The organism is Solitalea lacus, assembly GCF_022014595.1.
In the GTDB taxonomy this organism is placed as follows: domain Bacteria; phylum Bacteroidota; class Bacteroidia; order Sphingobacteriales; family Sphingobacteriaceae; genus Solitalea; species Solitalea lacus.
Genome location: NZ_CP091740.1, coordinates 2,652,886 through 2,710,556, shown reverse-complemented (window position 1 = coordinate 2,710,556; position 57,671 = coordinate 2,652,886). Strand labels below are relative to the sequence as shown.

The 57,671-nt window shown below is 36.4% G+C and carries 59 protein-coding genes, 1 tRNA gene and 1 riboswitch (1 of these 61 running past the window's edge); of the genes, 20 read left to right on the top strand and 40 right to left on the bottom strand.

Features of this window, described 5'->3' with window-relative positions; genetic code table 11:
* Both amaB and L2B55_RS11620 read left to right on the top strand, forming a co-directional pair.
* A protein-coding gene (gene amaB, locus L2B55_RS11625) for an L-piperidine-6-carboxylate dehydrogenase (RefSeq protein ID WP_237845688.1) crosses the window boundary here: on the top strand, positions 1–969 show its 3' portion. It extends 561 nt beyond the left edge of the window; the window shows 969 of its 1,530 coding nt (coding positions 562–1,530); the start codon falls outside the window, past its left edge; its stop codon occupies positions 967–969.
* A 3-nt stretch (positions 970–972) separates the two neighbouring features.
* Positions 973–3,891 (top strand): FAD-binding and (Fe-S)-binding domain-containing protein, encoded by a 2,919-nt coding sequence (locus L2B55_RS11620; RefSeq protein ID WP_237845686.1) that lies wholly within the window; start codon positions 973–975, stop codon positions 3,889–3,891.
* 51 nt (positions 3,892–3,942) lie between these two features.
* On the opposite strand, the gene L2B55_RS18875 is transcribed toward L2B55_RS11620, so the two are convergent.
* On the bottom strand, positions 3,943–4,068 hold the full coding sequence (locus L2B55_RS18875) for a hypothetical protein (RefSeq protein ID WP_255696422.1): 126 nt from the start codon (positions 4,066–4,068) through the stop codon (positions 3,943–3,945).
* A 355-nt stretch (positions 4,069–4,423) separates the two neighbouring features.
* Between L2B55_RS18875 and L2B55_RS11615 the strand changes: the two genes are divergently transcribed.
* Entirely contained in the window at positions 4,424–5,221 is a 798-nt protein-coding gene (locus tag L2B55_RS11615; RefSeq protein ID WP_237845684.1) for a hypothetical protein, read from the top strand.
* A gap of 284 nt (positions 5,222–5,505) precedes the next feature.
* Positions 5,506–5,691 (top strand): ISAon1 family transposase N-terminal region protein, encoded by a 186-nt coding sequence (locus tag L2B55_RS19055; protein WP_420854523.1) that lies wholly within the window; start codon positions 5,506–5,508, stop codon positions 5,689–5,691.
* 326 nt (positions 5,692–6,017) lie between these two features.
* On the opposite strand, the gene L2B55_RS11610 is transcribed toward L2B55_RS19055, so the two are convergent.
* From L2B55_RS11610 to L2B55_RS11600, 3 genes are all read right to left on the bottom strand, one after another.
* Positions 6,018–6,737: a hypothetical protein gene (locus tag L2B55_RS11610; RefSeq protein ID WP_237845683.1), complete on the bottom strand. Its 720-nt coding sequence runs from the start codon at positions 6,735–6,737 to the stop codon at positions 6,018–6,020.
* Between the two features lie 639 nt (positions 6,738–7,376).
* Entirely contained in the window at positions 7,377–7,637 is a 261-nt protein-coding gene (locus L2B55_RS11605; RefSeq protein ID WP_237845680.1) for a hypothetical protein, read from the bottom strand.
* A gap of 107 nt (positions 7,638–7,744) precedes the next feature.
* A complete protein-coding gene (locus L2B55_RS11600) occupies positions 7,745–8,128 on the bottom strand; it encodes a hypothetical protein (protein WP_237845679.1) in 384 nt (127 codons plus the stop codon).
* A 431-nt stretch (positions 8,129–8,559) separates the two neighbouring features.
* On the opposite strand from L2B55_RS11600, the gene L2B55_RS11595 reads away from it, so the two are divergent.
* Positions 8,560–9,423: a hypothetical protein gene (locus L2B55_RS11595; RefSeq protein ID WP_237845677.1), complete on the top strand. Its 864-nt coding sequence runs from the start codon at positions 8,560–8,562 to the stop codon at positions 9,421–9,423.
* A gap of 399 nt (positions 9,424–9,822) precedes the next feature.
* Here the strand turns inward: L2B55_RS11595 and L2B55_RS11590 are convergent, their stop codons facing one another.
* The 13 genes from L2B55_RS11590 to L2B55_RS11530 form a co-directional block, all read right to left on the bottom strand.
* Positions 9,823–11,001 (bottom strand): RHS repeat-associated core domain-containing protein, encoded by a 1,179-nt coding sequence (locus tag L2B55_RS11590; protein WP_237845676.1) that lies wholly within the window; start codon positions 10,999–11,001, stop codon positions 9,823–9,825.
* A 58-nt stretch (positions 11,002–11,059) separates the two neighbouring features.
* Positions 11,060–11,464 (bottom strand): hypothetical protein, encoded by a 405-nt coding sequence (locus L2B55_RS11585; protein WP_237845675.1) that lies wholly within the window; start codon positions 11,462–11,464, stop codon positions 11,060–11,062.
* Positions 11,465–11,466: 2 nt separating this feature from the next.
* The gene (locus L2B55_RS11580; protein ID WP_237845674.1) at positions 11,467–12,513 is read right to left on the bottom strand and encodes an RHS repeat-associated core domain-containing protein; all 1,047 of its coding nucleotides are present in this window, start codon (positions 12,511–12,513) and stop codon (positions 11,467–11,469) included.
* Positions 12,514–12,631: 118 nt separating this feature from the next.
* Positions 12,632–13,192, bottom strand: a complete 561-nt coding sequence (locus tag L2B55_RS11575; protein WP_237845673.1) for a Riean_0653 family protein — start codon at positions 13,190–13,192, stop codon at positions 12,632–12,634.
* Positions 13,193–13,197: 5 nt separating this feature from the next.
* Positions 13,198–13,539, bottom strand: coding sequence for a hypothetical protein (locus L2B55_RS11570; protein ID WP_237845672.1), 342 nt, complete (start codon positions 13,537–13,539; stop codon positions 13,198–13,200).
* 608 nt (positions 13,540–14,147) lie between these two features.
* Positions 14,148–14,444, bottom strand: a complete 297-nt coding sequence (locus L2B55_RS11565) for a hypothetical protein (RefSeq protein ID WP_237845671.1) — start codon at positions 14,442–14,444, stop codon at positions 14,148–14,150.
* 567 nt (positions 14,445–15,011) lie between these two features.
* Positions 15,012–15,096 (bottom strand) — tRNA-Ser (locus L2B55_RS11560).
* Positions 15,097–15,155: 59 nt separating this feature from the next.
* On the bottom strand, positions 15,156–16,151 hold the full coding sequence (locus L2B55_RS11555; RefSeq protein ID WP_237845669.1) for a YihY/virulence factor BrkB family protein: 996 nt from the start codon (positions 16,149–16,151) through the stop codon (positions 15,156–15,158).
* A 73-nt stretch (positions 16,152–16,224) separates the two neighbouring features.
* Positions 16,225–16,635: an acyl-CoA thioesterase gene (locus L2B55_RS11550; protein WP_237845668.1), complete on the bottom strand. Its 411-nt coding sequence runs from the start codon at positions 16,633–16,635 to the stop codon at positions 16,225–16,227.
* A 72-nt stretch (positions 16,636–16,707) separates the two neighbouring features.
* Entirely contained in the window at positions 16,708–18,981 is a 2,274-nt protein-coding gene (locus L2B55_RS11545) for a S9 family peptidase (protein ID WP_237845667.1), read from the bottom strand.
* A 90-nt stretch (positions 18,982–19,071) separates the two neighbouring features.
* Positions 19,072–20,100, bottom strand: coding sequence for an endolytic transglycosylase MltG (gene mltG / locus L2B55_RS11540; protein WP_338092182.1), 1,029 nt, complete (start codon positions 20,098–20,100; stop codon positions 19,072–19,074).
* Positions 20,101–20,124: 24 nt separating this feature from the next.
* Positions 20,125–20,427, bottom strand: a complete 303-nt coding sequence (locus L2B55_RS11535; RefSeq protein WP_237845665.1) for a rhodanese-like domain-containing protein — start codon at positions 20,425–20,427, stop codon at positions 20,125–20,127.
* Positions 20,427–21,197, bottom strand: a complete 771-nt coding sequence (locus L2B55_RS11530; RefSeq protein ID WP_237845664.1) for a PASTA domain-containing protein — start codon at positions 21,195–21,197, stop codon at positions 20,427–20,429. Before L2B55_RS11530 ends, L2B55_RS11535 begins: the two co-directional genes overlap by 1 nt.
* A gap of 209 nt (positions 21,198–21,406) precedes the next feature.
* Between L2B55_RS11530 and L2B55_RS11525 the strand changes: the two genes are divergently transcribed.
* A complete protein-coding gene (locus tag L2B55_RS11525; protein ID WP_237845663.1) occupies positions 21,407–22,390 on the top strand; it encodes a D-alanine--D-alanine ligase in 984 nt (327 codons plus the stop codon).
* Positions 22,391–22,488: 98 nt separating this feature from the next.
* Here L2B55_RS11525 and L2B55_RS11520 read toward each other — a convergent pair whose 3' ends face one another.
* Genes L2B55_RS11520 through L2B55_RS11510 form a run of 3 tightly spaced genes read right to left on the bottom strand, consistent with a single transcriptional unit; the run spans position 22,489 to position 25,518 of the window.
* Entirely contained in the window at positions 22,489–23,226 is a 738-nt protein-coding gene (locus L2B55_RS11520; RefSeq protein ID WP_237845661.1) for a LytR/AlgR family response regulator transcription factor, read from the bottom strand.
* 11 nt (positions 23,227–23,237) lie between these two features.
* Positions 23,238–24,443, bottom strand: a complete 1,206-nt coding sequence (locus tag L2B55_RS11515; protein ID WP_237845660.1) for a sensor histidine kinase — start codon at positions 24,441–24,443, stop codon at positions 23,238–23,240.
* 31 nt (positions 24,444–24,474) lie between these two features.
* A complete protein-coding gene (locus tag L2B55_RS11510) occupies positions 24,475–25,518 on the bottom strand; it encodes a sensor histidine kinase (RefSeq protein ID WP_237845659.1) in 1,044 nt (347 codons plus the stop codon).
* A 345-nt stretch (positions 25,519–25,863) separates the two neighbouring features.
* On the opposite strand from L2B55_RS11510, the gene L2B55_RS11505 reads away from it, so the two are divergent.
* Positions 25,864–26,385, top strand: a complete 522-nt coding sequence (locus L2B55_RS11505) for a hypothetical protein (RefSeq protein WP_237845657.1) — start codon at positions 25,864–25,866, stop codon at positions 26,383–26,385.
* Positions 26,386–26,434: 49 nt separating this feature from the next.
* Here L2B55_RS11505 and L2B55_RS11500 read toward each other — a convergent pair whose 3' ends face one another.
* Both L2B55_RS11500 and L2B55_RS11495 read right to left on the bottom strand, forming a co-directional pair.
* Entirely contained in the window at positions 26,435–26,854 is a 420-nt protein-coding gene (locus tag L2B55_RS11500) for an acyl-CoA thioesterase (RefSeq protein ID WP_237845656.1), read from the bottom strand.
* Between the two features lie 83 nt (positions 26,855–26,937).
* Positions 26,938–27,399, bottom strand: a complete 462-nt coding sequence (locus L2B55_RS11495) for a hypothetical protein (protein WP_237845655.1) — start codon at positions 27,397–27,399, stop codon at positions 26,938–26,940.
* 246 nt (positions 27,400–27,645) lie between these two features.
* Between L2B55_RS11495 and L2B55_RS11490 the strand changes: the two genes are divergently transcribed.
* On the top strand, positions 27,646–27,870 hold the full coding sequence (locus L2B55_RS11490; protein WP_237845654.1) for a PspC domain-containing protein: 225 nt from the start codon (positions 27,646–27,648) through the stop codon (positions 27,868–27,870).
* Position 27,871: 1 nt separating this feature from the next.
* Here the strand turns inward: L2B55_RS11490 and L2B55_RS11485 are convergent, their stop codons facing one another.
* The 6 genes from L2B55_RS11485 to L2B55_RS11460 all read right to left on the bottom strand — a co-directional run bounded on the left by L2B55_RS11485 (position 27,872) and on the right by L2B55_RS11460 (position 32,828).
* The gene (locus L2B55_RS11485) at positions 27,872–28,522 is read right to left on the bottom strand and encodes an ankyrin repeat domain-containing protein (protein ID WP_237845652.1); all 651 of its coding nucleotides are present in this window, start codon (positions 28,520–28,522) and stop codon (positions 27,872–27,874) included.
* A 117-nt stretch (positions 28,523–28,639) separates the two neighbouring features.
* Positions 28,640–29,881, bottom strand: coding sequence for a homoserine dehydrogenase (locus tag L2B55_RS11480; protein WP_237845650.1), 1,242 nt, complete (start codon positions 29,879–29,881; stop codon positions 28,640–28,642).
* A 157-nt stretch (positions 29,882–30,038) separates the two neighbouring features.
* Positions 30,039–30,154: riboswitch (SAM riboswitch) on the bottom strand.
* A gap of 122 nt (positions 30,155–30,276) precedes the next feature.
* Positions 30,277–30,885 carry a hypothetical protein gene (locus tag L2B55_RS11475; protein ID WP_237845648.1) on the bottom strand — a complete coding sequence of 203 codons (609 nt, stop codon included), beginning with the start codon at positions 30,883–30,885 and terminating at the stop codon, positions 30,277–30,279.
* A 1-nt stretch (position 30,886) separates the two neighbouring features.
* Positions 30,887–31,756 carry an ATP-grasp domain-containing protein gene (locus L2B55_RS11470; protein ID WP_237845647.1) on the bottom strand — a complete coding sequence of 290 codons (870 nt, stop codon included), beginning with the start codon at positions 31,754–31,756 and terminating at the stop codon, positions 30,887–30,889.
* 18 nt (positions 31,757–31,774) lie between these two features.
* Positions 31,775–32,449 carry an ABC transporter ATP-binding protein gene (locus L2B55_RS11465; protein ID WP_237845646.1) on the bottom strand — a complete coding sequence of 225 codons (675 nt, stop codon included), beginning with the start codon at positions 32,447–32,449 and terminating at the stop codon, positions 31,775–31,777.
* 46 nt (positions 32,450–32,495) lie between these two features.
* The gene (locus L2B55_RS11460; RefSeq protein ID WP_237845645.1) at positions 32,496–32,828 is read right to left on the bottom strand and encodes a DUF3817 domain-containing protein; all 333 of its coding nucleotides are present in this window, start codon (positions 32,826–32,828) and stop codon (positions 32,496–32,498) included.
* 154 nt (positions 32,829–32,982) lie between these two features.
* Between L2B55_RS11460 and L2B55_RS11455 the strand changes: the two genes are divergently transcribed.
* From L2B55_RS11455 to L2B55_RS11440, 4 genes are all read left to right on the top strand, one after another.
* Positions 32,983–33,798: a hypothetical protein gene (locus tag L2B55_RS11455; protein ID WP_237845644.1), complete on the top strand. Its 816-nt coding sequence runs from the start codon at positions 32,983–32,985 to the stop codon at positions 33,796–33,798.
* A 186-nt stretch (positions 33,799–33,984) separates the two neighbouring features.
* A complete protein-coding gene (sucC, locus tag L2B55_RS11450; RefSeq protein WP_237845642.1) occupies positions 33,985–35,175 on the top strand; it encodes an ADP-forming succinate--CoA ligase subunit beta in 1,191 nt (396 codons plus the stop codon).
* Positions 35,176–35,276: 101 nt separating this feature from the next.
* Positions 35,277–36,713, top strand: coding sequence for an asparagine--tRNA ligase (asnS, locus tag L2B55_RS11445; RefSeq protein ID WP_237845641.1), 1,437 nt, complete (start codon positions 35,277–35,279; stop codon positions 36,711–36,713).
* 352 nt (positions 36,714–37,065) lie between these two features.
* On the top strand, positions 37,066–38,283 hold the full coding sequence (locus L2B55_RS11440; protein ID WP_237845640.1) for an erythromycin esterase family protein: 1,218 nt from the start codon (positions 37,066–37,068) through the stop codon (positions 38,281–38,283).
* Positions 38,284–38,361: 78 nt separating this feature from the next.
* Here the strand turns inward: L2B55_RS11440 and L2B55_RS11435 are convergent, their stop codons facing one another.
* Positions 38,362–39,087 (bottom strand): EcsC family protein, encoded by a 726-nt coding sequence (locus L2B55_RS11435; RefSeq protein ID WP_237845639.1) that lies wholly within the window; start codon positions 39,085–39,087, stop codon positions 38,362–38,364.
* A gap of 204 nt (positions 39,088–39,291) precedes the next feature.
* Between L2B55_RS11435 and L2B55_RS11430 the strand changes: the two genes are divergently transcribed.
* From L2B55_RS11430 to L2B55_RS11410, 5 genes are all read left to right on the top strand, one after another.
* Positions 39,292–39,816, top strand: coding sequence for a GNAT family N-acetyltransferase (locus tag L2B55_RS11430; RefSeq protein ID WP_237845637.1), 525 nt, complete (start codon positions 39,292–39,294; stop codon positions 39,814–39,816).
* Between the two features lie 86 nt (positions 39,817–39,902).
* A complete protein-coding gene (locus L2B55_RS11425) occupies positions 39,903–40,517 on the top strand; it encodes an L-threonylcarbamoyladenylate synthase (RefSeq protein WP_237845635.1) in 615 nt (204 codons plus the stop codon).
* Between the two features lie 162 nt (positions 40,518–40,679).
* Positions 40,680–41,735, top strand: coding sequence for a helix-turn-helix domain-containing protein (locus L2B55_RS11420; protein WP_237845632.1), 1,056 nt, complete (start codon positions 40,680–40,682; stop codon positions 41,733–41,735).
* Positions 41,732–42,073: a PIN domain-containing protein gene (locus tag L2B55_RS11415; protein ID WP_237845630.1), complete on the top strand. Its 342-nt coding sequence runs from the start codon at positions 41,732–41,734 to the stop codon at positions 42,071–42,073. Before L2B55_RS11420 ends, L2B55_RS11415 begins: the two co-directional genes overlap by 4 nt.
* Positions 42,070–42,240: a hypothetical protein gene (locus L2B55_RS11410; RefSeq protein WP_237845628.1), complete on the top strand. Its 171-nt coding sequence runs from the start codon at positions 42,070–42,072 to the stop codon at positions 42,238–42,240. Before L2B55_RS11415 ends, L2B55_RS11410 begins: the two co-directional genes overlap by 4 nt.
* Positions 42,241–42,349: 109 nt before the next feature.
* Here the strand turns inward: L2B55_RS11410 and nhaA are convergent, their stop codons facing one another.
* From nhaA to trpD, 5 genes are read right to left on the bottom strand one after another with little or no spacing between them, the layout of a single operon-like run.
* Complete coding sequence (gene nhaA / locus L2B55_RS11405; protein WP_237845627.1) at positions 42,350–43,561, bottom strand: Na+/H+ antiporter NhaA; 1,212 nt, start codon at positions 43,559–43,561, stop codon at positions 42,350–42,352.
* 14 nt (positions 43,562–43,575) lie between these two features.
* Positions 43,576–44,352: a tryptophan synthase subunit alpha gene (gene trpA, locus L2B55_RS11400; RefSeq protein ID WP_237845626.1), complete on the bottom strand. Its 777-nt coding sequence runs from the start codon at positions 44,350–44,352 to the stop codon at positions 43,576–43,578.
* A 24-nt stretch (positions 44,353–44,376) separates the two neighbouring features.
* The gene (gene trpB / locus L2B55_RS11395; protein WP_237845624.1) at positions 44,377–45,567 is read right to left on the bottom strand and encodes a tryptophan synthase subunit beta; all 1,191 of its coding nucleotides are present in this window, start codon (positions 45,565–45,567) and stop codon (positions 44,377–44,379) included.
* Between the two features lie 34 nt (positions 45,568–45,601).
* Positions 45,602–46,231 carry a phosphoribosylanthranilate isomerase gene (locus tag L2B55_RS11390; protein WP_237845623.1) on the bottom strand — a complete coding sequence of 210 codons (630 nt, stop codon included), beginning with the start codon at positions 46,229–46,231 and terminating at the stop codon, positions 45,602–45,604.
* A 1-nt stretch (position 46,232) separates the two neighbouring features.
* A complete protein-coding gene (trpD, locus tag L2B55_RS11385; protein WP_237845622.1) occupies positions 46,233–47,237 on the bottom strand; it encodes an anthranilate phosphoribosyltransferase in 1,005 nt (334 codons plus the stop codon).
* 407 nt (positions 47,238–47,644) lie between these two features.
* On the opposite strand from trpD, the gene L2B55_RS11380 reads away from it, so the two are divergent.
* Positions 47,645–48,532 (top strand): YitT family protein, encoded by an 888-nt coding sequence (locus tag L2B55_RS11380; protein WP_237845621.1) that lies wholly within the window; start codon positions 47,645–47,647, stop codon positions 48,530–48,532.
* A 12-nt stretch (positions 48,533–48,544) separates the two neighbouring features.
* Here L2B55_RS11380 and L2B55_RS11375 read toward each other — a convergent pair whose 3' ends face one another.
* From L2B55_RS11375 to recR, 3 genes are all read right to left on the bottom strand, one after another.
* Positions 48,545–49,369, bottom strand: coding sequence for an alpha/beta hydrolase (locus L2B55_RS11375; protein ID WP_237845620.1), 825 nt, complete (start codon positions 49,367–49,369; stop codon positions 48,545–48,547).
* Positions 49,370–49,437: 68 nt separating this feature from the next.
* The gene (locus L2B55_RS11370) at positions 49,438–50,253 is read right to left on the bottom strand and encodes an SDR family oxidoreductase (protein WP_237845619.1); all 816 of its coding nucleotides are present in this window, start codon (positions 50,251–50,253) and stop codon (positions 49,438–49,440) included.
* A 133-nt stretch (positions 50,254–50,386) separates the two neighbouring features.
* Entirely contained in the window at positions 50,387–51,004 is a 618-nt protein-coding gene (gene recR, locus L2B55_RS11365) for a recombination mediator RecR (protein ID WP_255696416.1), read from the bottom strand.
* 200 nt (positions 51,005–51,204) lie between these two features.
* Here recR and L2B55_RS11360 point away from each other — a divergent pair, with 200 nt between their 5' ends.
* Together L2B55_RS11360 and L2B55_RS11355 are read left to right on the top strand one after the other, a co-directional pair.
* Positions 51,205–52,701 (top strand): sodium:solute symporter, encoded by a 1,497-nt coding sequence (locus L2B55_RS11360; protein ID WP_237845612.1) that lies wholly within the window; start codon positions 51,205–51,207, stop codon positions 52,699–52,701.
* Positions 52,702–52,758: 57 nt separating this feature from the next.
* A complete protein-coding gene (locus tag L2B55_RS11355; RefSeq protein WP_237850289.1) occupies positions 52,759–53,475 on the top strand; it encodes an LOG family protein in 717 nt (238 codons plus the stop codon).
* 32 nt (positions 53,476–53,507) lie between these two features.
* Here L2B55_RS11355 and L2B55_RS11350 read toward each other — a convergent pair whose 3' ends face one another.
* From L2B55_RS11350 to L2B55_RS11340, 3 genes are all read right to left on the bottom strand, one after another.
* A complete protein-coding gene (locus L2B55_RS11350; RefSeq protein ID WP_237845610.1) occupies positions 53,508–54,407 on the bottom strand; it encodes a patatin-like phospholipase family protein in 900 nt (299 codons plus the stop codon).
* A gap of 18 nt (positions 54,408–54,425) precedes the next feature.
* The gene (locus L2B55_RS11345) at positions 54,426–55,016 is read right to left on the bottom strand and encodes a DUF502 domain-containing protein (RefSeq protein WP_237845609.1); all 591 of its coding nucleotides are present in this window, start codon (positions 55,014–55,016) and stop codon (positions 54,426–54,428) included.
* Between the two features lie 81 nt (positions 55,017–55,097).
* On the bottom strand, positions 55,098–57,560 hold the full coding sequence (locus L2B55_RS11340; protein ID WP_237845608.1) for a bifunctional UDP-N-acetylmuramoyl-tripeptide:D-alanyl-D-alanine ligase/alanine racemase: 2,463 nt from the start codon (positions 57,558–57,560) through the stop codon (positions 55,098–55,100).
* Positions 57,561–57,671 lie beyond the last annotated feature (111 nt).

The following is a 57,671-nucleotide window of genomic DNA, read 5'->3' as shown; positions in this document are numbered from 1 at the left end:
AAAACACCTTTATGCGCAGTTGCCTGTCAGCGCATTATTGCAGAGGTGTTAAAAGCGAATGATTTGCCCGAAGGTATCAGTTGTTTAATTACCGGAAATCCGGTTGGAGACCTTATCAACAATGACCCAAGAATTCCAATGGTATCATTCACCGGCTCTACCCGCATTGGCAGATTGGTTTCTTCAACTGTTGCAGGACGTTTCGGGAAAACTATCCTCGAATTGGGAGGTAATAATGCCATCATTATTTCAAAAGATGCGGATTTGGAGATGTCCATTATTGGTGCAGTATTTGGTGCCGTGGGTACTGCTGGACAACGTTGTACCTCTACCCGTCGTCTAATCATCCACGAAGATGTTTATGATACGTTTAAAGACAAATTGGTAAAGGCTTATGCCCAACTTAGAGTTGGTAGTCCATTGGATCAAAATAATCACGTAGGTCCGCTGATTGACACCGCCGCCGCCGATATGTATTTAAAAGCCATTGAGAAAGGAAAAGCAGAAGGTGCTAAATTCATTGTAGAAGGAGGTGTTTTAGATGGCGATGCTTATGCTTCGGGTTGTTATGTTAAGCCTTGCATTGCCGAGGTAGAAAATCATTTTGAAATTGTACAGGAAGAGACCTTTGCCCCTATCCTATACCTCATTAAGTATAAAACCTTAGACGAGGCCATTCAACTGCAGAATGGGGTGCCTCAAGGTCTTTCTTCGGCCATCATGACATTAAGTATGCGTGAGGCAGAGCAATTTTTATCTGCCAACGGATCTGATTGTGGAATAGCCAATGTAAATATTGGTACTTCAGGTGCTGAAATTGGTGGTGCTTTCGGTGGAGAGAAAGAAACCGGCGGTGGACGCGAAAGCGGATCTGATGCATGGAAAGGTTATATGCGCCGACAAACAAACACCATCAATTACTCGAAAACATTGCCACTGGCACAGGGAATAAAATTCGATCTTAATTAACGAATGAAGCATAAACTTAAGCAGCTTGCCGGGCAGCTAAATGGGGAATTGTACACCGATAAGATGATGCGGACCTTGTATGCTACCGATGCATCAGCTTATGCAGAAATGCCTTTGGCAGTAGCCATCCCTAAGTCTAAAGATGACATTAAAACACTAATCAATTTTGCCAACGAAGAAGGTACCTCGCTGATTCCAAGAACAGCGGGGACCTCTCTTGCTGGGCAAGTGGTGGGTAATGGAATTGTGGTAGATGTTTCCAAACATTTGAATAAGATTCTGGAAGTTAATGCCCAAGAACACTGGGTACTTGTTGAGCCAGGTGTTGTACGTGATGAGTTGAACTTGTTTTTGAAACCCTATGGGCTTTACTTTGGCCCGGAAACCTCTACAGCCAACAGGGCAATGATTGGAGGCATGGTTGGCAATAATTCATGCGGCTCCAACTCTGTTGTTTACCAGAGCACCCGTGAGCATACACTTGAAGTTAAAGCTTTTCTGAGTGATGGATCGGAAGTTGAATTTAAAGCCTTGAGTTTTGATGAATTTATCGATAAATGTTCCGGCGATACCTTAGAGGCTACAGTTTACAAGTCCATTCGAAGCATGCTAGGTAATTATGAAAACCAGTGTGAAATTCGGAAGGAATTCCCCAAAAAGAGCATCGAAAGACGAAACACAGGCTATGCCATCGATCTTCTTTTAGAAACCTCTCCCTTTTCTGCCGGTACACCCGATTTTAATTTCTGTGCAATGATTGCTGGTTCGGAAGGAACTTTAGCGTTTATCACAGAGATCAAATTAAACCTTGTACCCATTCATCCACGAGAAACAGGTTTGTTGTGTGCGCACTTTGAAAGCATTGATGAAGCTCTGCGGGCAAATATTATTGCATTAAAATATGCTCCTCGAGCCAGTGAACTCATTGACCATTATATATTGGAGTGTACGAAAGAGAACCTGGAACAACGACACAACCGTTTTTTTGTAAAGGGTGACCCTCAAGCCATTTTGGTGGTCGAATTCGCAGGAACTAGCCTGGAGGAAATCAAGAGTATATGCCGTAGAGTAGAGATAGAAATGAGGCTTGCTGGGTTAGGTTATCATTTTCCTGCGCTTTTTGGAAAGGATATATCCAAAATATGGTCGCTGAGAAAAGCCGGACTGGGTTTGTTAAGTAATCTTCCTGGAGATGAAAAAGCAGTGCCGGTAATTGAAGATACTGCGGTTGATGTTCATGATCTTCCGGCATATATCGCGGATTTTAACCAGATTTTAGAAAAATATAATCTATATTCTGTCCATTATGCGCATGCCGGTTCCGGCGAGCTTCACCTCCGCCCTATTATTAATTTAAAAACGGAAGAAGGCAATCGCTTATTTAGGGTAATTGCCGAAGAGATTGCCACTCTTGTTAAAAAATATAATGGATCCCTAAGTGGTGAACATGGTGACGGAAGACTACGAGGTGAATTCATTGAACAAATGGTAGGTAAAAAGAACTATCAGCTGTTAAAAGAAATTAAAAATACATGGGATCCCAAGCATATTTTCAATCCTAATAAGATTGTGGACACCCCTCCGATGAACGAGATGCTGCGCTATAAACCAGGACAACAAACTCCGGCTTTCAATACAGTATTCCGCTATTACAACCAGGATGTTTTACAGCACGCCGAACAATGTAATGGCGCTGGCGAATGCCGTAAGACCCATCTCATGGGTGGCACCATGTGTCCTTCGTACATGGCTACCCGGAATGAGAAAGATTCAACACGAGCAAGAGCGAATATTCTAAGGACTTTTTTGACCTCATCTGAAAAGGTAAACCGATTTGATCATGAAGAAATAAAAGAGGTCATGGATCTTTGTCTGAGTTGCAAAGGATGTAAATCGGAATGCCCATCCAATGTCGATATGGCAAAGTTAAAAGCAGAATTCCTACAGCAATATTATGATTCCAACGGCGTACCGTTACGTTTATGGTTAATAGGTCATTCCTCAGTTATAGCCAAGCTTGGAACCTTGGTGCCTGGTCTCTATAATTATATGATGACCAATAAACTTATCAGTAATGCACTTAAAAAGTTGATTGGTTTTAGCATCAAGCGCAGTTTGCCTACAATCCATTCTGTAACGTTAAAAAACTGGTTTCAATCATATAAAAGGCAACATCCGCAGGAAAAATTTACCAAAAAAGTTTACCTGTTTTGTGATGAATTTACTAATTACAACGATACTGAAATCGGTATTAAGGCTATTCTGTTATTAAACAAATTGGGTTATGGGGTAACAATCCCCAAGCATATGGAAAGTGGCAGGGCTTTGTTATCCAAAGGTTTGATTAGAAGGGTAAAGAGAATTGCCGAGCAAAATGTTAGTCTACTCAGCAAGGTTATTACTGAAGAAACACCTCTTGTGGGCATAGAACCTTCAGCTATTCTTACTTTCAGAGATGAATACCCTGACCTGGTAAGTGACCAATTGCTTCCAGAAGCTAAAGAATTATCTTCCAATACCTTTTTAATTGATGAGTTTTTAGTCCAAGAACTTAAAAAAGGAAATATCGGTAAGGAGCAGTTTACCAAGGAACGAAAAGTTATCAAATTGCATGGGCATTGCCAGCAAAAAGCCTGGTTAGCGCAAAAAGCTTCTGAACAACTTTTATCCATTCCGGAGAATTTCCAGGTTGAAACCATTGCTTCTGGCTGCTGTGGGATGGCAGGGTCGTTCGGCTATGAGAGAGAGCATTATGATTTATCCATGCAAATTGGAGAATTGGTATTATTTCCAACCGTTAGGGCTCAGGCTGATGATGTACTAATTGCTGCGACTGGAACCAGCTGCCGCCATCAGATTTACGATGGCACCGGAAAAAATGCTAGTCATCCTGTGGAAATCTTGTTAAATGCGGTGGTGTAAAATAAAAGAAGTATAAATATTAAAACAAATGCACCTTTTTTGAGGTGCTTTTCATTTTCTGAAAGAAGTGAGGAATAGAGTTGTTGTCTTAAGGATCAGTTGCAGGTTAGCTATGGGTTCATTCTGCTGCATGCCACTTACATTGATCACATCCGGCACCCCGCCGGTCTGTTTCATAGGTAGATATGGTAGGTCGCAAACCGGCTTCTTACCTCAGCCTTCCCTTTGCTCCCACCATTCCCTCCACTTGCAAGCGGCTCGAACCACAAGCTCCACGCACGCTCAAGGCTGTTTTACCATGCCAGTAAAATACATGTCTTGCAATTTTTTATTTTAAGTTTAATTAAATAAATTTATAATACAACTATTTATATACAGTAATTTATCATCGTTCAAGCGACAGTTCTACGCGTTTGCTCCCGTAATTTTAGTATAAACGAAACCAGTTGCGTTTATTCAATTGTTGTGCGTCATGCTGCGTTTCAGGCCCAAATTAACGATACCACTTATATTATAATCAAAACTAATGAACATGAAGAAGATTTATTTGTCGTTATTATTTGTTTGTTTTACTTTTTTTGCTTTTTGCCAAGTAGACAAAAATGTAGGAAAATATTTTGAGTTTAATGAAAATGTGAGCCTTGAGAAATGCGATGGAATAGGTAATACTATTGCAGGAAGCGAAATAATTAATGCAGGAGTACAATTTAAGATTGATGGTACAGCTACAGGAGGTTACGTTATACACATACTACAGAAAGGTAGTGATGTCGCCTTTAATACGAGATTGTATTTATCATCATTTAGTGCAGCAACACTAAAAAATAGTTTACCTGACCGTTTTTTCTTACTACCACTACAGACATTTAATACAAAATGTAAACCAAGACTTACCAAAAATAGCTTTACAATTGGAACGGTGCTTTTGCCAATAAAAATGCGGTTTGGGAGTTCAAGTAAGGTAGAAAACATTTACAATAAAGATTTTCTATTAACAAACGATGTTTCACTTGGCTTTTCAATTGGGTATAAACGAAAATGGAGCCAAGAATGGGGCTTAGATATTTTGGGTGGTTTTAGTGTAACATCAATTCAAGTTGATAGTTCCACCACAAAAGGCTACTATAAATCTGCTTCAAACGCCTCAGGAGTTACTGGTCACTTTGGTATTTTATTAGAAAACAATAATTTTCAATTTGGCCTATTTACAGGAATTGATTACTTAACTGGTGGAGTAGGTAAACAATGGATTTATAAGGACCAGCCTTGGGTTGGAATTGCAATCGGATATTCATTGTTTAAGACTAAATCATCTCAAGACATTCAATAATTATTTTATGAAAAAGATATTTTTTACAACAATTCTTTTAGTCAATGTTTTAATATTGACTAAGTGTTATTCTCAAAAAACAAACGACTTTTCAATAATTAGTAGTTTTTATCAAGGTAGTGCCAAATAATTGTGCTAGTTTTTAAACAGGTTGGGATCAAGTACAAAAGTTGTGGAATAGGAAATAAAAGTTCATTTTTGTGCATCCTAAAAAACACCATGCACGAGTCCTATAAAGCCCTGATCCCACTGATCCTTTCTGAGTCCATTGAGGAATATTTTGAATTAACCGAAGTGGAGAAAAAAGACCTTCAATTCATATCTATTTAAAGGAAGTCAACAAGACCACTGAAGAGTATTCCGGAAACAAATTGCACTCCAAAGGCTTTTTTGAGCCCATCACCCCGAAGGATTTTCCCATTCGTGGTTTTCAGGTGTACCTCCACATTACCCGCCGCCCTGTCGGTTAGCGAGTGGCATCACTCGCTTTTAAAAATTCAGCAGCTCGTGGGTGGGAACATTCACCGGGCAAGGGTAGTGAGGATTAGGTCTAAGGAAGTGCAACTATTTCCAACTATTCCTTTCAATTTTAAATTGGAGGGCATTCTTTGCTTGATGTTTTCCAGCGAATTTCAAATTCGAATGTATAGGAAGGCGTAGTTGCAAACTGCGCCTAGTCGGGCTGCTATTTTACCAATACCATTGTTATTCGCGTTCGCGTAAGACATGATTTCACCAAATAGGATCTTGTTATCTGTTGATTTTGGCTAACCATTAAATTGCAATCCTATATCTACTATTTCGGGAAAAATTTATCAATAGCCTCCTTACGCCTTTTCGTGTGGTCGCTTTTTTTTGCATATGTGCTTAGTGTCTTCTCTGCATCCCAACTGTTGTTATCAGCCATTTTTATAAAACCGGATGTTCCTCTGGAGTTGGCAATTCCAAGTGCAATAGCTATTTGTCTTTGTGAATTCCACCCTTTTGAAATTGCTATATCAATAACTTCCTTCATTTTCATTGCCCATACTTTATCTTGAATTCTTTTCGATTCTTCACTTGCTAAGAATTTCTTAAATCCCTCTCTCCACCAAGTTTGAGAATAACACCCCCAACCATTATCGTTACCTGATTTTCCGGACGGTCTACATTTACTAGAATAATTGGCTATCATCTCCTGTTGTGATTTACCGAAATACTTCTCTGTGTCCATCTGCCTATAAAGGTCTGCAAGGCCTCCTACTGCGAAATGTGCGATACCTACTGTTCCACCATCCAAAGGGATTAAATCAGTATAAGTTTTTGATTTTCCCTCACGGCTTATGACCTTGTATAGAATATCACCTACCAATCCAGTTGCAACTGCATCTTGGTAGCCGTCTATTTTCTTCTTTGGGGTCAAGTTTGTGCTATCATTAGTTTGTGCGTTAGAACATAGTGATAGCAGGAATAATAAAAGCAAAATAGATAAAGAAAAACTCCAGTTTGGCTTTAACTGTTTTTTTAATATGTCCATTTTTCTATAATAATCAGTTGCTCAGGAAGTTTGTTCAAGTATTCCGAATTCAGCGAAATGTCAATTCCTGTGACTAGAAGTTTTTTTGAATTTAGGGTTCTGACTAACGTTTTTCATAAAAGTGCTTTAAAGGACCTAAATGCCAAATTCTTCATTTTCAAGCCGAATTTATCGATTTGTTTCCTTAATTTTCTTTTCTGATCCAAAAACTAGTATACTTTACCTAAGTAGGTTGAACCTTAACGTTAGCCAAAGGAGTCAATTCCTTTGAAATAAGGAGGATGGCTAATAACAATTAAAAAGACGAATCTTCATTGCGCCGATCCACAATATAGCGTTTCAGTTACACTAAATTACCTAATTTTTTCCTACATCAACATCCGGAGGTTTTATACACAAGTTTCTCATTTATATTTATTTACGCAATGGATAGAACAAGAAGGTAAAACAATCCTGAGAGTGTGTTGGCCTTGTGCCGCGAGCCGCCTTGCGAGTGGAGGGAATGGTGGGAGCAAACAGCAGCCAGAGGTACGAGGGCGGTTTGCGACCTATGTAGAAAGGACGCGGCTTTTGGAAGCATGGATTTGAGGGTAGTCAAGAGCCTGGCGGCCTGCACTACACAAGGGCAGCCTGACCGACTTAGCAGGCGAGGTTTTTATCCTTAAAATCACTGAGTTCTTTTTGTTTTAGTCTTAATTGTTCCTGTTCTAATCGTTTTATTTCTTCCAAGGCTGCGAAATACTCTCTGTTTATTCTCCAAGTTTCATTTCGTTCAATAACTGCTTCTTCTACCCGAACCATAATTTTGAGTAACTTATCTTCTAGTAAGGTTTGTCCGTCCTGCCACATGCCGCCTCTATATTCATCGATACTAAACGCTAAAATTCCAGTAGGCTCCAAGCGGTAAGGGTTCCATTTGTCGTTTGTTGGTACTTTTTTGTTGGTCTCACGGAGGTGAATTTTTTGACTGACATTTCTTTTAGTTACATAAGTAAATCCATTTCGGACTATATTGTAAATCCTCTTGCTTTAAAGTTGCCTATTAGCGTATTCATGATTCTTAAGGCTCTATTAGCATTTTTAGGGGTTGCTCGAATATCTATACAGTGTGGGCTTGTACCTCGATTTGGACCCGATAGATAGTTGGATGGTTTTTCTGAAAATGAATGTTGGGCCTCCAAAATTAGCTGATCTAGATTGATTAATTTGTTGGGTACTTTTAATGTGAAACCTTGTGTTTCAAGAATGTCTTTAACAAGTGGATCAATATCAGTGGTCTGCAGGTTGATGGTGTCCTCTCCTTCATAATCATTTGGAATTTCAGCTTTGGGTGATACTTTACCATGTTTTAATTTCATCCAATGACCATTAGGAGGTAACGGAATTTTCATTTCCCTACATGTTTTTACCTATGGGTTAATGTTCTTAATTATAGTTCATATAATGATATTAAATCATTAAAAATCAGTATTTAACAACAAGTCAGGTTGCCTAATTATGATTTGAGAAAAAATAAAATGAAGAGAATTTCATCTGATTCTGATTGCTTTTAACAAGAATGCATAAAGTTATCTAATGTCTAAAATTCTTCAAAAGGGTTATTAGAAATCGTATTTCTAATGACCCTTTTTGATTTTAAAATTCTTGAAAGTATTTAGTATCAAATCTATTTTTATTAAATTTAGTCAGCGTTTTTCGAAATTACTTCTATCCTTCCGTTAAGAAATAGCTACCAAATATTTATGCATTTTCTATGAAAAATTCTTATTGATAAGCTACAAGAACATTTACTGTCAACTTTTAAATTAAAACAATAAATTTTATGAAAAATCTAAAACCTTCGAGGTTAAAGTTTCTAATTTTCCTATCATTTCTTTTTGTTCTAACCACTAATTCCTTAAAATCACAGAATAGGACATTTAATGGTTATCTTTTAAAAGCCGTGGATATAATTGAAAAAAAGTGGGCTTTACGCGGTTACGATGTTAAAGGGGTTTTTACCCATGATTTAAATTTTGGAAAAAAAACTTTAAAAGCATCTCGTCCATCTGTTACTATGTGTGTAGCAGCTCAATTGGAATTAATAGTTACGGCGTTAAATATTTACGTTGATGAAACGAAAGATTCTACAATATACGATTATTTGCCTTTTAAGCACTGGGTTTCAACTCAATCAAAAACTTTTAAAGACTTGGTTTGGGTTAATTCTGGGTCTAAAGGTACTGCGTATGCACTTAATTCTTATGGTATGGGTACGATGTGCCATTATAAAGAACTTTTACCGGGGTCATTTGTCAACATAAATAGAAATAATGGTACCGGGCATGCAGTACTCTTTATATCATACATAGATAGCGCCGGAAATGAAATGAGTCACTACTCAAGCAAAGTAAGGGGCTTCAAATATTTTTCATCTCAGGGAAAAGGACCAGGATATGGTGGATTTGGGTTTCGCTACGCTTTTTTTGGAAATTTATGCCCTCTAATAGCTGCTGGCAAAAAGCGTGATTGTGGAATCATTCTTTCTGATAAACAATCCCTGTTAAACTGCGGGTTTATGTTACTTCCAAAATATTGGAATAAGCAAAAAAGGGATTTAATGATAGCAGAGGCGAAAAAAGTACATTCTTTATCTGAAAACAAGGTCAATGCCAAGTATCAAATCCAGAATACAATTGATGATTAGCAGCACTATTTTTATTTTATCAAAATAATGAAACACAGTACGTTATTACTTATTACCTTGTTTTTAGTGCACTACTCATTTTCACAAAAGAATATTGGTAGAGTATGTTTTTTGGGTAAGGATGCGAAGTTACATGACTGGCCGTGCATTGAGCAAAAGCCTACAAAAGAAGATAGTGTAGCCGAAGCTACTTTAAACACGCTATTAAAACCAATTGGATTACATGCTCAGTATATTATGAGGGAATGCACAGAAATTCAAAATTTTGCTGCGCTGATCTCTGAAAAAAACCAAATCAGGTACATCCTTTATAATAAAGCAGTGATTGATTCAATAGTCGACCCACTCAATCGCAATTGGGATATAATAGCAATATACCTTCATGAGCTGTCTCATCATTTAAGTGGCAATACTTCTAACCCAAATGATGAAAACTCTTTGCAACAAGAACTGTATGCTGACGAGTCCATCTCCAATTGTAAGGCCATTACCATCTGTTAGCCCTTCATATAATGTCAAAGCAGCGCCGGCTACCCCTACGATTTTTCCAGCAGCAACAAACCCTTTTGCCGCTCTCAATGCGGTTGCTTTATCTCCCCATGAAGTTGCAGTTTTCGCAGTATATTTTAATAATGACTCTGTTTTCGTTAATGAGATTCCTGCATAACCTAGAAATGAAGAAGTAGACCCAAAATTACTCTTATCTGCATGACTGAATCCATCCCTTAACCCAAGATGATTAACATCTCCAATAACAGGCTTCCTATCAATAAACAGCTGAGAATTCCCCCACCAAGAAGGAATTTCACCTTCTTTAATACTTGCATATTCTACCTGAGGAAGAGATCTACCTATTAAACCATTGCCGTAAGCCGTATGACTTCCATCAGTTAAACCTGGTACTTGTTTCACAATGCTAGCTAATGACTCTTTAGTGTAGTTATCAGCATAACTTTTACTTACATTCTCTAAACTTTGTCTATAAATTTCAGCTTGGTTAGCATCATACATATTACCAAAATCTCCATTTGCAGCCCAACCTGTACTAATATAAGTTCCTGGACCAAATGGTAAGCGAATACTTCCTCCTGTATAATTACTCTCTTGGAGCCTAGAGGCTAAGCTTCGGCCTATAGGCTTCTCTCTTTCAAACCTGTCTCCCATTGGATCATTATATAAGATTGGGTTATTACCTGCATAGTGATATGTCGACAATTCATCCGTAATTTCCGCTTTAGGATCCACAGCAATAAAACGCCCAATTGCCGGATCATAATTACGATAAAATGTATTATACAATTCAGGTAAACCACTAAAATCATTTTGCCACTCAGAGCCACCGTTGTATAGCTTATTATTAACCGGATTTGTTGAAACATAGTTTCCCGGCATAGTCAAACCAAACGGATAGTAGCTATTCTCTTGTTTCACTGTGGCGATACCCCCTACATCTTCCACGCTTATCCGTACGTTGCCCATGTTATCGGCAATCATGTATTCGTATTTCAGCCCTCCTTCGTTACGAACACGTCCTTCAACAATTGGGAAGTAGGCTAAAGTTCTGTTTTCATCAAACAAAAAAGTTAAACGCCCCGAATTTCAGGGCGTTTAACTTTTATAAAAACTACTAATTTTATTATTTATTAGCCATAAAATATTGAATTATTAAAGTAAGAACAAAAAATGGAATTCCTCCAAAACCAAATAAAATTGCTGCAGTACTTTTAAGAGGGTGAATAGTCATCATATTAAATTTTTCGATAACTCCAATGAACTTACTTTCTTTTTCAATTTTAAAATAAATCACTGCATAGATTACTCCCGCCATCATTAACATTGTAAAACTTAATACATTTAATGTGTTTTTTGAAACAAGTTTATGAAATTCAATCTGTCGCAAAAAAATTAATGGGCTGAAAAAGTAAGAATATAATGAAGCCGCTACCATTAAAACAGCTGCTGTTTTAGCAGTTTCATATGACTTTCCTTTTTTAAGGTAAATATTAAATAATTGAAAACAGCTTAGTTTAATAAAATCCATAATTAATTTACAATTGTTTGATTAAGATATTCTTTTTTTATCCCATCTAAAGCTCCAGACATATCTGCTACTGAATAAATACCTAAGCCAACTATAAATACTGGATTAGAAATCGTAGCTGCAGATAAAACTATCCCAATTCCGAAATCCACTAAATCGCTCGTTTTAATTTCTTGACCTGTAAAGTACTTATTTCCTAAACTTAATGTACTTACTGCAACACCAACATAACCTAGCTTTTGGGAGAATGTACCAAAACTTTTATCAAAACTACGCTTTTCAAGAACAGCATTTACAATGTTGCCGGATCTTCTTGCTGCTTGAGAAATTTCATTATACACCGCAGCTTGTGTCCCACTTGCTATTAAGCCAGCTGTACCCAGCATTGCATTTGCCATTTTAAATCCAGCATCAAGACTTTCTCCCACCGAAGCTTGTACCTCGCCAGTAAAAGGATTAACAATATTATCCGTGCCTGGTATATAAAATACACCGTTTCTATCTTGTTGATAATACATTCCAGAAGGGTTGTACCTTAAAAGTCCTCTGTCTTCTCTGATATTATTAAATTGATATCGGGCAGCTTGACGAGAAGAAGCAGCGCCTCCAACTCCCCAGGCATTGTGAAGATCTAAATAGTTGGCTCCAGCATTAAAAGCTTCTTCAGCAGATCTAAATATATGAATCCCATCCGTACTTGACCAGCTGCCTCCATATGTAGAATTACTCCATATACTAAACGCTGAATTTACTCCAAAGCCATAATTAATTGGATTAGATTGACTAATATGACTAATACCTCCTGGGATTCTTCCTCCTCCAGTACTATTGCCAAAATCAAAACCCCACTCGCTATAATTTGGTCTAAGACGAATAGGGTTCTCACGTTCAAAACGATCACCCAACGGATCATTAAACAAAATAGGATTATTTCCTGCATAATGATATGGTGACAATGCATCGGTAGCTTCCGCTTTAGGGTCTACAGCTACAAAACGGCCAAGCGCAGGGTCATAATTACGGTAGAAAGTATTGTACAATTCCGGCAATCCACTAAAATCATACTGCCATTCAGAGTCATGTGCACTTGTTTTTGGAATGTTAAAGATACTAGCAATACTATTGCTTTGAAATAGAGTTTTTTCATAAAAGTTAGGCTTAAACTGGCTATTTGGTAAAAATCATATCAAATCTGCCCTCTCTGACTTCCACTCTTTCACCTTGATCATTTGCAGCATCGAACCAAAAAGTTCCTGATACTATTTGTTTTTTATAATCGAACTTGGTTATTTTTAATTCGCCATTTAAGGGATTAAATATTTGATTGTTTCCTATTGTGAATATTCCATAAGACGCATAGGCAGATTCTTCTGAGACATTAGTTTTTAATTGATATATTCCACCTTCCTGAATTTCCAAATTATTAGTTCCAATCCCGATACCTAAATTCTTGCCGTTTTTTTCGCTACCACAACCTAAATTAAAATAATACCCATGTAACTGGAAACCATCTATGTATTGATACGTGCAAGTTAGTATTGGCCCACCTGTTCCTTTGGGCAAGTATGATTCACCATTTACCAAGCAACCGAAAGTATTTTTTCCCTCATGAGACTCAGGTGGTAAGAGGTCAATGCCAACTTTTTCTTTTTCTTTATCTTTTTGGCAAGAAGAAGATATAAGTCCAATACTGATAAATAGTAGAAATATTCTGAAAGGAAGTATCATATGAATTACTTATTTTTTTTTTGTAATTCTGTTTTAGGCACAATTTTTTCTAACTGTTCAGTAGTTAATATTTTTTTTAGCTTTTCATTTTTCTCATCAATCAATAAGTCAATTTTAGCTCTTAATTCGACTTCACTGAGGCCTTTGCTTAAAAGTATTTTTACACTTTCCTTGTATAAATTAATGATCTGAAAAGTTTTTAGTGCGGCTGCATTATTTAAACCAAATTGTTGTGCATAATAATTTGATTGAATAGTTTTTAAACTGTCGGGTTGCTGTTGAGCTTTAGCATAACCAACATTTAGGAATAAGATTAAAACTGGAATAGTCGGTAAGATTTTTTTCATAGTGGTAAAATTTGAAGGGTATATTAAATATATAAAAAATTCCTTTTATTTAATATTTTTAACAAATAAGTATTTAAGGCTCTAATTAAAAATGCTATTTCGTCACTAGACATTAGTTTATATAGTAGTTGGAAGAATAGTGGGGACAAAGTAATTCCTTATAATGTGCAAACTCCCCAGTTGTTTCTCAAAGCATACTTTTACAACAAAAATGTGTAAACAGCCATACCTGCTATTAATTAAATGCTTATCTAGAAAATTCGGACAAGAAATTGACGAACAAATTTAAAATTTAATAAAATCCTTAACCTGTTCGGCTACTCAGGTACCCTATGGGTATAAAGCTGATGCCTTCGCTGTTTCACTTTACATTTTCGTTCAAAACAGCCTGATTAAGTAGCCGGTTTAAACGTTGATGTTTGTTTAAAAGTTCTGGGATGCATTCTGCAGCAACTACTGCTATCTTCTGTTCATTGTACCATTTTCCACCTTACCCTCTCATAGGGTGGGATTGTCTGGTTACGGAGGGAAGGCGAAGTTCACAAAAAGCTTCCGAATCACAAGAAAGCAAGGGCCCCCCCGGACGGAAAAATGCTCCATATTGCGACTTAGCCTGAATTAAAAAGCTGGAATGCTCCTTTTGTAACTTGCAAGAATTTATTCTTCTCCTTAAAGAAATCCGGCCAATAATACCCTTGAAAACTCTTATAGCCACTCAAGAACACGAACCGGTACAAGCCAAAGTACGCATGGCGGCTTAAACTGCTACCATCCTCCATCTTGCTACACCAAACCAGTAAAGCAGCCGGAGTCACTTTTAAACACAGCAGTTCTTCCGTTTCATCACGAATACTGACTAGTAGCTTTAATATACCATCCGTATAGGTCAACACCTCGGTCTCCACCGAAACATAGCGGCGATTATCCTGACGGTAAACTGGGTCAGGTCGAAATCCCAGGCCACGTGTTTGTTTTGTTTAGCCATGATGCACCTCCGTTTCCATAAGCAAAACTGAAAGAGCCAAAGCAATTTCACGAGATTTATCTCCCAATTCTTCAGCAGATAAAATTAAATTAAGCTACAATCGGGCTTTAATCAAGATGTATGGCTAAAAGTGCTTTTGTCCTGTTAGGCTAATGCTCTTTTAAACGTTCTGTTCTTTAAAAACCCTAGCAATTAAATATCTTTCAACTGTTTCCATAAGTTTGAATTCATTTAGCGAAACATAAAATGGCACTGGTTAATTCAAAATATTCCTCAATGGATTCAGGAAGGATCAGTGGGATCAGGGCTTTATAGGACTCGTGCATGGTGTTTTTTAGGATGCACAAAAATGAACTTTTATTCCCTACTCCACAACTTTTGCACTTGATCCATAAGAATTAATGAACTTTTTGAGACAGGTACCAAAACAAAAACGCTGTAAACCATTCAATTTACAGCGTTTGTTACTTTTTGATTAAGTAGGGAGCGGAAAGTGAGGGATTCGAACCCCCGGACCTGTTACAGTCAACGGTTTTCAAGACCGCCGCATTCGACCACTCTGCCAACTTTCCGGAGGCAAAAGTACAAATTCAGGGATTACTACCAAATAAAATTTTAAAAAAATCTTTAATTAGCTGGTTTTAAGCCTGTTTTTTTGTCCGGCTGAATTTCTGCTTCTTCGCCAATCGGGTGCTTCCGAGGTTATAATTAAGCTCCGTTTTGATAACACAATACTTGCATTTAGCTCATATCCAATGAGTATAATCATTGAATTAATATAAAGCCAAATCATAATTACGATTAGAGTGCCGATTGAACCATATAACTTATTGTAGGCGCCAAAATTATTTATGTAATAGGCAAAGCCTATAAATACGATAATGGCCAGAAATGTTGCTAATACCGATCCTGGGGTAATAAATTTCTTGGAGCGGGTGGTTGATGGTCCGTAGTAATATAAAAGAGAGGTGGCAAACAGGAATAAAAAGGCTATTACCAGCCATCTGAATGCTTGTACTGCAAATACTAAAAGCCAAGCCCTGATGAGTCCCTCAGATTCAAGAAAATTCATGGTGAACTCCCCTACTATTAAAGCTGTTATACCCACAACTATTGAAAGAGCAATGTAGATGGTAAGTAATAAGGCAATGGTTCTTTTTTTTATAAAGCTTCTTCTTTCAGCAACTAATGAAGCCTTGTTAAATGCGCGCATTAACGAGTTTACTCCATTTGTGGAGAAAAATGCAGCTGCAATAAAACCGAAAGACAATAAGCTTACGTTTTGATTTTTGATAATGTCGAAAAGGGTGTCTTCTGCGGCTTTATAAGCGTTATAAGGTAATATTTGCATTAAAAGAGTTAACAGGTGATCCTGAAAGCCTTCAATTGGTATATAAGGTATTAATGTGAATAAAAAGATGATTGCAGGAAAAATTGCAAGTAAAAAGCTATAAGCTAACGAAGATGATTTTGTAACCAATGATTCTTTTTTCAATTCATTAAAAAAGAAAACAGCTACAGTATAAATGGGCAGTTGTTGGAAACCGGGTAAAGCAGTTCGCTTAGTCCATGAAATGAACCCAAGGTACAAACCACTTTTATTGAGTAACCGCTCTACCTTCATCATTTGAATAAGTTGGTTTATGATTAAAATTAGTTATTTGAATTGATTGGGAAACCTGGCAAAACGCACAGCTTAATTAGTTTGCAAAATATCCTTTCAATTTTTCCATAAAGCTTTGAGGAGCATGACATGGTTTATTTGTTGCCATGTCAACAAAAACCAGCTTGGTATGAGCTATTGTTAGCAATTCTCCTGCCTCGTTGTATAACTCATAGTCAAAATGAATGCGAATAGCCGGCAAATGCTTCATAATCGTTTTTATGGTAATTTCATCATCATACCTGGCAGGTTTAATGTATTTGATGTTTAATTCCAATACAGGCATCATAATACCTGACTCTTCGAAGCTTTTATAGGTTAGTCCAAGGTTGCGGAGCATTTCTACCCGTGCTACTTCCAAAAATTCAGCGTAGTTTCCATAATACATGTAACCCATTTGATCTGTTTCTCCGTAACGTACGCGTAGTTTGGTTTCGTGTATATACATTTTTATGTTGAATGATAGGTTATAAATTATGGATGATAAGTTATAACCTATCATCCATAATTCAGCATTAATTTATCGAGCACCTGCAGGGCAATGTTCTTCCAAATACTTAGTTAAAAGTTGGAAAAGGTGTTTACTTGTCCCCTCTCCTTCATTTATTGAATGTGAGCGGTTAGGGTAAACCATCATTTCAAAGCTTTTACCGGCAGCAACAAGGGCGTTTACAAGCATTTCGTGGTTTTGGTAATGAACGTTGTCATCTCCGCTTCCATGAATTAACAATAAATTTCCTTGTAATCCTTTTACATGATTTATTGATGAGCCTTCTTTATATGAATTTAAAGATTGTGGCAATAAGCCCATATAGCGTTCCTGGTAAATATTGTCATAAGTTAACATATTAGCTACACCTGCAACAGCCATACCTGTTTTATAAATTTCAGGGTATTTAAACATAAGGTTTTGGGTAGATGAGCCACCTCCACTCCAACCCCATACGGCAACACGACTGCTATCAACCCATTTCCATTTCAGAATTTCTTTGGTTGCCATAGCTTGATCGCGAACGTTTAAGACACCAATATTTTTGAATATCGCTTTTCTCCACTCTCTTCCCTTGGCAACAGGAGCTCCACGGTTGTCTAATGAAATTATAACATATCCTTTATTAGCCAGTTGTTGATGCCAATTGTTAGGGCTGAACACATCTTTCACAGTCGCAGCAGCCGGCTCACCATAAATATCGAATAGTAGAGGATATTTTTTACTTTCATCAAAATTAGCAGGTTTAATCATCCAGCCGTCCATAGTTATGCCGTCAGCTGTGGTAACCTGAAAAAAGCTTTTAGGGTTTGGCATGTATTGCTTTATCTGCTCTGCAGTTAAACGGTAACTTTCCCCATCTTTTAATTTTTCATGCCCGTTTAATTTGATAAACTGTTCCTGAGGGGCGGTAGTATGGTTTGAGAATGAGTGTACGGCAAATTGACCATCAGGAGAAGCATTGTAAGTGTGCGTTCCTGTTTGATTTGCCGGAGATACCATTGTTAATGCTCCTTTACCATCAATTTTTAAGCTATAGAGATATTGTTGTGTTGCATTTTTGGTGGAACCATAGAAATATAAAATACCTTTAGCCGGATCAATGCCTTTAATGTCCATAACGTCATAGTTTCCTTTTGAAATTAAACGTTCATTGGAACCATCGCGATTGAGACGATAAACGTGTCTCCAGCCGTCTTTCTCCGAAGTCCATAAAAACTCTTTACCACCATTTATGAAATCCCATCCTGTTCGGTCATATTGCCAAAAATAGTTTAGGTCAATCCAGGCAGCATCGCTTTCTTTGTAAACATTCTTGGCTGAACCTGATTGAGCATTGATAAGGTATAGTTTACAGGAGTCTTGTTTACGATTCAACTGTTGTACCATTAACTCATTACTATTGCCGGCCCAATCCATGCGTGGGAGGTAATTCTTTTCAGCATCACCCGGAATATTCATCCATTTGGTAGATGTTGCTTCAATATTGATAACACCAATTTTAGCTTTTGAAGGATTGAAGCCTACTTTCGGATACTCAACAGGGATTGTAAACGAATAGATAGAATCGGTATTATTAATCATCAGAAAATTGCCGATTTTTGATGCATCAATTTGCCAGTATGCTATTGCTCTGCTATCGGGACTCCACCGGAAACCATCACGACAAAACAATTCTTCTTCGTAGGCCCAGTCAAAAGTTCCGTTTATTACCCTGTCAGTTCCATCAAAGGTAAGCTGTGTAATTTTTCCGCTTTGTAAGTCTTCAACATAAATATTATGCTTACTCACATAGGCTGCTTTTAAGCCATCAGGTGAAAGTTTTGCAAATTGTAATGACGAGGCTGGTAATCCTTTGCCAATTTGACGTAAAGCCTTTGTTTTAACATCGTAAATCCAAAAATCGCCTCTGGTATTTTCACGCCATACACGTTTTGAATTACTAAATAACAATAATACTTGTTTGGCAGGGTCCCAAGTATATGATTCAACGGGTAATGGTTTAGCTGTTTCTTTTTGGATTAAATCTGCAGATGTTACCAGTATTTTTTTTTCAAAATTTTGTACCGGATTGTATTCAGCAATTTCAAAACCGTTAGAAAGTTCGTTAAGTAGTGTAAACAAATGCCCGTCTTTGTTCCATTGTAACTGGCTAAAATTCATAGCGTTTTCATCAACTTTTTTCATGCTGAAAAAAGGCTTTTGAATTTTAAGGTGTTCAGGCAGCGGTTGCGCATTTAATGGAATCTGAATGGCTGTTATTGCCATTAAAGCACAGATCCGGATTAATTTTAATTGATTCATTTTATTATTAGGTGTGTTTGTTTAAGCTGAAAATGAAAAATGCAGCGCCAATGATCATAAACGCTGCATTTTAATATAGATATCGTTCTCTTAGTTGATTCCACGGTCATTAAGTGCCTTCTGGAATTTACGGGCATTCACCATATGTTGTTCCATGGTTTCGGCAAAAGCATGATACCCCGAAAAATCATCTTTAGCACAAAAATAAATGTAGTTATGCTTTTTGGGATTTAATACGGCATCAATTGCTGTAACAGAAGGCATGGATATTGGCCCAGGAGGCAATCCTGTATGAACGTAGGTGTTATACGGAGATTGGTTAGACATCATTTTACCACGTACCCTTGAGATAGAAAAATCACCTTCGGCAAAAATAACCGTAGGATCTGCTTCCAATTTCATTCCTTTATGCAATCTGTTCAAATAAACGCCGGCTACCATAGGCATTTCATCGGTCCTTTTGGTTTCCCAGTAAACAATTGATGCTAAAATGCAAACCTTTTCAGGCGTTAAACCCAAAGTTTCAGCTTTTTTCTTTCTATCAGAAGTCCAGAATTTTTGATATTCATCATACATTCTGCTGAAAAACTTTTGCTGATTAGTGTTCCAAAATAACTCGTAAGTATTAGGAATGAACATGGTAAAAACAGTCTCAGGAGTAAACCCGAACTTGCCAACGAACTGTTCATCATTAAGCATAGCCAGGAATTTTACCGAATCAATTTCAAGTTTACGGGCAACGTATCCCGAAAATTGAGATTTTATACGGATGTTGTTAAATGTTAATCGAACAGGTTCCTGATTGCCGGCCTTGAGCATATTTATAATAGCTCTGTTGTTCATTCCTTTATTTATTCTATAGCGTCCGGCTTTAATATTGCTGTCGTTATATTTCATAAAGTCAGCACTCCATTTAAAGGTGTTAATGTTTTTCAACAAGTGATTTTTCTCTAAACTGTCGATTACATTTTTAAATGTTCCTCCCGTTGGAATGAATAAATATGCTTTCTGTTCAAAATCGCCTGTGTTAGGCTTTAAAAGTTTAAAGTAAAAGTAACCGGCAACCGATAAAGCGCCGATCGCTATTGCTACAATTACCGTTAAAATAATCTTTTTCAATGTGCCTATTAATTAGTTGGTTGGTTATAATTCATTTAACTTTCTCAGTGATAAAATCCCACCTTTCAGGTTACGAACATTTGAAAAGCCTGATTGTTCTAATAAATTAACCGCAGTACGGCTTCTTACTCCGTGAGCGCAAATTAGAATTAATTCATCATCTTTCTCAAAATCAAACTCTTCTATTTCTTGTGCCAGCTTGCCTAATGGGATGTGCCGACCTCCGATGTTATAAGTTTGAAATTCCATCAAATCTCTAACATCAATTATATTTAGTGCTTCTTTTTGTTCCAGCCTATCTTTCAGTTCTCTTGCACTTATATCCATTATTCTTGCCGTAAATAAATATTGATCATAGAACCTTGCTGAATGGTTGTTGTATCGCCTAAAACTGCAGGAGGTTCTTGTTTAAAAACTTTAGCACTGGCAGAATCAGTTATTGGTCCTTCGAAAGTTACTTTACCTAACAATAGTGAATTACCTCTGATAGTAAAGATTGCTTCTTGTAAGGTCAAACCAGTAAGGTCAGGGATTGAAATTGCGGCTGCTCCAAAACCATTGCCCAATACTAAACCTACCGTAGCTCCCTTGGCAAGGCCAGCACCTGCACTTATACTCATTCCTTTATAAGTTATACCCAAAACCACATCTTTGGCTATATCTGATTTATAGGTCATCTCCCCCACTTTTAAACCATATCCTTCAATGATAGCACGGGCTTCTGCAAGGGTTTTCCCTTCGAGATCTGGTAATTTAACTTGTGGAGGTACCAAAGATTGTATAAGTAGATAAACCGTACGACCTTCTTTTACTTCTGTTTTCGGGTCGGGATCTTGTTGAACAATAGTTCCAGCCTGTTTTCCTTGTATGTAAACAGTATCTACTTTAAACTCGATACTTCCTGAAGCAACCAATTCTTTGGCCTGTTCAATTGTTAAGCCGGAAAGATCAGGTAAGGTCAGGCTTTCGCCATGCTTGGTAAATATCCTTAAAGAAAAAATAGCGATGAGAATAAGGAAAAACACCATTACAATGGCTATCAGAAGATTTTTACGAAATTCGGGTGTAACTATAAATGCAACCAGTTTCTTAAACATGAAAGGTATAATCTAATTGAATCCAAACTTAATTAAAGTTTTAATAAAAAATAGCCGATTAATAATAAGCTGCTTTATATCAAAACAATAAATTGATTTATTAAACCTTCAAATATTGTTTTTTTCTTAGAACTGCATAAATAGTTAATTGGTTTATATTTGTCTTGATCATAAAACAACAACGTTCAGATAATTTTATATTGCTATAGATGAAAAAAACAATTGCCTTGCTTGCCGGAGGTTACTCAGGTGAATATGTGGTGTCATTAAAATCTGCTGCTCAAATTGAAAAAAGTATCCCTTCAGATAAATACACTGTTTACAAAATTATAATTACCCGTAACGGCTGGACTTATACTGATGCCAGTGGCGCGGCTTATGAGATTGATAAAAATGATTTTTCATTAAACATTAGCAAAGAAAAAATAAAGTTCGATTGTGTGTTTATCGCCATTCATGGCACCCCTGGCGAAGATGGAATGTTACAAGGGTATTTTGAAATGCTTGAAATTCCGTATACTACTTGTGATAGTTTCAGTTCGGCACTAACCTTCAATAAAAGCTATACCAATTGTGTTGTGGCTTCTGCTGGTGTAAATGTTGCCAAATCACTACAATTGTATCATGATCAAAAAGTTAGTTCCCAAGAGATTCTTTCTAAATTAAAACTTCCGGTTTTTGTTAAACCCAATAATGGTGGCTCAAGCTTAGGAACTTCAAAAGTGAAGCTCGCCGAGGAACTTGATGAGGCAATTGTGAAAGCTTTTAAAGAAGACGATCAAGTTTTAGTAGAGGAGTTCATTAAAGGCCGGGAATTTACTTGCGGAGTGGTTAAACGTAATGGCGAAATAACAGTATTGCCTGTAACTGAAATTAAAAGTTCGAAAGAATTTTTTGATTTTGAAGCCAAGTATACCCCTGGAATGACTGAAGAAATAACTCCGGCTGACATAGATCCGGAAACATTAAAAGTTGTTCACCAAAATCTTAAACGTTCTTATGCTCGTTTAAACTGCCGTGGTGTGGTGCGTATTGATTTCTTCTTGGAAGAAGGTTCTAATGCGTTTTATTTCCTGGAAGTCAACACTGTGCCGGGCCAAACTGAAACCAGTTTAATTCCTCAACAGGTAGCTGCAATGGGTTGGAATATCAGCGAGTTTTACTCTTCGTTAATTGAAGAAGCAATGAGATAATTGCAGAAATACGATTTTAGAAGTACGATTGTCAAGCCGATTTTAGAATCGATGAAAATTCGTACTTCTAAAATTAACCTAACTCTAAAATCAGTCTTTTACCTGTTCATCGCTTTTAGAAGCTTACTTATTTCATGCTGGTACATGCGACCAATCGGCAATTCTTTCTTTTCAATTTCAATATCATCAGCTGTAAACGAATCAATTTTATCAATTGCAACTAAATAAGAGCGATGAATTCTAATGAACTGATCTTCAGGTAGCATGGATTCGAGCGATGAAATAGATTGTTTAGTAATAATTTGTTTGGTGGGGGTGATGACTTTGATGTAATCCTTCAGACTTTCAACATAAAGAATATCCTTCAAGAATACTTTAATCATCTTACGATCGGCTCTGAAATAAATAAATGCTTCGTTTTTAGAATTTGAACCACTGCTGATTTCTGAGTTGCCTGCATTTGACAATAATTGGGTTTCCAGCACTTTATTCACCGCTTTAATGAAGCGATCAAATGAAATAGGTTTCAGTAAATAATCTACAGCATCTAACTCAAACCCTTCAATCGCATATTTTCTAAAGGCAGTGGTGAAAATTATTTTCGGCGGATTTTTTAATGTTCTCACGAAATCCGTTCCCAGAAGTTGCGGCATTTTTATATCCAAAAATAGAAGGTCTATTTTTTTGTTCTGTAAATAACCAAGTGCCTCAACGCAGTTTAAGCAGCTGCCTACATGCTCCAGGCTGGGAACTGCTTCAATGTATTTTTGCAAAACATCAAGGGCCGGTGGTTCATCGTCCACTATCAAACATTGTATTTTGCCTTCGGTTAACATGATAGATCAAATTAGGTTAGAGCTGGGTTTTCGGCAATTAATTCACCCATAGCAGTATCACCAACGTTTTCCAAATCCAGTTTAAGAGAGAGTATGTAGGCATCCTCCTGGGCTAAAACACTGAATTTGTGTTTTTGTGAGTACACCGAATCTAAACGTTTTCTTAAATCTAGCAGACTTTCTGATTCATCAATAGATTGTGATTTCCCTGAATTACTGCCTGTCAGTTTAAAATGTAATTCCGATTCAGTTATGTTGATAATAATATTAATCCATGGCTGTTCAATTGAAGAGTCAGCACAATTGCGTATACCATTTTCTACGAATGGTAGTAAGATTAAGGGTGCAATTAATTTACTACTGGCATTCCCATTTACTTGTAAATGTATATCTAAACGATCATCATACCTTAGTTTTTCTACTGCCACATAATCTTTCAACATGTGTATTTCTTTTTTTAAAGGCACTTGAGATTGGTCGCAATCATAAAGCATGTAACTCAGTACATCAGAGAGTTTCAAAACCATATTCGCTGCTTTATCCGTTGCGGTTAAAGAATAAGTATAAATGGTATTTAGTGCATTGAACAGAAACCGCGGATGCATTTGCGTTTTTAATAATGCTAATTCAGTTTTAACTTTTTCTCTTTCAATCCGTTCGTTTTCTTGTTGTTTAAGGTACCATCGTTTAAACAGTGTAATTGCCGTTGCCGCACCTATGATTTTTAGTGAAGAAAATAAGCCTCCTTGAAGATGGTACATCAATTGCCCGTCGCTTCCTTCAGGCGGAACAAAAAGACCATATCGCCAAACTGTTCGTAAGGTATAACCTTTATTAGGTACATCCTTACCAAAATTGAATATAGAGTATTTTTGATCAGGGGGTAGCCAAATCAAATAATCAACGAAAGCAAAAAAACTCAAAAGCAAAATGATTCCCAGTATAGAACCTATGAGTTTTTTTTTAAGGATGTATTTGGGTAACAAGAAATAAACGAATGCATAACAGCCGGGTATATGTATGGTTATTATCCAGAACAAAGTATCTAAACAATAAAACTCTATTGGATGTTCACCCAAGGTATTGTTGATCATTTCTTGCATAAGAGTGGACCCCATTGTGACTAAAAAAAATACACCCCATGTAAGCCAGAAAATGATATGACGAAGCAAACGAACGGTTAGTTTCTCTGAAAATATAAATTCATGAAGTGTCATAAAAAGCACAATTTTGTTATTCTTAAATAAATCAGGCTGTTTGGGTCAGTGGAAAATAAGGTTCTTTTAAAGCGTCAGGCTCACTGCTAAATTCTTCCTCTAAAGCTACTTCTAAATAAATACTGAAAACTTCCCGATCAGAGTTAATGCGTAATGTATGCTGATTAGGATAAAGCAACTGCAATCGTTTTTGAACATTTACTAAACCAATTCCTCCGTTTTTGGTAACGTGTTGATCTGAATCTAATGGTTTACTATTGATTAGCTTCATTGTTAAATTTCGTTCAGAGATTAACAATTCAACCTTTATCCATGAATTTTCTAACTGGGTACTGGCGCCGTGCTTGAAACTGTTTTCAATGAAGGGTAATAACAAAAGCGGCGCTATTGATTTATGTTCGAGATTGCCTATGATTGAAATATCAAGATCCAGTCTTTTACCATAACGAATTTTTTCAAGTTCTATATAACTTTCAATCATCTCTATTTCTTTTGTTAACTGAACTTTAGGATGATTGCATTCGGTAATGATATAATGCATGAGGTTTGATAATTTCAATATCAAATCAGGGGCAATTGGATTGGAAGTAAGTATAAACGAATAAATATTGTTTAAAGTGTTAAACAAGAAATGAGGGTGGACCTGTGCTTTCAGCAATTGAAGTTCAGCGTTTAATTTTTCCCGGAGCAATAATGTGTTTTCTTTTTGCTTTTTAGCCAGATGTTTGCCCAATTTAATTGAAGCAGCCAATACAAAAAGCGTATAAATATTATAGGTTATATCTCGTATAATTTCTACCCTAATTATTTGCCAGGATTTTGAAATTGAGTAGTAAATGTCCAATCTCATAAACCACATGAGGCTATTAGCTGCAATAGCAATTAAAAAGCCTGTAATTGCCAGGGTGATTTTTTTTCTTGCACTTCCTTCCAGAGTTAAAAAACTATAAAAGATATAAAAAACAAATGCGTGCCTTACAGTTATAAAGAAAACAATAATTAACAGGTTCTTGTAATTCTCATCAAAGAATGATTCTTTATGCGAGTTATAAAATGGAGTTAGTAGATAAATCACAAGTATATACAAATACCAAATTACCCAAAATGTCGCATGCCGTAAGATCCGGTAGGGAAACTTGTTTGAAAATATAAAATCATAGTTTTTCATTTTCTATGACTATGGGGATATAAATTTAATGATTGATTTTATCAAACCCTCTTTTTGAAACATTAATTCGACCAATAGCACTTTTTAGAGGACGAATGGCTCACTTCGATGACTAACGGAAGTGGTTACTTAAAATCAGGCGAGTATATACTTGCAATAGATGTTAGGCTAAATAAAAAATATGGGATTAATTATTACAATACTTTTATAATGAGTTATTAAAAGTGTTGTATAACCCTAAAACTAAATGCCATGAAAAAGCTAATTAGTTCCCTTTTTGTGGGGATTCTGTTTTCAATAATACATGTAAACAGCACGCTTGCCCAGGTTAATCTTCCTGATGTGGTGGTTTCCAGTTCAAGCAGTTCAACAATAATCAACCAAAAGGTTTCAAAATCATTTCATGACTTATTCAAAAGTGCCACAAATGTTAAATGGGTAGAAATTGATCAAAGATTCGTAGCAAAGTTTATCATGGATGACCAGAAAAATCAGGCTGTATTTACCAAAAATGGAGAACTTGTGTATCACCTCACATATGGATTTGAGAAGAATTTGCCAAAAGAAATAAGAGCACAAGTAAAAAGTAAATACTTTGATTATTCGATCACTTCAGCAATACATGTAAGTCAGGAAGGACGAAGTATTTGGTTGGTAGGTTTGGAAGACAGCCAATATTTAATTTCTGTTAGACTGGAAGACGGATCAATGAATGAAATTGAACGTCTTACTAATATTACAATAAAAGACTCAAGTGCATCAAATGAAGAATAAGCAGTTGTTTATATAGTCCGCTTTGGTAACTCAAGCGGACTATATATCATTAAATTGCATACCGCTCAATAATCCACTCAGGAATAACCTCACTCCTACCGGTTTTCGTATTTACCATAGTGTAATCAAACCAACCATTGCTGCATAACTTCCCGGTTTTATTCCGATAGATTTCAAAACCTACTTTCAAATCCTTTTTGGCAATACTTATAATCCAGGTTTTAACAGTAAACCGGTCGCCAAGTAATAACGGACGTTTATACTCGACAAATGCCGTATTGATTACCCAGCCATAGTTAAGAGCCAAAAACTCTTCCATCGGCATTTTATAAAACCGTTCCATCTGATCATAACGGGCAGCCAGTACATAATCAAAATATTTACTGTTATGAACATGATTATTCATGTCAATATCATCAGGGCGTACTTGTAACTCGCTTTCAAAAACCGAATAAGTCTTTTCGCTCATATACTTTAAAATTTGAGAACGTAAAATTAAACGAAAAGCCGGAGTGTGAATCCGGCTTTCTGCAAAATGATGTAAAACTTGTTTTAATCGTCATGATGACCGTGGCCATGACCTTTGTGTCCCTTTCCATGTTTGTGTTTATAGCCATGATCATCATAATGTGAATGATATTCTCTGTAAGTTATTTGCCTTGGCCCGCAATATCCTCTTGGGTATCTTGACCGGTGAGAGTGATAATATTCATAAGGTGCACGACCACGATAATCTAATACAACTTTATATCCGGAATATAAATCATAATCACGATAGCGACTTGGTAATGAGGAAACTCTTACCCATGTGTGGCCGTTGTTGTAGATAAATCGGGCATCATATACATCATAATAACAAGCAACATCAGGCAAATAATAGTAACGAACTTCGCTATATCCGTATGGAGCCCACATAGGCGGAGTTCCAATGTTCACATTTACAGATACTTGGGCTTTTGCATGAATACCTCCAAACGCAATGAGAGCAATTACCAGGATTATAATTCTTTTCATAATGAATACTTTTATACCTGATAGATGCCAAAAACAACACCAATGGTTGTATAATAACATCTTTATTACATTGCCCCTATGGAAACTTATTATTTGGAAAACGACACGATTACATGGCTTTTTTCAAACTTTTAATTTACCTCCACATAATGGAGGGCAAACTAAAGCGTTATTACATTTCAAAACCATTTATTGCGATAAGAAAAAATGCTTAAATTGCGCTAATGGTGTAAATATTTTAATGAAATGCTACAACGAATAATCTGCTTTTTTGAACGTCGTTCTTTTGGCGTTTGCAGCTACATTGCTGAAAAATTTAATATTTCAACCTCAAAACTTCGTTTGTTTTTTATTTACTCCTCATTTATTGCCGTAGGTTTTCCAATCATTTTTTACCTTTTTGCAGCTTTGGTTTTAGACGTACGTATATACCTTAAACAACGTAGGAGAAGTAATATCTGGGAAATGTAGGCTACACTAAGTAGCGTTTGAGAGTTTTATGCTTTTTCTCAACGGCCATTTCAAAAGGTGTTCGGCCATCATCGGTTTGGGCCTCTTTATCGGCGCCGGCTTCTATTAAAATTTCAACAAGTTTTTGGTTTCCTGAGTGCGCTGCCGTGTGCAGTGGTGTTACTCCCCGTATTTGTGCAACATTTACATTGGCTCGGTGCTCTATCAGTAGTTGAGTAATTTCTATACTTTGACAGGCAACGGCCGAATGAATTGGCGCTACTTTAAATTCGTTGTTTGAAGCTAAGTTTACATTGGCCCCGCATTCAATCAGCAGTTTGGCTGTTTCATAATGATCAAAATAGCAAGCATAACCTAATGGTGTAAAACCATCTACAGAGAATGAATTAACAGAAAACGGATCGCACTCCAACAATTCATCAGCTAAACTAGCCCGACCAATTGCCGATGCCTCATGTAAATCAATTTGAACCCTATTGCTCAATAGTATATCAATTAACTCCTTATGCCTATAATAGGATGCTAATAGCAAGGCAGATAAACCCGACGAAAGTGTTGAGCTTGCCAGTTCAGGTTCAGAGTTAATTAAACGTTCAACTGTTGATTTTTCATTAGATTCGATGGCTTTGATTAATTCGGCTGTTGCTTCCATTGCATGTGGGTGTTTTTAAGTTAGTGTAAGCTAGTGTTAGAGAATTGAATATAAATAAAAATGCCCGCTCAACAAAACTGTTGGACGGGCATTTTTTTATTTATAAAACTTTCTAAATTAGGCCGATACAAGCTCTTGACTTTTGCTTTGTATACTATTTTGAATGACTTCAAATTTGGCATCTGAAGCAACAATAAGGTTAATGTCCTTGCGTTTCAATAAATCTGAGCGGCGTAACTCTGCAAAATTAATAGTTCCCACTATGTAAGCCGACTCATGATTAGAGTATGACTCTTTAATGTTGGAAAATAAACTAATATCGATAGGATTAGCCGTTGAATATCTAACGTACAGATCTATTGTAAAGTCATTTGTTAATTCAACTTTAGCAGATCTGTTGTGCTTCTTGTACTCGTATTTATAGTTATAAGTTAAGGCCGAAATGTCTGATAATACTGCTGAACCAGTTGGATTACTTCCTGCGCCTTTTCCGGCAAAAAACTGAGATTCGGTGAAAGCACTTTCTACCAAAATGCCGTTATATTCATTTTCAATATTGAAAAGCTTGTTATCCGGCTTAATAAAACGAGGAAGAACGCCTGCTACAATTTTGTTTTCCACCTTACGGCAAAAAGCAACCAATTTAATTTTATAGCCTTTTTCATTGGCGTACTGAATGTCGAAGGTTGACAAATTTTGAATTCCGTAGTTGAACACTTCTTCAGGTTTTACAAACAAACCGAATGTGTGAGCCAAAATAATACATAACTTGTATTTAGGATCATAGGCTTCAACGTCAAGGGTTGGGTCTGTTTCCGCAAAACCGATTTCCTGAGCCTGTTTTAAAGCAGTTGAGAAATCAATATTATCTTTAAAAATCTTGGTTAAAATATAATTGGTTGATCCGTTAAAAATACCTTCCACAGCGCCTAAAAGGTCATTGTCATAGTATTCTTCAAGATTTCTTATGATTGGAATACTCGCACAAGCAGAAGCTTCATACAACAATGGTGCGTTGTATTGTTTTTGTAATTCATATAGCTCATCAAAATTGTCAGCAATCATTTTTTTGTTGGCTGAAACAACTGCTTTACCGCTTTTCAAAGCTGTTTTAACAATTTCAAATGCAGCTTCTGGATCATCAATCATCTCAACAACAACGTTAATATCCTCGTTAAAAAGAATATCATTTTTGTCAAAAGAGAAATATTCAGCAGGTAAGCTTCTTTTTTTGTTTGGGTTTTTAACACAAATTTTAACAATCTCTGCTTTAATCCCTTCTGTTTGGTTTAAAACATTGTATAAACCCTGGCCCACACAGCCAAATCCAAATAAACCTAATTTAATTTTTGTACTCATAATTGTTTGTCAGCAAAAAGTTAGCTGTAAAAGGTTTTAATTCTGATGCCGAAAAAGGATTATGAGGCAAATACGCAAAAAGTCAATATTATCTATGACAGGTTAAGTTTGTACAAGAAGGCAAGGGAGGAAAAATATTGAATAGGAATATTCTACTAGCTTATCTTCATGACATCAACTAATTGTGTCACAGGAATTAGCACCTTTTAATGCAAGATCATTAAGGTTGCTAAGACTTCACAGGGCCTGTCCCTCCGTCTTTCTGGATAAGAATTTTAAAGAACTTTTACTGCCGCAAAGTAAAGGGTTTTACAAATGCCATGCAAATAGAATTTTAAAAAAAGAAGAAATCAAGTACAATTTTCTTGTTTCTGCTTTCTTTAACGAATATTAAATTAAACTTTAACCAGATCTGATACCGGTAATACAGTTATGCCTGGGACTTCAATCTTTTGATTTGATACCCAAAGAAGTTCTTCTGTTGACAATTGGTTTTCGTTCACTAGCCTATCAAAGGTGGAGTGAAAGTTTTTGCCTTCTGATTCTTCAATAAAATAAACTTTCAGGTAATTTTCCAGTCCGTTCCATTCAATTTGCTTTATTTTGTTCAACTCCTCCTCTACTTCTCCTTCAGCTAAAATAAACAATCGCTTACGGTCGGTTACCAGCGTTTGCATAAACTCAAGTGTTTGCTTGAACATCAATAACTTTAATGGCAAACGTGCAATTTTGAATAAACGTTCGAAATTCTCTTTAAGATCAGGTGGTATGGCAAAATGTTCAATTGTAGTATCTATCAGTTCAGCACGAGGCATAGTTCCATGTTTTAATACCAGAAAATCTAAAATCCGTTTACTTTCATGAATTCCCGGTAAGGTAAATTCCATAAACTGACCAAAAAGGTAGTAAACCTGTAAGTCATAATCCTTTGCCGGAAAAATTACATTGTCTAATTCAAAAATAAAGGTGGTTTTAGTCGGGTATTTATCAATCAACTCCTGCATCTTAATCCAGTTTCTGTAGTTCGTTATTTATAAAAGTTAATAGTTTATCGGTTTCAGGAAGGTTCCAATTTAATTTGATCAAATTAAACCCCTTTGCAGCTTGAACAAAGCTAAATCTGAAATTTCCGTTTAGTTTTAATATTGAAGCAATGCCCACTGCTAACGACTTAATCAAATCAACCTCTTCTGTTGATTTAGTTTGTAATACACCGTTCGAGAAATCTGCAGAATAAGTTAATTCAACTCCATTCTCAAATTCAGAAAACACAAGTGGTGGAAAATTATCAGCAGCAATCAATTTGGAAAGATGAGTGTAGCTAATTAAAGGAAGTTCAGGATCGGGAAATAATAGACCATATGTATTAACAGTATCGTCTACAATTCGAAAATCCGTTGGTTTTGCAGCATTAACAGGTTCTACTTTTATTTTTTTTGAAGGATAACCTAATTGCAACATCGCCGGAGCAAAGTTTTCGACATTTTCCACTTTCCTAAAGGCTGGAACGGAAACTTTTTCTTCTTGCAGTGTTGTATATAAAAGGCTAAGATCTGAAAGCAGATCATTAATTCGCTTGTCAGGGCAAATTAGAGCAATTCCGTATTCGGCAAATAGTGTTTTTGCAGGTGCCAAGGCCTTTATTTCAGCAGGTATTTGTGGAATGACAACCTTGAACTCATTGTCGAGACACAATTTTAATATTTTATGTGCAAAAGCACTATCTGAGTATAGAGGGATTTGAACAAAAAAATCTCCTGTTAGATCACTCGTATCAGCTAAAAAAACTGTATACTGACCTGAGCTTAATGCATTATAAATCTGCTCGGTTTGGGGCAATTGGGCTCCGGTGAGCAGTACTTTAGTTTGCGACATGCAATGTTTTGTTTTAATTTAAAGAATAGCAGATTGCTGAGCGTAAACAATTCTTCCGTCTTTCATCAATAATTCACGATCAGCCATGCCGGCTAATTCTTCATTATGGGTTACTACAACAATAGTTTGATTAAACCGCTCACGTAAATCAAAAAATAATTGATGAAGTTCTTTAGCGTTTGTAGAATCAAGGTTGCCAGAGGGCTCGTCGGCCAACAAAATGGAAGGTTGATTAATTAATGCCCGGGCCACAGCAACACGTTGCTGTTCACCTCCTGAAAGTTCAGATGGCTTGTGGCTTAAGCGGCTGCTCAATCCTAAAAGTTCTAAAAGCTCAGTTGCTTTTCTTTCAGCTTCAGCCTTAGTTCTTTTTGCTATAAATGCTGGTATGCAAACATTTTCAAGGGCTGTAAACTCAGGCAATAAATGATGGAATTGAAAAATAAAGCCAATTTTATGATTCCTGAACTCACTTAATTTTTTCGGGCTTAATTTAGATACATCTACCCCATCCAATATCAATGACCCACTGTCGGCATTATCTAAAGTCCCTGCAATATGCAAAAAGGTACTTTTGCCGGCACCTGAAGCTCCAACTATGGAGACCACCTCACCCTTTTCGACATGAAGGTCAACGCCTTTTAAAATTTCAAGTTTCCCGTATGATTTATGAAGGTTATGGGCTTTTAGCATAGCTCAAAAATAGGAAAATTGATGAACAGTTGACCCGTAATATCAATTACTTGCTTTTTACTGCTAGTTCAGCCTCATGAATCGATTTTAATACTTTATCGTCCAAAATAAAGGTTCCAAAAGGTAATAGTGAAGCTATAAAGGCCAATAATGAACGGGAAAATTTCCATTGGTATTCAATTACAACTTGTATAAGTAATAATACATAAGCCACGAACAGCGAGCCATGAAACCAGCCACATATTTTTACTACCTCAGGATAACCAAGCACGTATTTGATGGGCATGGCCACAAACATCAGTAAAACAAACGAAACGCCTTCTAAAAAGGCTATGGCTCTGAAACGGCCGACTAAGCTTTGTCCGTATTTTTTAAGCATTACTTTAAAGTTTGCGCAATAGGTACTATGATTAAAACTTGAGCAATGGAAATAAAATTTTGACAATGAAATTAAAAGCAACGCGCCTATATAAATGGCGCTGACCCATTTGTAAGAATTTAGCTAAATTTAAATGGATTAATAACTCCCTATTATGAAATTACATATAGTGTTTCTGCTTAGTGCGAGTTGGTATTTGGCTGCTTGTACCAGCGGACATAAACCAAGTGAAACAAGTAAGCCAGACTCTTTATCTGTCGAAAATACTTTGGGAAATCAACAATTGGAAATAGATAAGTATGTAAATGCAATTAAGGGTGAACTTCCTAAGTTGGAGTACAAACGCAGTTTACGCTACAACCTAGGAGATTTCTCGTTTGACGTTAGTGTATATTATAAGAATAATAAAGAAGTCGCCCTGATTGAAGATGGGCACAGAGGTGAATTTAGCTACCGCAGATTGAATATTTACTTAAAGGGTGATAAACCAGTTTTTGCTGAGTTAAATGAAAAAACAAGTATGGGAAGTAATAATCAATTTGTTGAAGTTAAGATTTATTTGGATAGCGGCCTAAAAGTTTTGAAAGCAGTGGAACGTAAAAGTGATGAAGAAAATAAACTTGCAAATCTCCCTTTTTCGTCCTTTACACCTGATACTTCGGGGTTTGCCTTTAAAGCTGCCTTCTTAAAAAGAGCACTTGACCGTTCTGGTGAATTTGATTTGCCTTTTTATGAAATTAAGCAGGATAAAAATATTGAGTATCTGGTGCTGGGAAAAAATGAAGAAGGAAGCTACTGGGTAAACTTGCAAATAGTTAAAGAGGATTCAGTGATTAAAAGACTAAAGATGAATCAATCCCAGTTTAAAGGGAAAAGATTAGATGTTGAATGGGAGTATGAAAATATAAAAGGCTATGAAAGGTTAGTGTATAAGAATGGTAAACTCCCCAACGAGAGTCAATTAAACTAAAGGATTTTGAATGCCGTAACAGGCAAAATTGAATCAAGAACACCTTTAATAAAAAAAGCATAATTAGAATAGTAAAAAATTGCCTGCAGGTTTTAAAAATAAGTGATAAATACTACTTTTACGGCGCAATTAGAATAGGCGGTAAACAGCCGTCTATTTTACCTAAAAAGTAAATTTTATCCGTAGATGAACATTCACGAATACCAGGGGAAATCCATTCTGAAGAGTTTTGGAGTTCGTATTCAGGAAGGCATAGTAGCCGAAACTCCTGAACAAGCAGTTGAAGCAGCCAAACAGTTACAAGCCGAAACAGGAACAGGCTGGTGGGTTGTTAAAGCTCAAATTCATGCCGGTGGCCGCGGTAAAGGCGGAGGTGTTAAGCTTGCAAAATCATTGGATGATGTAAAAGCATTATCAAGCCAAATTATTGGCATGCAACTGGTTACTCCTCAAACAGGACCTCAAGGTAAAAAAGTAAACAAAGTATTAATTGCACAAGATGTTTACTACCCTGGCGACAGCAAAACTGCTGAGTTTTATATGAGCGTTTTGTTAGATCGTGCAAAAGGACGCAACATCATTATGTATTCTACCGAAGGTGGGATGGATATTGAAGAAGTTGCTGAACACACTCCGGAAAAAATCTTTAAAGAAGAAATTGACCCTAAAGTAGGTTTACAAGGATTCCAAGCTCGTAAAATTGCCTTTAATTTAGGTTTAACAGGAGAAGCGCATAAAGACATGGTGAAATTTGTTGTGGCTTTATACAAAGCATACGAAGCAACTGATTCATCAATGTTTGAGATCAATCCTGTATTAAAAACTTCTGATAATAAAATTTTAGCGGTTGACGCTAAGGTAAATCTTGATGAGAATGCCTTATATCGTCATCCTGACCTTGCTGCCATGCGCGATGAATCAGAAGAAGATCCTACAGAAGTTGAGGCAGGTAAATCTAACTTAAACTACGTTAAATTAGATGGTAACGTAGGTTGTATGGTAAATGGTGCAGGTTTAGCAATGGCTACCATGGACATCATTAAATTAGCAGGTGGTGAGCCAGCTAACTTCTTAGACGTAGGTGGTACTGCTTCTGCTAAAACTGTTGAAGCCGGTTTCAATATTATCTTAAAAGATCCTAATGTTAAAGCTATTTTGATCAATATTTTCGGTGGTATTGTTCGCGGCGACAGGGTTGCTCAAGGTGTAATTGACGCCTATAAAAACATTGGTAATATTCCTGTTCCTATCATCGTTCGTTTACAAGGAACTAACGCCGTTGAAGCCAAAAAATTAATTGATGAGTCGGGATTAAAAGTTTATTCAGCTGTTCAGTTAAAAGAAGCTGCTGATTTGGTAGCCAAAGTTTTAGCATAGTTTAATCGGACATACAGTCCATAGACCATAGTCCATGGTTTATAGTCTTAATTTTTTGGACTATAAATCATGGACTTTTTAGATACAAATTCAATTATAAGATGGTAAAAAGAACACGCATCAAAGAGGTCCTTGAATCAACTGCTTATGGTTCAGAGGTAACTATCAAAGGTTGGGTGCGCACTTTCCGCAACAACCAATTCATCGCTCTAAACGACGGATCAACTATTAATAATATACAAGCGGTTGTTGATTTCAATAATACTGATGAGTCATTATTGAAGCGTATTACTACCGGTGCGGCAGTTTCTGTTACCGGTGAACTAGTTGAATCGGTTGGTAAAGGTCAAAAGGTAGAAATAAAAGCAACGAGTGTAGAGATCTTGGGTGATTGCGATCCTGAATCCTACCCTATTCAGCCTAAAAAGCATAGCCTGGAATTCTTACGTGAAAACGCTCATTTGCGTTTCCGTACCAACACTTTTGGCGCAGTATTCCGCGTTCGTCATGCTTTGGCATTTGCTGTTCATGAATTCTTTAACCAAAAAGGGTTTGTGTATATGCATACACCAATCGTTACCGCTTCTGACGCTGAAGGTGCCGGCGAGATGTTTAAGGTAACTACATTGGAGCTGGGTAACCCTCCGCGTAATGAAGAAGGCGAAATTGATTATAAGCAAGATTTCTTTGGAAAAGCGACGAATCTAACCGTATCGGGGCAGCTTGAAGGTGAGCTTGCAGCCATGGCATTTGGGGAGATTTATACCTTTGGTCCTACGTTCCGTGCTGAAAACTCAAACACAACGCGTCACTTGGCGGAGTTTTGGATGATCGAGCCGGAAATGGCTTTCTACGACTTGGTTGATAATATGAACCTTGCCGAAGAATTCATTAAATATGTTATTGGTTATGTTCTTAAGAATAACCGTGAGGATTTAGAGTTTTTAGCTCAACGCTTAGCAGATGAAGAAAAGCAAAAACCTCAAAATGAGCGTATTGAATTGGGGTTGATTGAAAAGCTTGAGTTTGTAACTAACAATGCCTTTGAGCGTGTTACATACACCGAGGCTATTGATATTTTGAAGAACTCAAAACAAAATAAAAACAAGAAGTTCCAGTATCTGATTGAAGATTGGGGCGCTGATTTACAATCAGAGCACGAGCGTTATTTAGTAGAAAAGCACTTTAAGAAGCCGGTAATTTTAACAGATTATCCTAAGGATATTAAAGCATTTTATATGCGTCAGAACGAGGATGGTAAAACTGTTAGAGCCATGGATATTTTGGTGCCAGGTATTGGTGAATTAGTGGGAGGATCGCAACGTGAAGAACGTTTGGATAAACTAACACAACGCATGAATGAAATGGGTATTCCAACCGAAGAATTATGGTGGTACTTAGATACCCGTCGTTTTGGAGCATGCGAGCATGCCGGTTTTGGTTTAGGATTTGAACGTTTGGTGTTGTTCACAACCGGAATGACCAATATCCGTGATGTGATTGCATTTCCTCGTACTCCTAAAAATGCAGAGTTTTAGGTTTAATGCCTAAAAATTTAGATAAAAGAAAAGCTGTTCCGATTAGGAGCAGCTTTTTGTTTATGAGGCTTTTGCCAAAAATCTTGTTTCTTCTTTGTTAGAATCCTCCTTTTAGTCCCATTGCCATCGCAGCATTTAATGCCTTATCCTCTTGTGGCTGGTCAGTTTTTTAGGATTTTTAGCTACCTGTTTTACAATTTCGAAGGAAGATAAGTATCCTATCAGCTTTTTAACTTCAATCGTATTGCCGTTATGGCAAAGGTTTATCGCATGTTTAATGCAAAATAAAAGTTAAAAAAATATCGTTATGTGTTTTAATTAAATATTTAAAGGAATATTAAATTCTTATAAAATGAATTATTTAAAAACATCTATTTCAATCCTAACATTCTTTGTTTGTATTTATCCTGCCCAATCTATTGCCCAAGACAAAACAGCAGAAATTATAAGCAACCTAAATGCTATTATTAAGCCGATAAACACTATTAAGGCTGATAGCAGCTTTGAGGATATTGATTTTTTGAAAGAGACTTTAAAAGACAAAGAAATAATTTCTTTGGGAGAAGCTACCCACGGCACTCGTGAATTTTATGATTATAAAGATAGATTGATCCGCTTTTTAGTAACCAATATGCATTATAAAGCGATAAGTTTTGAAAGCGATTATATCGCAATTGAAAAGATTGATGATTACATTAATAGCAAAACCGATAGTTTAATATCATTACCTGGTTCGGCATTACTATATACGAATCATCCAATGATTGAATGGTTAAAAAAATACAATCAGACTAAGGCTATTGCAGAAAAAGTACATGTTTATGGTTTAGAAGTTAGAAACTTCGACAATATCATAAATAAAATATTAAAGGTGTTTCCGGAAATAGAAACAGCGGATAAGTTATTATTAGAGAAAGTTAAAAACTCTGGTTATGCTATGGTAAAAAGGAAAGATTTAAATGAACTTAAAGGAACCATTAAGAATCTACAAAAAGCATGTAATAATGAGCTTATTAAACATTATATAACTTTACTTAGCCAAATAGGCAATCCTGATGGTTATGAGGATAATGGTTTTAGAGACCAAACTATGGCTTATAATGCAATTTGGATAATAGAAAGAACCCCAAACAATAAGTTAATTACCTGGGCACACAATGGTCACGTTGCAAAGAAAGGCTATTTAAACTACCCAATTATGGGAACGTATCTTAATGAAAAATATGGTTCAAAATATTTTGTTATTGCTACAGATTTTAACCATGGGGAGGTAAACGTAAGAAAATTTATTGCAAAAAATAAACCCGTTTCAAATTTTCAACCGCTTTATTACCCGGAAGTTAACACGAGTAAAGGGTACGAATATTATTTTAAACAGTGTAAGTTTAAAAATTTTATTCTTGATGTTGATTCCGCTAGCAAAGTTTCTATCTTGAATTCCTTTTTAACGGAACCCCTTGATATGAGATTGATTGGTGCATTAAGTATTCCGGAGAAAAAAAAGCTGTCAATCTCTAAAAATTTTGATTTAATAGTGTTTTTTGATAAAACAAGGCGCGCTTGGGATTAAAATTCAAGAAATAAATAAGATAAAAGCTGTTTCAGACTTGAAACAGCTTTTATCTTTTATATACCTTGCTATTCTAGTTTAAGATTTAGATATATTCATTCTCATTCGATAAGTATTCATTGCCATAATACCCAATTTGTTGGTTAGTTTATGGTTTATGTATGCTCCTGTTACAGCTCCAATGCCCGGAATCAATTGGATAAGCTTAGCCAAATCAATATAATCACGATACTCCTGTTGAAAACTACGCCAGTCAAATTGATGAATGTCATTTGGTAAATGTTGGCTATAATCAGTCCAATTGGCCATGGATTGATACACTTCTTTTCGATGTTGTCTACTTGAGAATGTAAGCATGAAAATATGCAAAATGTAAATGCGCTCCTTGTAATCACTAGTATCAAAACCATATATTGATGCTATCTCAAATAACATTTTAATTTTTATGCTGAGCCATAAAGGGAAGTCAGCAAAGCTCCATAATATACCACCGGCTCCGGTAAGGGCTCCTTCTGCGGTTGCTGTTTTACTGTAAAAATCGATGCGTGCTTTTACCTCAATTTCTGTTTCTTCAAGATTGGTAAACTTGTGCGGGACAGGATTGATGAATTCAGCCCCTGCCAGAACACCTCTAATCATCTGCTTTATGGCTGATGTTAACACTTGATGAACTTTTTCCGGAATCAATCTGTTTATTCGGGTTTGAACGGATTTAGAGAACTTATCAGAAAGTGAAGGGTTCCTTTGCATTGATAATTTCCAAACCTCCAGTTCATTTAATATTTGCTGTTCATAGCTAATCATGCACATAAAGTACTAAAAAGTGTTATATAACTATTTGTTAATGCTATGTAAATTTTATATTGAGAAATTATTAATTATCAAAATATAAGATTGTTAATTTGTTAATATTTAATTTTAAATTTTATTTTAATTATATAAAACATTTTTTTATTTTGGTTAATAATTCAATATAAGTTATTTAATCACACTGTAAACTGAAAAAGTATGAATAACGCTCCTTTCCTTTTCGAAACCAATAGGCTTGTGTTACGTGAGTTTTTGCCGGAAGATGCTGAAGGCATGTTTCAGTTAAATCTTGCTCCTGAGGTAATGAAATTTACCGGTGATGCACCCTTTAATTCGGTTGATGAAGCCCGGTCATTTATCAATGATTATACCCATTATCAAGAATATGGTTTTGGGCGTTGGGCGATTCTGTCAAAAGATACCAATGAATTTATGGGTTGGTGTGGACTTAAGTATATTCCTGAGTACAATGATATTGATTTAGGGTATCGTATTTTAAGTAAATTTTGGGGACAGGGAATTGCTACTGAGGCAAGCAAAGGATGCTTGGAATATGGATTCAAGAAGTTAATGATGGATAAAATTGTAGGTCGTGCCCATGCCGAAAACTTAGCTTCTATAAAAGTTTTTGCAAAAACTGGAATGTGGTTCGAAAAGGCTATGGAATATGATATTGGCCCAACACTTCAATATGCCATTTCTAAAGACAAGTTTTTTGCTTAGGTTATCGTTCAATTATAGAAAAGAGGAAGAATGAGTAGTTTACTACATTCTTCCTCTTTTCATTTATCTACCTATCTTTGTTTACCATGTTACTGAAAATCTATCCTGAAAACCCGAGTCCTAAAGCAATTGATCAAATTGTTGAATGTTTAAAAAAAGGTGGTGTAATTATTTATCCAACAGATACCGTTTACGGTTTAGGATGTGATATTACCAATCAAAAAGCAATTGAACGTGTTTGTCAAATAAGAGGAATAAAACCAGAGAAAGCTAATTTGTCATTTATTTGCTATGATTTAAGTCATTTGAGCAACTATACTAAACCTATTGATACCAGTATTTTCAGGATGTTGAAGCAACATTTGCCAGGTCCTTTTACATTTATTTTTAATGCCAGTGGACAAGTTCCAAAGCTGTTGAACAGTAAGAAGAAAACAGTAGGGATTCGTGTTCCGGATAATAATATTGCCCGCGAAATTGTAAACCAACTCGGTAACCCTATCGTATCAACGTCTATACATGATGAGGATGAAATTCTGGAATACACTACTGATCCGGAACTGATTTATGAAAAATATGAGCATTTAGTTGATATTGTTATTGATGGTGGTTACGGGGATAATGAGGCTTCAACGGTTGTAGATTGTACCGGTGGTGAAATTGAGGTGATAAGACAGGGAAAAGGAGTTTTGGGAGCTTAACGGCGTGTTTTTGTGGTTGTTAAAATATCCCAAATTAAATACACAAAACCTAAATTCATCAGAATCTAAAAAATAATTATCGTGGATTAGAAGCTAGATTTAATAAAAATTGGTTTACATTTTGTATATTTATTTTAGTTTTGTAAACCAATTTCAATTAACATGAAAGATATAATTGCAAAAAGGATAAAGTCTGCAAGAACTTTGTCTGGTTTATCTTTACGTGAACTCTCTGAAAAAATGCATGGTGTTGTAAGCCATAATGCTATTACTAAGTATGAACAAGGCTTAATGATGCCTGATAGCAAAGTACTTTTGGCTTTGGCGCATGCATTAAGTGTTAAACCCGACTATTTCTTTAGACCTTATACCGTTAATATCGAAAACATTGAATTTAGAAAGAAAAGCAAACTTCCTAAAAAAGAAGTTAGTGCTATTAAGGAAAAAGTTACTGATAGTATAGCTAAGTACATCGAGCTAGAACAATTTCTCAATATATCCTCCAATTTTATCAATCCAATCAAAAATATCATTATAAAAGACGGTGATGATGTAGAAAAAGCAGTTGATTCACTGTTAACACATTGGAAAATTGGATTTAATGCTTTACCTAATGTTATAGAACTTTTAGAAGATAAAGAAATTAAGGTAATTGAGTTAGATGCTGACGAAAATTTTGATGGTCTTTCGGGTTGGGCAAATGATTCGGTTCCAGTTATTGTAATTAATACAAACTTCTCTATTGAACGTAAGAGGTTTACAGCTTTGCATGAGTTAGGACACTTATTACTATCATTCCAATCGGATTTAGACCAAAAACTGATTGAAAAACTATGTCATAGATTTGCAGGTGCGATGTTGATTCCTAAAGAAACTGTTTTTCATGAATTAGGTGAATCACGTAAAAAGATAAGTTTGTCAGAATTAATTGCCATAAAAGAAACTTACGGCATTTCAATTCAGGCAACAATGGCAAGAGCGAGAGATTTAAAGATTATAGGAAACGACCGATACATACAATTTTGTATATCGGTAAATAGAAACGAGAATTTAAAAAAAGAAATTGGTTTTGGTCAGTATGTAGGTAAAGAAAAATCGTCCCGTTTTAAGCAACTATTGTATAGAGCAACTGCCGAAGAAATTATTTCAATGAGCAAAGCCGCCAATCTGGCAAATCAAAAATTAGCAACTTTTAGAGACGAGTTTATTGAAATATGATTGTAGTTGTTAATGATGCTAATGTGTTAATAGATTTGGTGAAGCTACAATTACTGCCGTCCTTTTTTGCATTAAATGTAGAATTTCATACAACCGATTTGATATTAGATGAACTCCATGAAGAACAGCTGGAACAATTAAAAGTATTTATTGATTCAGGATCATTGAAAATCGTTGAATTTACCGAAGAAGAACTAATATCTATTTCACTTTTTCAGATGGAAAAACCACAATTGTCAGAACAGGATTGTTCCGCTATGGTATGTGCAAGAAAAGTTGATGGAAATTTGCTTACCTCCGATAATAATTTGAGAAAGTTTGCCAGTTCAAAAAATTGACGGTAAGAGGACATTTGTGGATTTTTGACCTCATGGTGGAGCAACACACAATTGATGGTTTAACAGCAATAGAGAAACTTGCCGAATTAAGGGAAAAAATAAACCCACGTTTGGGCTTACCTAAAACCGAATGTGAAAACAGAATTGCTTATTGGAGAGGGATTTAAAACTTCTTAATAACCGTACATGTACCCTCCCCCCTTTCTTTGAGTTTTATTTTTAGGGCCAATCTACCTTTAATGAGGCAGATTGGCCTTGTTATAAAATAAATTTGACTCAATTTTCAGTGGGAATCATGGTTATCTCTGTTTTCTTTGAGCTTCTGTAGATAAGCAGATAACCTGCCATGCCTGAAAGCAATGAGCCGGTAAGTACAGCTATTTTAGCATAGTTTTGATATTCAGGAGTTTTAAAGGCGAGAATGGAAATGAATATAGACATTGTGAATCCAATTCCGCCCAGAAAACCAATCCCAATTATTTTTTGCAGAGAAGCTTTAGAAGGCAATGAAGCCAACTTCAGTTTTATTGCTAGAAAGGAAAAACCTGCAATTCCCAATGGTTTACCCAATAATAATCCGGCTATGATTCCTACTCCTAAGTTTGAAGTGTAGATATCTGCAAGGTTAATATTGAACACTATGCATGTATTAGCAAGTGCGAACAAGGGCATAATTATAAATGAAGAAAACTGATGCAGCTGATGCTCTAGCAATTCGGCTGGCGACTGATTGCCAAACTCTGATTCCATTGGAATGGTTGCTGCCAATAAAACACCCGCTATTGTAGCATGTATGCCTGATTGCAGCATATTGTACCACATTACCCCTCCCGCGATCAAATAAACAATTATGTTTTTTACCTTAAGACGATTGCAAATTAATAGGAAAGTAAAAATTCCTAAGGCTATAAATAACTTTTGGGTAACCACTTTTTCTGTGTAAGCAATTGCAATAACCACTATTGCTCCTAAGTCGTCAACAACAGCCAGTGCGGTTAAAAACACCTTCATACTTATTGGAACTCGTTTACCAAGTAGGGAAAGAATGCCTAAAGCAAATGCAATATCGGTTGCCATGGGTATACCCCATCCTTGTTCAGTTGGTGTTGACTTATTAATAATAAAGTAAATGGCCGCTGGAACTAACATACCGCCTAAAGCCGCTACCATAGGAAGGGTTGCTTTTCTTATAGAGGACAGTTCTCCCTTTATTAGCTCCCGTTTTATCTCTAATCCTACCACCAAAAAGAAAATCACCATTAAGCCATCGTTAATCCAGTGTTCTATGCTTAGCTTAAACTCTGAACCAAAGCCAATTAGGCCAATTTTTTCATGCCAAAAGTGAATATATTGTTCACCCAATTGACTATTACTAATAACTAATGAAACTAGTGTACACACGATAAGGATAATCCCTGAAGCTTGCTCTGTTTTTAAAAACGCACTAAAGGGCCTGAATATACGTTTTCCTATTTTTCGGTGTAACATGTTCATTTTTAGGGTTATTGTTTGATTGATGCAATAAAACTGTCGATCTGCGTTGCATTAACAACTTTGTCGAGTGTTTTCACAAAAGCACTACCAATAATGGCTCCACTGGCGGCAGAGCATGCTTTTTGAAAACTATGCTTGTCATTAATACCAAAACCAATCATTAATGGATTTTTAAGCTTCAATTCTTTTAAACGTTTAAAATACGCATCTGTTTGTGCATCTTCAAGGGCTAACTGCTTACCGGTTGTGGATGAAGAAGATAAAGCATAAATAAATCCTTCTGTTAAATGATCAATTTTTCTAATTCGTTCATCAGAACTTTGGGGGGTAATCAAAAAGATGTTGCTAAGATTATATTTTTCAAATACGTCTTTATATAGCTCCTCGTATTCATACATCGGTAAGTCAGGAACAATAACTCCGTCAACACCCACGCTTGCCGCATCTGCACAAAATTTCTCAACTCCATATTGCAAAACCGGATTAACATAACCCATTAAGATGACCGGAATAGAAACTTGCTTACGCAGTTCTTTAAGCTGCTCAAACAATACTTTTAAGCTCATGCCATTTAGTAAAGCAGTTTGGCTACTGTTTTGAATGGTTGGGCCATCGGCCACAGGGTCGGAATATGGGAACCCTATTTCCAGAAAATCAGCTCCGGCTTTTTCCAGCGCTTTTGCAATTGTTAGTGTATCATCTAATTGAGGGTATCCGGCAGTAAAATAAACTGATAGCAGGTCCTTATTTTTATTTTTGAATAGTTCAATTAATCGATTGTTCATAGTTGTTTAACTCGTAATTAGAGATTATAAATTAAAATAATCCATATATGTTTGAAGATCTTTATCGCCACGTCCGGATAGGCATACCACCACCTTCTCATTGCCATTGAATTTCATCTTTTCCAGATATGCTAAAGCATGAGAGGATTCTATGGCTGGAATAATACCTTCTAGTTGAGTTAGCAATCGAGCTGCCTGCATGGCTTCGTCATCGGTAATTGCTACATATTTGCTACGGCCTGTTTTAAATAAATGAGCATGCTGTGGTCCTATTCCAGGGTAATCCAAACCTGCAGAAATTGAGTGTGGCTCAATAACCTGACCGTCTTCAGTTTGCATAAGTATTGAACGGCTACCGTGTAATACTCCTTCTTTACCTAAAATAGTGGTTGCCGCCGACTTGCCTGTATTAACTCCTAAACCAGCCGCTTCAACAGCAATTAACTGTACTGATTCATCATTCAGGAAATGATAAAACGTTCCCATTGCATTACTTCCGCCTCCCACACAAGCCAGAACATAATCAGGTAATTCTGTGCCTGTTTTTTCTTTAAGTTGTGTTTTTATTTCAGCACTGATAACCGATTGAAAGCGAGCAACCATGTCAGGGTATGGATGTGGACCCACAACTGAACCGATGATATAATGTGTGTCTACCGGGTTGTTAATCCAATCTCGCATTGCCTCGTTCGTTGCATCTTTCAAGGTTTTGCTTCCCGAAGTAGCTGCTTTTACCGTTGCTCCTAACATTTTCATCCGTGCTACATTGGGAGCCTGGCGCTTTATATCCACTTCACCCATGTAAACTACACATTCAAGACCACGCAAGGCACAAACCGTTGCAGTGGCTACACCGTGCTGTCCGGCACCGGTTTCGGCAATAATGCGTTTTTTGCCTAATTTCTCCGCCAATAGAATTTGGCCAATGGTGTTATTTACCTTATGCGCTCCCGTATGATTTAAATCTTCGCGTTTTAGATAAATAGTGGTTCCATAACGGGCGGATAATCGTTTTGCGTGAAAAAGAGGTGTTTCCCGCCCAACGTAATCCTTCAGCAAACTTTTAAACTCTTGCTGAAAATCAGCGCTGTTTATAATAGAAAGGTAGTTTTGACGCAGTTCCTCAACATTGGGATATAGCATTTCGGGTATATATGCTCCCCCAAAATCTCCAAAATATCCTCGTTCATCAACGTAATAGTTTATAGTACTCATATTGTTTCTTTCAAGCTATTCTAGTGTTTTGATTCTAGTTTGTTAATTCTTTTAATTGAGTTATGATAGTTTGGACTTTTTGAACATCTTTTACTCCGGGGCTTGTTTCAAGTTTGCTGTTAAAGTCGATACAGTAAGGCACTTGTTCATAGTCCAGTAAAGGTTTTAGCTCCAATAAATTGTCTACCCCTATTCCTCCGCTTAAAAAGTAGGGTTTAGTCTCTTTATATTGAGTTAAAATTGACCAATCAAACGATTTGCCTGTACCGCCATGCATTGGAGATTTGGTGTCGAATAAAAAAGAATCGCAAGCGTCTCTATAACGTTTTAAAGTCCCAAAGTCAAACTTTTCATCAATCCCGAAAGCCTTAATGACTTCAATTGTTGCAGTTTTAAATTGTGAACAATAATTCGGCTTTTCGTTACCATGCAATTGAACAGCATCAAAATCATAGTCAGCCACTATTTGCAATGCATCATCTAAGTTAGCATCAACAAAAACAGCTACTTTTTTAATTGATGGAGGCACGGTTTTCAATACCGAAAGATCATCAACATACCTTGGGGATTGTGGGTAAAAAATAAAACCAAGATAATCGGGTTGTAAAGCAGCAACGGCTTCAATGTTGTCGCGGTATTTCATGCCGCATATTTTTATTTTCATGCTATACTGGTATGCTTACTTTATTTCCAATCAATTTATTAAAACTCGATAAAGCTTTACCGCTTATTAAGGATTCCTTGGCTATTTCGTAGCAATCTTCTAATGACTTCCTATCTTCTAAGCAATGAATTGCCAAGGCTGAATTAGCTAAAACAGCCATTTGTTGAGACTGTGTTCCCTCTCCTTTTAATACATTCATAAATATTTTAGCTGAGTCTTCTACAGTGTCTCCTCCAGCCAAATCCACTGCATTTAGCAGGCCTCCAAGGTGTTCGGGGGTATAAAGAGCTTCCCCAGTTGTTGAAAATAGTTTAAATGGATCAGTCAGTGATACTTCATCATAACCAGAAAGCGTATGGATAATCATGTATTTTTTATCTGTTTTTTGGTAGAGATAAGCATATAAACGAGCCAGTTCCAAACTAAATACACCTACCATTTGGTGTTTAGGTTTAGCTGGATTTACCATTGGCCCTAGCATATTAAAGAAAGTTTTTACGCCCAATTCTTTACGAATAGGCGCAACAGTTTTCATGGCCGGATGAAATAGTGGCGCATGTAAGAAACAGATATTGGCTTCATCCAGAGTTTTCTTCAAAGTGTCTTCATTATTGGTGAATTGATATCCAAGGTATTCCATCACGTTTGATGAACCACAAGAAGAGGAAACTCCGTAATTGCCATGCTTGGCGACTTTATATCCTGCACCAGCAACAACAAATGAGGAAAGTGTAGAAATATTGAATGTATCCTTGCCATCTCCTCCTGTACCACAAAGGTCGATAAGTTGATCAGAGGGTAAATTGACCGAAAGACAAAGCTCAAGCATACCATCCCTGAAACCTTCCAATTCATCAACTGTGATACTTCTCATGCAATATACAGTCATAAAAGCGGCCATTTGTGAAACGTTGTAATTTCCACTAGCGAGCTCTATCAAAATTTGTTTTGATTCTTCTTTTGATAGGATTTGTCCTTTAAATAAATGTGTTAATATTTTTTTCATACGTTAAAATATTCGGGTTGATAAGTACATATAACAAAAAAGGGTTGCCTTAACGGCAACCCTTCATAAAAGTATCTTGATATAGTGTTGTTATTAAAAACAATGAGGTTACCGTCCGCAGTTTATGCAGCGCCACCACCAATTGTTATTTAATACGTTTTGTTTCATTTTTCGATTGGCCCAAATATGAATATTCTATTTTTTAAATGCAAAATTTTTAAATAAAAATGCATTAAAGTTTAAAAAATGAATTATAGCTCATTTTTTCAATGTTACAACTAAATTTCTGTTGCTTAAAAAAGAAGAATACATCTGAAAAAAAATGAGAGGCAATAAGGGTTTTGATGTTTTAGTAGTAAAATGGTCTTTAATTATGAAGTGAAAATTCAATCAAATACATTTGTTACATGTCTAGCAAAAGTAAAACGGTTCGTCGTCTTAATTTGGTTTCCAATATAAATGGAGCAATTCTAATAATTTTAGGGATACTTTCTGCTGCATTTGGGCTAAAGAGTTTTTTGATTCCTAATGGATTTATTGATGGCGGGGTAACAGGTATTTCGCTTTTACTCAATAATGTCACTCAAATTCCTTTTTCATTGTTGATTTTGCTTTTGAATATTCCATTCATTGTACTTGGGTACAAGCAAATTGGAAAAAAATTTGCTCTGCTTACACTTTTGGCCATTTCAGGTTTAGCAATCGTAGTGTCAACTATTAGTTTTGAAGTAGTAACATCCGACAAATTACTGATTTCCATCTTCGGGGGCTTTTTTTTGGGTGGAGGTATAGGCTTAGCCATGCGAGGCGGATCGGTTATTGATGGTACTGAGATTCTTGCTGTTTATGTTACCCGCAAATCCTCTTTAACCATTGGTGATATTATACTTATAATAAACATTGTGATTTTCGGAGCTGCCGCATTTTTGCTGGGTATTGAAGCTGCAATGTATTCTATTTTAACTTATCTGTCAGCCTCTAAAACTGTTGATTTTATTATCCAAGGTATCGATGAATATACTGGAGTAACTATTATTTCAATTAGAAGCACAGAAATTAAAGAAGCTATCATTAAGAACCTGGGTCGAGGGGTAACCATTTACAAAGGTGAGCGAGGATTTGGCTCGGGAGTCTATCAAAATCGGGAAATTGATATTGTATTTACAGTAGTTACCCGACTGGAGCTTTCTAAATTAAAGTCAGAAATTGAAAAGATTGATCCAAGAGCATTTGTGGTTATGCAAAGCATTAATGAAACCAAGGGAGGTATGATTAAACGCCGGCCATTGCATTAGATCGTTTAACCCTCAATTGTTTTTCATAAAATCGATTATGTGATGGTACATATTGTTTTTTGAGAAAAATAGTTGAGTAATCATGGCTCGATGGGCTTTTCCTCTAATAATGTGCAGTTGGTAATCTTTTCCTGCTAATTCGCACTGTTTTCTGAACCTATCATTGCCAAGTAATATCCCCGGGTATGTTTTTGAACCCAAGAATGCACGGATGGGGAGTTGGGATCCGTTCAAGTAAAACATCGGTGTTGCCGTTCTCCACTCTTGCTCCTTGCTTCCAAATAAGTCATAGTATTTCCTGGCCCAATCAGGATCTGTAATGGTAAAGAACTCATATAAATCAAGTAGAAAACTGTCAATTAATATTAATCCTTTTAATGGGTTTGATATTTCAGCTTGCTTAAAATACTGATTGTCCAATCCTGTTAATGCACTTAAATATCCGCCGGCTGAATGACCTGAGAGAAATATGCGAGATGGATTTCCACCAAAATCCGAAATGCTTTCATAAACCCATTTAACTGCCCTTGCTACATCAAAGGCCATATCCTTGTAATTGAACTTAGGCGCTAAGCGATAATTGATAGAAACCCATGCCACTTCTTTATTGGCAAAGTGAGATCCGATTCTACCGTATAAATTTTTATCGCCACTATCCCACTCACCTCCATGTACAAAAATCAAAACATCACAATTTTGTGCGTTTACAGGGGTGTATACGTTTAAACGGTGTCGTTGATTATCATAATCGGGAGAGTCAGTATCGACATAAGAAATATCTGTTTTTCTCAGGACAGAGGGATGTGCTGTAAAAATACCGGTAAAGTAGGAAAGCATACGATGGGATTCAAAGAATAGTCTATAGTTAGTTAACTGATAAATAACTATAGACTATTAATTAAGGATTATCTCAAAAGAGGGTCTTTCTCTTTTGTAAAGTGATTGTAAACTAATTTATCGGTTAAAGATGGGAACCAACGACTTAAAAATACAGTTAGCTTTCCTTGGCCAGTAATAATTAAGTCCCGTTTGCGCTTTTCAACACCTTTAACAATGATTTTCGCTACCTCTTCGGCCGTCATCATTTTTCCCTCATCCATTGAAGATTCGCCTTGCTGTTCATTATTCTTGTTCAATGCTACATTTCTAATGTTTGATGCCGTAAAACCTGGACAGGCCAGCATTACATGCACATTGTTTTTCAGGTTTTCAATTCTTAGCGATTCTAAAAATCCTTGCATTGCAAATTTAGAAGCAGAATATCCAGTACGGCCAGGCAAACCTTTGTATCCGGCAATTGACGAAACTCCAATAATTGATCCCTGCGATTTTATAATTTCGGGAAGTGCATATTTTGTGCAGTAAACTGTACCCCAAAAGTTAATATCCATAACCTGGCGTAACACATTTAAATCAAGGTCTTTAAATAACGCACGCATTGAAATGCCCGCATTGTTAACCAATACGTCAATTTTGCCAAAAGTTAATTTAGCTTGGCCAATTAAAGTTCTGCAGTCATCTTCATGGGTTACATCGCAACCAACGGCAACAGCCCTGATTCCATACTGTTGTTCTAATTGTTGTCCAATTTCACACAGCGCAACGTACTGACGGGCTCCTAATACCAAGTTTGCCCCTTGTTTAGCGAATTCTTCAGCGCAGGCTTTTCCGATGCCCGATGAAGCACCGGTAATAATAACAGTTTTTCCTTTTAAAGACATGTTTGTTTAGATACAAGACGAAAAGACTAACGATTCATGAGAATACTAAAATCTCTACCGGGTCTCTTAATCTTTTTATGGTTTGATTTATTCCGTTATCTTCTAAAACTATTTCCAGGTGAAACCTTAATCATCATTTCAGTAAGGTGTTTTCATAGGTAACTCGGGTGGTAATTGACCTACCAAGTGTAAGCTCATCCGCATATTCTATTTCGCCGCCAAATGAAATCCCTCTGGCAATAGTAGTGATTTTTATATTAAAGTCTTTTAGTTTTTTATAAAGGTAGAAAATAGTCGTGTCACCTTCCATTGTGGGATTAAGCGCTAAAATTACCTCTTTTGGCTCTCCAGAAGCTGCTCGTTCAAGCAATTTGCTAATATTTAAGTCAGAAGGTCCTATACCCTCCATTGGAGAAATTAAACCGTTTAGTACATGATACAAGCCATTAAATTGCTGCGTATTCTCAACGGCCATAACATCTCTACTATCTTCAACCACGCAAATAATTGAGCGGTCTCGTTTAGGATGAGTGCATATTTCACATTGTGGAGTGTCAGAAATATTACCGCAGTTAGAGCAAAACCGTATATTCTGACGCAGTTTTATCATGGTAGTTCCAAAGCGTTCCACTTCATCTGAAGATTGGTTTAAAAGGTGCAACACTAATCGCAAAGCTGTTTTTGAACCTATTCCAGGGAGCTTTGCAAACTCATTAACGGCTTCTTCTAGTAATTTCGATGAAAACTGCATCTGCAATAATAACTATAAACTACAAATATGCGCAGGCTAAATCGTTCAATCAATTATTTATTAGCATTATTATTGCAATTGTTAGTAGTTATTAACCAGTACTATTGGGTTTGTATCAAAAATTAAATGAAAAGTATTTTGGATTTTTTTTCATATTTAACAGATTGGAAAGAGACTCAATTGTAAACTAACTAAACATTATGTCGGCATCATTACTATTTTCATTTGTTGCATTATACTTTATCGTATTACTGGTAGTAGCGTATTTTACCTCACGAAATGCCGGAAACGAAACTTTTTTTATCGGTAATAAAAGTTCGAACTGGATGCTAGTTGCATTTGGTATGATTGGAACCTCCTTATCTGGGGTAACTTTTGTGAGCGTTCCAGGGTCTGTAGGAAAAGAGGCATTTTCCTATTTTCAAATAACTATAGGATATTTTATAGGTTATCTTGCAATTGCATTTGTTTTGCTGCCGTTGTATTATAGACTTAATCTAACATCAATTTATACCTATTTGAATACTCGTTTGGGATTCAGTTCTTATAAAACGGGAGCTTCTTTTTTTATCGTTTCAAGAACATTGGGCGCCACAGCCCGTTTGTATTTAGTGGTTAACATTTTGCAAGAAGCCATACTTTCACAGTTTCATGTGCCTTTTTGGCTTACCACTCTTATCATTCTGTTAATGATCTTGTTGTACACCTATGAAGGTGGTGTGAAAACCATTGTTTGGACCGATACACTGCAAACTACCTGTATGCTAGCGGGTTTAGTTATTTGCGTAGTTTATATTCTGAAGCAGTTGGACATGACTATGGCTGGAGGCTTTGAAGCATTAAATTCTTCGGGCTATTCAAAAATATTCTTTACGGATGCTAATGATAAATTGTTTTTTGTTAAACAAATACTTGCAGGCGCTTTCATTACAATTACCATGACAGGCATGGATCAGGAAATGATGCAGAAGAATATTTCGGTAAAAACATTGAAGGATGCCCAAAAAAATATGGTGACCCTAGCGTTTATAATGTTGCTGGTTATTGGTTTGTTTTTGGTTTTAGGGGGGCTTCTACATCTGTACGGTAGTAAGATCGGCGTTGCGGCCTCAGGCGATAAGCTTTTTCCTGAAATAGCATTAAAGCACATGCCTACAATGATATCGGTTATTTTCATTATCGCATTAATTTCTGCTCTTTTCCCAAGTGCCGATGGTGCTATTACAGCCTTGACTTCATCATTTTGCATCGATATTTTGGGGATGCAGCGTAGTGCAACCTGGAGCGATGTTCAGAAAAAGAAAATTCGCCAGCGTGTACACTTAAGCTTTGCGTTTTTGTTTTTATTGTTGGTAATGATGTTTAAGTGGATAAACAATCCGAGCATGATAGGTTTGATTTTAAAGCTTGCAGGTTATACATACGGTCCGTTATTGGGGTTATTCTCGTTCGGCATTCTAACAAAGCGCATACTCCATGGAAAGTATGTACCATTCATTTGTTTGGCTGCACCGGCAATTTGTTTTGTGCTTGATAAAAACCAACAAAACATATTCGGAAATTTTCAAATCGGACTTGAACTATTGATTATTAACGGCTTATTGACATTTATTGGCCTATATATCTTTTCTTCGAATGCAACTGATCAAGCAATAAATACAGGCATTAATGATGAATCTGCTTTAAAAACAAAATAATTTACAAAAACGGATTGGTTGCTTAACTAATCTGTCTTAATTCTATGTACCATGAACATGAATGATGATTTAATTAATGATGAAAGAATACGTGAGGGGTTTGCTAATAAAGATTGGCCGGAGGTAAAAGTTACTGATTCATGGCAAATTTTTAAGATCATGGCCGAATTTATAAAAGGTTTTGAAACAATGGCACGTATTGGGCCCTGCGTTTCTATTTTTGGTTCGGCAAGGGTAAAACCAGGTTCTAAATACTATGAAGTTGCCGTTGAAATTGCCAAAAAGCTTACTCAAAACGGATATGGGATTATATCTGGTGGAGGACCTGGTGTAATGGAAGCTGCTAATAAAGGAGCTCATTTAACCGGCGGAAAATCAGTGGGGTTAAATATTGATCTACCTCATGAACAGTTTCATAATGCATTTATTGATAAAGATAAATTGATGACTTATGACTACTTCTTTGTTCGTAAGGTAATGTTTGTAAAATATTCACAAGGATTTGTGGTGCTTCCCGGAGGTTTCGGCACTATGGATGAATTGTTTGAGGCCTTAACGCTTATTCAAACAGGAAAGGTGGCAAGATTCCCAATAGTTTTGGTCGGGATTGAATATTGGAGCGGATTGTTAGATTGGATCAAGCGAGAGATGGAAGACGGTGGTTACATTTCTTCTGAAGATCAGAATTTATTCCGTTTAGTTGATACAGCCGAAGAAGCTGTAGAGCACATTGTTCGCTTTTACAATAAATACGTTATTAAACCTAACTTTTAGGTTAAAAATGGTTCATAGCCACCCAATTATGACTATGAACCATTTATCATTACTTTTTGCAGATAAGATTGTAAAGTCAAATCACAACTAACTTTACCAATTTCTATCAGCTCTGCAGCCCTGTAAAATTCAAAGCTCCCGCATGAGTTTCTTGATATATTTACAAGTAAATCAGGCTTGTATGTTTCAAGCATTAGCTGTGTAAGTCTATCTTGAATCAAATCAAAAGAACGGTTTAGTAGCCCAAACATTCCCATGCGTTCAATTGATTCGGTGGTTTTTGTATCAGCCCGTAAAAAGGATGAGATCCAATTATCCCACAACCCTTTTCCTTTGGTCTGTAATTCACCGTTGGATTCAAGGTTTGTTTTAAGCGGTGGAATTCCGGCATTAACATTAACGACGAACAATAACTCATCCGGTTGACGATTAACTACTCCAATTGGCAATGGATTTAGTAGCCCGCCATCAAGGAGAACTTTTCCATTTTCCACAACAGGAGTAAATACTGTTGGTATTGCAATAGAAGCCCTAATTGCCTTAAATAAATTACCAGTGGTAAAATAAATTTCCCGTTGAGCACTCACATCAGTGGCAACGGCAGTAAATGGAATATCAAAGTTTTCAATATGATGAGTACCGATCAATTCTTCAATTGCATTTAGTACTCTGTCGCCACGAACAAAACCACCACCCGAAAGCGTAAAATCTAGTAAGCGGAAGACATCCATCTTTTCAAGATTTAGCAACCAGTTTTTATAAGTTTGTAGATGTCCTGAACAGTAAATCCCTCCTATTAATGCACCCATTGAACAACCGGCAATTTGCGAAATCTCAAACCCGTTTCGCTCCAGTTCCTCAATTACGCCTATTTGGGCCATGCCTCTGGCTCCACCACTTCCCAATACCAAACACACTTTTTGTTTTTTCATAAGTACACCTCTCCTTGCCTATTTCAAATCACTTACACCCCCTGAAACCGTGAATTTCATTATCTCTCCGGAGTTTAAACTCAAAGGTTTTACGTGTTTTACCGGAACGACAAAAAACTCACCCGAAAAATTGTACGAATGAGGAAAGTAAACTCCAACCTCATCCGTTACACCTAATATTGAAAGGTCTTTCTGTGTGATAAATCCTACCTTCTTTAGCCCAAATTCATTTATTTGTACCAGTACTGGCTCGTTAAACTTCTTATCTTCGCCGAAAAAAGCTGCCATAAAATCCTTTATCGACGTGTAAATTAGTTTAAACAAGGGTATCCTGTTTACCAACTTTTCAAAGTAATTGGCTATCGGTTCGGTAATTAAATACGTTACCAGAACACCAATGAATGTTATTGATGTAAGTACAATAATCAGTCCTAAACCCGGAATGCCAAGGTCAATCAAATTATCTACAAATCTGATACCACTGGCAATAATGTAAAATGTTAATCCTAACGGTAACACAAAAAGTAATCCTTTGGCAAAAAAACCAAAAATTACTTTCCATACGCTTCTAACCTTGGCTTTGCGACGGAGTTTTCCTATTTCTTCCATGAAGTGGATCTTTAAAAATTCTGTACCAAAAATAAGTGCAAAATAGTTTGCTTTATATTACTTTAATGTAAGTTTTGTTATTTATTCATAAACATAGATGCGTTTTACCCGTTGCGAAATACCAGTTAGTACTTCATACGGAATCGTTCCTATTTTATCAGCCAACTCTTCTACCCGCAACTCATCGTTAAAAACTATGACCTCGTCTGTTTCTTTGCATTCAACTCCTGTCACATCAAGCATGAGCATATCCATACAAACAGTTCCTATAACCGGCACCCGATGTCCATTTACAAGCATCTCTCCATTTCCATATCCAAGTTTCCTGCTGTATCCGTCTGCATAGCCTAACTTTACGGTAGCTATCCTGGAGTGTTGCGTAATTATTCCTCGTCGGTTGTAGCTAACGGTCTCCCCTGCTTCCAGTTCTTTTATTTGGGTAATGGTTGTCTTAAGCGTTCCAATTGGCTGTAGTTGTCGATTGTTTTTAACAGCGCTATCAATTCCATAAAGTCCTAATCCTAAACGGACCATATCCAAATGCGCTTCAGGGTGCCTGCTTATACCCGCTGTATTACATATATGCTTTATAAATGAATAGCCTAACCCCAATTCAAGTTTCTGAGTTACCCGCAATAATGTATCTAATTGTTTTTGCGTGAAGCCATCCTCTGCAGCGTCTTCGCTGGCAGCTAAATGTGAAAATACTGAAGCAACCCTGATATGCCTGTTTTCATTCAGTATAGTAATAAGCTTATCGATGTTCTCTTCTAAAAAACCCAAACGATGCATTCCGGTATCAATTTTTAGATGGATCCGATATTCCTTTGTATTTCGGGTTAATAAAAAGCTGATAAGCTCATTTAAAATTCTGAAATTATATATTTCAGGCTCAAGGTTGGCTTTTACCATTCCTTCAAAAGCTGAAACGTCCGGGCTCATGACCATAATTGGAAGTTTAATGCCTCCCTTACGCAACTCTACTCCTTCATCTACATAAGCGACAGCTAAATAATCAACCTTGTGGTATTGTAAAACACTAGCAATTTCAAAACTGCCACTGCCATAGGAAAAGGCCTTTACCATGGCCATTAGTTTTGTGTCTGGTTCTAACTTCGATTTATAGTAATTAAGATTTTGAATTAATCCATTAAGGTTGATTTCAAATACCGTTTCATGAACCTTTTGTTCGATTAGCTTGCTGATTTGTTCAAATTCAAATGCACGCGCTCCTTTGAGTAAAATGGTTTCATTACTAAAACGAGCATTGGTGAAATTTTCCAAAAATGAGGCTGTATCAGCATAAAACTCTTTGTCCAGCTTAAAAACGCCCGCTTGTGAAGCTATTTCCGGACCGATACCAATCAAATGGTCAATTTTTGCGGATGCTAGTAGCTCAGCCACTTTTTTGTATAATTCGGTAGATGGAATCCCTGATTGAGCAATGTCAGAAAGAATCAGCGTTTTACGAGGATGTTGCTGTTGTTGCTTTAAGAAGTTTATGGCAATTTCCAGTGATCCCAGGTCAGAATTATAACTATCATTAATAACAGTACAATTATTAATTCCGTTGCGAAGCTTAAGGCGCATTTCAATTGGCGCCAATTCTTTCATTCGGTGTTTAATTTGTTCAAAAGGCAGCTCTAGTGCTAACAAAACACTCCAACAACTTAGCACATTTTTTATCGAAGCCTCGTCAATGAAAGGAATTTCAATACTAAACTCTTTTGCGTTAATAAGTGCAGTTAATTTGGTGCTGTTTGTCTTTCTCTCCATCTTTTCAACGAACAAATCAGCAGAATTGTCAACCAGCGACCATGAAAACTGTTGTTTTCCCGGTAATTGTTTTTTGAAACTTTTGAGGTCTTCTTTTTGAAATATAAAAAGTCCAACGTCTTTAAATAACTTCAGCTTTTCTTCAAGCTTTTGGGCCCTATTGGTAAATCCTTCGTCGTGTGCAGCACCAATGTTAGTTAATACCCCAATGGTAGGCTGAATGATAGCAGTCAAGGTATCCATTTCGTTTGGTTGTGAAATACCAGCTTCAAAAATGGCTAGGTCTGCCGTATCGTTGAGTTGCCAAACTGAAAGTGGAACGCCTATTTGAGAGTTATAACTTTTGGGGCTACGAACAATATGATGATCTACCGACAATAATTGGAAAAGCCATTCTTTTACAATTGTTTTTCCGTTGCTGCCCGTAATTCCAATTACCGGATAGGTAAATTGCTTTCTGTGATCCGCTGCAAGTTGCTGCATGGCTTTTAAGGTATCATTAACTAAAATAAAATTAGCATCATATACTTTTTTGAGCCATTTTTCTTCTGAAACAACAAAGTTCTTTACTCCTTTCTCAATCAATTCAGGAATAAAATCATGACCATTTCGTTGACCCTTTAAAGCAAAAAACAGAGTTTGAGAAGGGTTGATAATCTTGCGGCTATCAATAGCCAAAACCTCAATTATAGAGGTTTCATCAGATAGAAGTGTTTTTTGACCTAATAAATTACTTATATATTGAATGGAATTGCTGAAATAAGGCATATTGTGACAAATATAGATAAAGCGCTTTTTATATGCGCTAAATTAGGATTGAAGAATGATAAACCATACTGAACTGGCATAAATCTTTTGTAAGGTTTAAATAATAGTTGA

Excerpts from the sequence above, each read along its gene's own strand:
- L2B55_RS11595 (WP_237845677.1), top strand. The coding sequence starts at position 8,560 with ATGAAAAATCTAAAACCTTCGAGGTTAAAGTTTCTAATTTTCCTATCA.
- nhaA (WP_237845627.1), bottom strand. The coding sequence starts at position 43,561 with ATGTTACACCGAAAAATAGGAAAACGTATATTCAGGCCCTTTAGTGCG.
- L2B55_RS11620 (WP_237845686.1), top strand. The coding sequence starts at position 973 with ATGAAGCATAAACTTAAGCAGCTTGCCGGGCAGCTAAATGGGGAATTG.
- L2B55_RS11615 (WP_237845684.1), top strand. The coding sequence starts at position 4,424 with ATGAAGAAGATTTATTTGTCGTTATTATTTGTTTGTTTTACTTTTTTT.
- L2B55_RS11465 (WP_237845646.1), bottom strand. The coding sequence starts at position 32,449 with ATGCTAAAAGCCCATAACCTTCATAAATCATACGGGAAACTTGAAATT.
- L2B55_RS11460 (WP_237845645.1), bottom strand. The coding sequence starts at position 32,828 with ATGCTTAAAAAATACGGACAAAGCTTAGTCGGCCGTTTCAGAGCCATA.
- L2B55_RS11550 (WP_237845668.1), bottom strand. The coding sequence starts at position 16,635 with ATGTATATACACGAAACCAAACTACGCGTACGTTACGGAGAAACAGAT.
- L2B55_RS11480 (WP_237845650.1), bottom strand. The coding sequence starts at position 29,881 with ATGAGTACAAAAATTAAATTAGGTTTATTTGGATTTGGCTGTGTGGGC.
- L2B55_RS11415 (WP_237845630.1), top strand. The coding sequence starts at position 41,732 with ATGATTGTAGTTGTTAATGATGCTAATGTGTTAATAGATTTGGTGAAG.
- L2B55_RS11440 (WP_237845640.1), top strand. The coding sequence starts at position 37,066 with ATGAATTATTTAAAAACATCTATTTCAATCCTAACATTCTTTGTTTGT.
- L2B55_RS11575 (WP_237845673.1), bottom strand. The coding sequence starts at position 13,192 with ATGATACTTCCTTTCAGAATATTTCTACTATTTATCAGTATTGGACTT.
- L2B55_RS11600 (WP_237845679.1), bottom strand. The coding sequence starts at position 8,128 with ATGAAAATTCCGTTACCTCCTAATGGTCATTGGATGAAATTAAAACAT.
- asnS (WP_237845641.1), top strand. The coding sequence starts at position 35,277 with ATGGTAAAAAGAACACGCATCAAAGAGGTCCTTGAATCAACTGCTTAT.
- L2B55_RS11355 (WP_237850289.1), top strand. The coding sequence starts at position 52,759 with ATGAATGATGATTTAATTAATGATGAAAGAATACGTGAGGGGTTTGCT.
- L2B55_RS11345 (WP_237845609.1), bottom strand. The coding sequence starts at position 55,016 with ATGGAAGAAATAGGAAAACTCCGTCGCAAAGCCAAGGTTAGAAGCGTA.
- L2B55_RS11350 (WP_237845610.1), bottom strand. The coding sequence starts at position 54,407 with ATGAAAAAACAAAAAGTGTGTTTGGTATTGGGAAGTGGTGGAGCCAGA.
- L2B55_RS11535 (WP_237845665.1), bottom strand. The coding sequence starts at position 20,427 with ATGGATATAAGTGCAAGAGAACTGAAAGATAGGCTGGAACAAAAAGAA.
- trpD (WP_237845622.1), bottom strand. The coding sequence starts at position 47,237 with ATGAAAAAAATATTAACACATTTATTTAAAGGACAAATCCTATCAAAA.
- L2B55_RS11425 (WP_237845635.1), top strand. The coding sequence starts at position 39,903 with ATGTTACTGAAAATCTATCCTGAAAACCCGAGTCCTAAAGCAATTGAT.
- sucC (WP_237845642.1), top strand. The coding sequence starts at position 33,985 with ATGAACATTCACGAATACCAGGGGAAATCCATTCTGAAGAGTTTTGGA.
- L2B55_RS11380 (WP_237845621.1), top strand. The coding sequence starts at position 47,645 with ATGTCTAGCAAAAGTAAAACGGTTCGTCGTCTTAATTTGGTTTCCAAT.
- L2B55_RS11370 (WP_237845619.1), bottom strand. The coding sequence starts at position 50,253 with ATGTCTTTAAAAGGAAAAACTGTTATTATTACCGGTGCTTCATCGGGC.
- L2B55_RS11610 (WP_237845683.1), bottom strand. The coding sequence starts at position 6,737 with ATGGACATATTAAAAAAACAGTTAAAGCCAAACTGGAGTTTTTCTTTA.
- L2B55_RS11490 (WP_237845654.1), top strand. The coding sequence starts at position 27,646 with ATGCTACAACGAATAATCTGCTTTTTTGAACGTCGTTCTTTTGGCGTT.
- L2B55_RS18875 (WP_255696422.1), bottom strand. The coding sequence starts at position 4,068 with ATGAAACAGACCGGCGGGGTGCCGGATGTGATCAATGTAAGTGGCATG.
- L2B55_RS11520 (WP_237845661.1), bottom strand. The coding sequence starts at position 23,226 with ATGTTAACCGAAGGCAAAATACAATGTTTGATAGTGGACGATGAACCA.
- L2B55_RS11470 (WP_237845647.1), bottom strand. The coding sequence starts at position 31,756 with ATGTCGCAAACTAAAGTACTGCTCACCGGAGCCCAATTGCCCCAAACC.
- L2B55_RS11430 (WP_237845637.1), top strand. The coding sequence starts at position 39,292 with ATGAATAACGCTCCTTTCCTTTTCGAAACCAATAGGCTTGTGTTACGT.
- L2B55_RS11475 (WP_237845648.1), bottom strand. The coding sequence starts at position 30,885 with ATGCAGGAGTTGATTGATAAATACCCGACTAAAACCACCTTTATTTTT.
- L2B55_RS11360 (WP_237845612.1), top strand. The coding sequence starts at position 51,205 with ATGTCGGCATCATTACTATTTTCATTTGTTGCATTATACTTTATCGTA.
- L2B55_RS11495 (WP_237845655.1), bottom strand. The coding sequence starts at position 27,399 with ATGAAAAGAATTATAATCCTGGTAATTGCTCTCATTGCGTTTGGAGGT.
- L2B55_RS11555 (WP_237845669.1), bottom strand. The coding sequence starts at position 16,151 with ATGATGAAGGTAGAGCGGTTACTCAATAAAAGTGGTTTGTACCTTGGG.
- L2B55_RS11420 (WP_237845632.1), top strand. The coding sequence starts at position 40,680 with ATGAAAGATATAATTGCAAAAAGGATAAAGTCTGCAAGAACTTTGTCT.
- L2B55_RS11525 (WP_237845663.1), top strand. The coding sequence starts at position 21,407 with ATGAAAAAAACAATTGCCTTGCTTGCCGGAGGTTACTCAGGTGAATAT.
- L2B55_RS11340 (WP_237845608.1), bottom strand. The coding sequence starts at position 57,560 with ATGCCTTATTTCAGCAATTCCATTCAATATATAAGTAATTTATTAGGT.
- L2B55_RS11390 (WP_237845623.1), bottom strand. The coding sequence starts at position 46,231 with ATGAAAATAAAAATATGCGGCATGAAATACCGCGACAACATTGAAGCC.
- L2B55_RS11515 (WP_237845660.1), bottom strand. The coding sequence starts at position 24,443 with ATGACACTTCATGAATTTATATTTTCAGAGAAACTAACCGTTCGTTTG.
- L2B55_RS11545 (WP_237845667.1), bottom strand. The coding sequence starts at position 18,981 with ATGAATCAATTAAAATTAATCCGGATCTGTGCTTTAATGGCAATAACA.
- L2B55_RS11375 (WP_237845620.1), bottom strand. The coding sequence starts at position 49,369 with ATGCTTTCCTACTTTACCGGTATTTTTACAGCACATCCCTCTGTCCTG.
- trpB (WP_237845624.1), bottom strand. The coding sequence starts at position 45,567 with ATGAGTACTATAAACTATTACGTTGATGAACGAGGATATTTTGGAGAT.
- L2B55_RS11455 (WP_237845644.1), top strand. The coding sequence starts at position 32,983 with ATGAAATTACATATAGTGTTTCTGCTTAGTGCGAGTTGGTATTTGGCT.
- L2B55_RS11505 (WP_237845657.1), top strand. The coding sequence starts at position 25,864 with ATGAAAAAGCTAATTAGTTCCCTTTTTGTGGGGATTCTGTTTTCAATA.
- L2B55_RS11530 (WP_237845664.1), bottom strand. The coding sequence starts at position 21,197 with ATGTTTAAGAAACTGGTTGCATTTATAGTTACACCCGAATTTCGTAAA.
- trpA (WP_237845626.1), bottom strand. The coding sequence starts at position 44,352 with ATGAACAATCGATTAATTGAACTATTCAAAAATAAAAATAAGGACCTG.
- L2B55_RS11500 (WP_237845656.1), bottom strand. The coding sequence starts at position 26,854 with ATGAGCGAAAAGACTTATTCGGTTTTTGAAAGCGAGTTACAAGTACGC.
- L2B55_RS11570 (WP_237845672.1), bottom strand. The coding sequence starts at position 13,539 with ATGAAAAAAATCTTACCGACTATTCCAGTTTTAATCTTATTCCTAAAT.
- recR (WP_255696416.1), bottom strand. The coding sequence starts at position 51,004 with ATGCAGTTTTCATCGAAATTACTAGAAGAAGCCGTTAATGAGTTTGCA.
- L2B55_RS11435 (WP_237845639.1), bottom strand. The coding sequence starts at position 39,087 with ATGATTAGCTATGAACAGCAAATATTAAATGAACTGGAGGTTTGGAAA.
- L2B55_RS11585 (WP_237845675.1), bottom strand. The coding sequence starts at position 11,464 with ATGGATTTTATTAAACTAAGCTGTTTTCAATTATTTAATATTTACCTT.
- L2B55_RS11485 (WP_237845652.1), bottom strand. The coding sequence starts at position 28,522 with ATGGAAGCAACAGCCGAATTAATCAAAGCCATCGAATCTAATGAAAAA.